The 54,202-nt window shown below is 67.2% G+C and carries 59 protein-coding genes (2 of these 59 only partly in view); 36 read left to right on the top strand and 23 right to left on the bottom strand.

The window, feature by feature from the left end; all coding sequences use genetic code 11:
- Both ACODTJ_RS06635 and ACODTJ_RS06630 read right to left on the bottom strand, forming a co-directional pair.
- A protein-coding gene (locus ACODTJ_RS06635; RefSeq protein ID WP_454657183.1) for a DUF4350 domain-containing protein crosses the window boundary here: on the bottom strand, positions 1 to 1,142 show its 5' portion. The gene continues 94 nt to the left of window position 1, outside the view; only the first 1,142 of its 1,236 coding nucleotides appear in the window; it begins with the start codon at positions 1,140 to 1,142; its stop codon lies beyond the left edge, outside the window.
- Positions 1,142 to 1,795, bottom strand: coding sequence for a DUF4129 domain-containing protein (locus ACODTJ_RS06630; protein ID WP_454657182.1), 654 nt, complete (start codon positions 1,793 to 1,795; stop codon positions 1,142 to 1,144). The genes ACODTJ_RS06635 and ACODTJ_RS06630 overlap by 1 nt, the downstream gene beginning before the upstream one ends.
- Positions 1,796 to 1,935: 140 nt before the next feature.
- On the opposite strand from ACODTJ_RS06630, the gene ACODTJ_RS06625 reads away from it, so the two are divergent.
- Together ACODTJ_RS06625 and ACODTJ_RS06620 are read left to right on the top strand one after the other, a co-directional pair.
- A complete protein-coding gene (locus tag ACODTJ_RS06625; RefSeq protein WP_454657181.1) occupies positions 1,936 to 2,604 on the top strand; it encodes a MarR family winged helix-turn-helix transcriptional regulator in 669 nt (222 codons plus the stop codon).
- Positions 2,605 to 2,619: 15 nt separating this feature from the next.
- A complete protein-coding gene (locus ACODTJ_RS06620) occupies positions 2,620 to 3,339 on the top strand; it encodes a hypothetical protein (RefSeq protein ID WP_454657180.1) in 720 nt (239 codons plus the stop codon).
- A gap of 82 nt (positions 3,340 to 3,421) precedes the next feature.
- Here the strand turns inward: ACODTJ_RS06620 and ACODTJ_RS06615 are convergent, their stop codons facing one another.
- Positions 3,422 to 4,039: a UbiX family flavin prenyltransferase gene (locus ACODTJ_RS06615; RefSeq protein ID WP_454657179.1), complete on the bottom strand. Its 618-nt coding sequence runs from the start codon at positions 4,037 to 4,039 to the stop codon at positions 3,422 to 3,424.
- Positions 4,036 to 5,583, bottom strand: coding sequence for a UbiD family decarboxylase (locus ACODTJ_RS06610; protein ID WP_454657178.1), 1,548 nt, complete (start codon positions 5,581 to 5,583; stop codon positions 4,036 to 4,038). Before ACODTJ_RS06610 ends, ACODTJ_RS06615 begins: the two co-directional genes overlap by 4 nt.
- Positions 5,584 to 5,666: 83 nt before the next feature.
- On the opposite strand from ACODTJ_RS06610, the gene ubiT reads away from it, so the two are divergent.
- The 4 genes from ubiT to ACODTJ_RS06590 are packed head-to-tail and all read left to right on the top strand — an operon-like array spanning position 5,667 to position 8,488.
- Positions 5,667 to 6,215 carry a ubiquinone anaerobic biosynthesis accessory factor UbiT gene (gene ubiT / locus ACODTJ_RS06605; RefSeq protein WP_454657177.1) on the top strand — a complete coding sequence of 183 codons (549 nt, stop codon included), beginning with the start codon at positions 5,667 to 5,669 and terminating at the stop codon, positions 6,213 to 6,215.
- Entirely contained in the window at positions 6,206 to 7,183 is a 978-nt protein-coding gene (gene ubiU / locus ACODTJ_RS06600; RefSeq protein WP_454657176.1) for a ubiquinone anaerobic biosynthesis protein UbiU, read from the top strand. Before ubiT ends, ubiU begins: the two co-directional genes overlap by 10 nt.
- Before the next feature lie 13 nt (positions 7,184 to 7,196).
- Entirely contained in the window at positions 7,197 to 8,093 is an 897-nt protein-coding gene (gene ubiV, locus ACODTJ_RS06595; RefSeq protein ID WP_454657175.1) for a ubiquinone anaerobic biosynthesis protein UbiV, read from the top strand.
- Between the two features lie 32 nt (positions 8,094 to 8,125).
- On the top strand, positions 8,126 to 8,488 hold the full coding sequence (locus tag ACODTJ_RS06590; protein WP_454657174.1) for a hypothetical protein: 363 nt from the start codon (positions 8,126 to 8,128) through the stop codon (positions 8,486 to 8,488).
- Between the two features lie 8 nt (positions 8,489 to 8,496).
- Here ACODTJ_RS06590 and ACODTJ_RS06585 read toward each other — a convergent pair whose 3' ends face one another.
- The 5 genes from ACODTJ_RS06585 to ACODTJ_RS06565 form a co-directional block, all read right to left on the bottom strand.
- Positions 8,497 to 9,426 carry an arginase family protein gene (locus ACODTJ_RS06585; protein ID WP_454657173.1) on the bottom strand — a complete coding sequence of 310 codons (930 nt, stop codon included), beginning with the start codon at positions 9,424 to 9,426 and terminating at the stop codon, positions 8,497 to 8,499.
- A 67-nt stretch (positions 9,427 to 9,493) separates the two neighbouring features.
- Entirely contained in the window at positions 9,494 to 10,612 is a 1,119-nt protein-coding gene (locus ACODTJ_RS06580; protein ID WP_454657172.1) for an ABC transporter substrate-binding protein, read from the bottom strand.
- A 19-nt stretch (positions 10,613 to 10,631) separates the two neighbouring features.
- Positions 10,632 to 11,435 carry an ABC transporter permease gene (locus tag ACODTJ_RS06575; protein ID WP_454657171.1) on the bottom strand — a complete coding sequence of 268 codons (804 nt, stop codon included), beginning with the start codon at positions 11,433 to 11,435 and terminating at the stop codon, positions 10,632 to 10,634.
- Positions 11,436 to 11,437: 2 nt separating this feature from the next.
- The gene (locus ACODTJ_RS06570; protein ID WP_454657170.1) at positions 11,438 to 12,292 is read right to left on the bottom strand and encodes an ABC transporter permease; all 855 of its coding nucleotides are present in this window, start codon (positions 12,290 to 12,292) and stop codon (positions 11,438 to 11,440) included.
- Positions 12,289 to 13,383: an ABC transporter ATP-binding protein gene (locus ACODTJ_RS06565; RefSeq protein ID WP_454657169.1), complete on the bottom strand. Its 1,095-nt coding sequence runs from the start codon at positions 13,381 to 13,383 to the stop codon at positions 12,289 to 12,291. The genes ACODTJ_RS06570 and ACODTJ_RS06565 overlap by 4 nt, the downstream gene beginning before the upstream one ends.
- Before the next feature lie 124 nt (positions 13,384 to 13,507).
- On the opposite strand from ACODTJ_RS06565, the gene ACODTJ_RS06560 reads away from it, so the two are divergent.
- Positions 13,508 to 14,416, top strand: a complete 909-nt coding sequence (locus ACODTJ_RS06560; protein ID WP_488847920.1) for a LysR substrate-binding domain-containing protein — start codon at positions 13,508 to 13,510, stop codon at positions 14,414 to 14,416.
- A 34-nt stretch (positions 14,417 to 14,450) separates the two neighbouring features.
- Here the strand turns inward: ACODTJ_RS06560 and ACODTJ_RS06555 are convergent, their stop codons facing one another.
- The 9 genes from ACODTJ_RS06555 to ACODTJ_RS06515 all read right to left on the bottom strand — a co-directional run bounded on the left by ACODTJ_RS06555 (position 14,451) and on the right by ACODTJ_RS06515 (position 22,323).
- Positions 14,451 to 15,686: a metal-dependent hydrolase family protein gene (locus tag ACODTJ_RS06555; RefSeq protein ID WP_454657167.1), complete on the bottom strand. Its 1,236-nt coding sequence runs from the start codon at positions 15,684 to 15,686 to the stop codon at positions 14,451 to 14,453.
- A gap of 40 nt (positions 15,687 to 15,726) precedes the next feature.
- Positions 15,727 to 16,215: a GAF domain-containing protein gene (locus tag ACODTJ_RS06550; protein WP_454657166.1), complete on the bottom strand. Its 489-nt coding sequence runs from the start codon at positions 16,213 to 16,215 to the stop codon at positions 15,727 to 15,729.
- Between the two features lie 15 nt (positions 16,216 to 16,230).
- A complete protein-coding gene (locus tag ACODTJ_RS06545; RefSeq protein ID WP_454657165.1) occupies positions 16,231 to 17,142 on the bottom strand; it encodes a branched-chain amino acid ABC transporter permease in 912 nt (303 codons plus the stop codon).
- Positions 17,142 to 18,005 (bottom strand): branched-chain amino acid ABC transporter permease, encoded by an 864-nt coding sequence (locus ACODTJ_RS06540; protein WP_454657164.1) that lies wholly within the window; start codon positions 18,003 to 18,005, stop codon positions 17,142 to 17,144. The genes ACODTJ_RS06545 and ACODTJ_RS06540 overlap by 1 nt, the downstream gene beginning before the upstream one ends.
- Complete coding sequence (locus ACODTJ_RS06535; RefSeq protein ID WP_454657163.1) at positions 18,002 to 19,207, bottom strand: ABC transporter substrate-binding protein; 1,206 nt, start codon at positions 19,205 to 19,207, stop codon at positions 18,002 to 18,004. Before ACODTJ_RS06535 ends, ACODTJ_RS06540 begins: the two co-directional genes overlap by 4 nt.
- Positions 19,208 to 19,254: 47 nt before the next feature.
- Positions 19,255 to 19,977, bottom strand: a complete 723-nt coding sequence (locus tag ACODTJ_RS06530) for an ABC transporter ATP-binding protein (protein WP_454657162.1) — start codon at positions 19,975 to 19,977, stop codon at positions 19,255 to 19,257.
- On the bottom strand, positions 19,974 to 20,738 hold the full coding sequence (locus ACODTJ_RS06525) for an ABC transporter ATP-binding protein (RefSeq protein WP_454657161.1): 765 nt from the start codon (positions 20,736 to 20,738) through the stop codon (positions 19,974 to 19,976). Before ACODTJ_RS06525 ends, ACODTJ_RS06530 begins: the two co-directional genes overlap by 4 nt.
- On the bottom strand, positions 20,735 to 21,391 hold the full coding sequence (locus tag ACODTJ_RS06520; protein ID WP_454657160.1) for a TetR/AcrR family transcriptional regulator: 657 nt from the start codon (positions 21,389 to 21,391) through the stop codon (positions 20,735 to 20,737). The genes ACODTJ_RS06525 and ACODTJ_RS06520 overlap by 4 nt, the downstream gene beginning before the upstream one ends.
- 272 nt (positions 21,392 to 21,663) lie before the next feature.
- Positions 21,664 to 22,323 carry a YcbK family protein gene (locus ACODTJ_RS06515; RefSeq protein ID WP_488847916.1) on the bottom strand — a complete coding sequence of 220 codons (660 nt, stop codon included), beginning with the start codon at positions 22,321 to 22,323 and terminating at the stop codon, positions 21,664 to 21,666.
- A gap of 373 nt (positions 22,324 to 22,696) precedes the next feature.
- Here ACODTJ_RS06515 and ACODTJ_RS06510 point away from each other — a divergent pair, with 373 nt between their 5' ends.
- The 25 genes from ACODTJ_RS06510 (at position 22,697) to queA (ending at position 45,779) form a co-directional block, all read left to right on the top strand.
- Positions 22,697 to 23,077 (top strand): NADH-quinone oxidoreductase subunit A, encoded by a 381-nt coding sequence (locus ACODTJ_RS06510; RefSeq protein ID WP_374678812.1) that lies wholly within the window; start codon positions 22,697 to 22,699, stop codon positions 23,075 to 23,077.
- A 65-nt stretch (positions 23,078 to 23,142) separates the two neighbouring features.
- Positions 23,143 to 23,727 (top strand): NuoB/complex I 20 kDa subunit family protein, encoded by a 585-nt coding sequence (locus ACODTJ_RS06505; protein ID WP_454657157.1) that lies wholly within the window; start codon positions 23,143 to 23,145, stop codon positions 23,725 to 23,727.
- Between the two features lie 41 nt (positions 23,728 to 23,768).
- A complete protein-coding gene (locus ACODTJ_RS06500; RefSeq protein ID WP_454657156.1) occupies positions 23,769 to 24,374 on the top strand; it encodes an NADH-quinone oxidoreductase subunit C in 606 nt (201 codons plus the stop codon).
- Positions 24,374 to 24,811 (top strand): GFA family protein, encoded by a 438-nt coding sequence (locus ACODTJ_RS06495; protein ID WP_454657155.1) that lies wholly within the window; start codon positions 24,374 to 24,376, stop codon positions 24,809 to 24,811. The genes ACODTJ_RS06500 and ACODTJ_RS06495 overlap by 1 nt, the downstream gene beginning before the upstream one ends.
- 2 nt (positions 24,812 to 24,813) lie before the next feature.
- Positions 24,814 to 26,004, top strand: a complete 1,191-nt coding sequence (locus ACODTJ_RS06490; protein WP_199092713.1) for an NADH-quinone oxidoreductase subunit D — start codon at positions 24,814 to 24,816, stop codon at positions 26,002 to 26,004.
- A complete protein-coding gene (nuoE, locus tag ACODTJ_RS06485; protein WP_454657154.1) occupies positions 26,004 to 27,137 on the top strand; it encodes an NADH-quinone oxidoreductase subunit NuoE in 1,134 nt (377 codons plus the stop codon). Before ACODTJ_RS06490 ends, nuoE begins: the two co-directional genes overlap by 1 nt.
- A gap of 11 nt (positions 27,138 to 27,148) precedes the next feature.
- Entirely contained in the window at positions 27,149 to 28,453 is a 1,305-nt protein-coding gene (gene nuoF, locus ACODTJ_RS06480) for an NADH-quinone oxidoreductase subunit NuoF (RefSeq protein WP_454657153.1), read from the top strand.
- 4 nt (positions 28,454 to 28,457) lie between these two features.
- On the top strand, positions 28,458 to 30,521 hold the full coding sequence (gene nuoG / locus ACODTJ_RS06475) for an NADH-quinone oxidoreductase subunit NuoG (RefSeq protein ID WP_454657152.1): 2,064 nt from the start codon (positions 28,458 to 28,460) through the stop codon (positions 30,519 to 30,521).
- A gap of 6 nt (positions 30,522 to 30,527) precedes the next feature.
- Positions 30,528 to 31,580 (top strand): NADH-quinone oxidoreductase subunit NuoH, encoded by a 1,053-nt coding sequence (gene nuoH, locus ACODTJ_RS06470; protein WP_454032797.1) that lies wholly within the window; start codon positions 30,528 to 30,530, stop codon positions 31,578 to 31,580.
- The gene (locus ACODTJ_RS06465) at positions 31,577 to 31,813 is read left to right on the top strand and encodes a hypothetical protein (protein WP_454657151.1); all 237 of its coding nucleotides are present in this window, start codon (positions 31,577 to 31,579) and stop codon (positions 31,811 to 31,813) included. Before nuoH ends, ACODTJ_RS06465 begins: the two co-directional genes overlap by 4 nt.
- Before the next feature lie 20 nt (positions 31,814 to 31,833).
- A complete protein-coding gene (gene nuoI / locus ACODTJ_RS06460; RefSeq protein WP_038367698.1) occupies positions 31,834 to 32,322 on the top strand; it encodes an NADH-quinone oxidoreductase subunit NuoI in 489 nt (162 codons plus the stop codon).
- A gap of 276 nt (positions 32,323 to 32,598) precedes the next feature.
- A complete protein-coding gene (locus tag ACODTJ_RS06455; RefSeq protein WP_454657150.1) occupies positions 32,599 to 33,222 on the top strand; it encodes an NADH-quinone oxidoreductase subunit J in 624 nt (207 codons plus the stop codon).
- Positions 33,222 to 33,530 (top strand): NADH-quinone oxidoreductase subunit NuoK, encoded by a 309-nt coding sequence (gene nuoK / locus ACODTJ_RS06450; protein WP_336812933.1) that lies wholly within the window; start codon positions 33,222 to 33,224, stop codon positions 33,528 to 33,530. The genes ACODTJ_RS06455 and nuoK overlap by 1 nt, the downstream gene beginning before the upstream one ends.
- 29 nt (positions 33,531 to 33,559) lie before the next feature.
- Positions 33,560 to 35,563 (top strand): NADH-quinone oxidoreductase subunit L, encoded by a 2,004-nt coding sequence (nuoL, locus tag ACODTJ_RS06445; RefSeq protein ID WP_454657149.1) that lies wholly within the window; start codon positions 33,560 to 33,562, stop codon positions 35,561 to 35,563.
- A gap of 1 nt (position 35,564) precedes the next feature.
- Positions 35,565 to 37,085 (top strand): NADH-quinone oxidoreductase subunit M, encoded by a 1,521-nt coding sequence (locus ACODTJ_RS06440; protein ID WP_454657148.1) that lies wholly within the window; start codon positions 35,565 to 35,567, stop codon positions 37,083 to 37,085.
- Positions 37,086 to 37,094: 9 nt separating this feature from the next.
- Positions 37,095 to 38,522, top strand: a complete 1,428-nt coding sequence (nuoN, locus tag ACODTJ_RS06435; RefSeq protein ID WP_454657147.1) for an NADH-quinone oxidoreductase subunit NuoN — start codon at positions 37,095 to 37,097, stop codon at positions 38,520 to 38,522.
- 117 nt (positions 38,523 to 38,639) lie between these two features.
- Positions 38,640 to 39,398: a biotin--[acetyl-CoA-carboxylase] ligase gene (locus ACODTJ_RS06430; protein WP_454657146.1), complete on the top strand. Its 759-nt coding sequence runs from the start codon at positions 38,640 to 38,642 to the stop codon at positions 39,396 to 39,398.
- A gap of 110 nt (positions 39,399 to 39,508) precedes the next feature.
- Positions 39,509 to 41,179 (top strand): ribonuclease J, encoded by a 1,671-nt coding sequence (locus tag ACODTJ_RS06425; RefSeq protein ID WP_454657145.1) that lies wholly within the window; start codon positions 39,509 to 39,511, stop codon positions 41,177 to 41,179.
- 169 nt (positions 41,180 to 41,348) lie between these two features.
- Complete coding sequence (mce, locus tag ACODTJ_RS06420; RefSeq protein ID WP_454657144.1) at positions 41,349 to 41,753, top strand: methylmalonyl-CoA epimerase; 405 nt, start codon at positions 41,349 to 41,351, stop codon at positions 41,751 to 41,753.
- A gap of 5 nt (positions 41,754 to 41,758) precedes the next feature.
- A complete protein-coding gene (locus tag ACODTJ_RS06415) occupies positions 41,759 to 42,151 on the top strand; it encodes a RidA family protein (protein ID WP_454657143.1) in 393 nt (130 codons plus the stop codon).
- Entirely contained in the window at positions 42,148 to 42,378 is a 231-nt protein-coding gene (locus ACODTJ_RS06410) for a DUF1467 family protein (protein WP_454657142.1), read from the top strand. The genes ACODTJ_RS06415 and ACODTJ_RS06410 overlap by 4 nt, the downstream gene beginning before the upstream one ends.
- 387 nt (positions 42,379 to 42,765) lie before the next feature.
- On the top strand, positions 42,766 to 43,317 hold the full coding sequence (locus ACODTJ_RS06405; protein WP_454657141.1) for a peptidylprolyl isomerase: 552 nt from the start codon (positions 42,766 to 42,768) through the stop codon (positions 43,315 to 43,317).
- A 42-nt stretch (positions 43,318 to 43,359) separates the two neighbouring features.
- Complete coding sequence (locus ACODTJ_RS06400) at positions 43,360 to 44,004, top strand: hypothetical protein (protein ID WP_488847904.1); 645 nt, start codon at positions 43,360 to 43,362, stop codon at positions 44,002 to 44,004.
- Entirely contained in the window at positions 44,004 to 44,474 is a 471-nt protein-coding gene (locus tag ACODTJ_RS06395) for a peptidylprolyl isomerase (protein WP_454657139.1), read from the top strand. Before ACODTJ_RS06400 ends, ACODTJ_RS06395 begins: the two co-directional genes overlap by 1 nt.
- Before the next feature lie 219 nt (positions 44,475 to 44,693).
- The gene (gene queA / locus ACODTJ_RS06390) at positions 44,694 to 45,779 is read left to right on the top strand and encodes a tRNA preQ1(34) S-adenosylmethionine ribosyltransferase-isomerase QueA (protein WP_454657138.1); all 1,086 of its coding nucleotides are present in this window, start codon (positions 44,694 to 44,696) and stop codon (positions 45,777 to 45,779) included.
- Positions 45,780 to 45,951: 172 nt separating this feature from the next.
- On the opposite strand, the gene ACODTJ_RS06385 is transcribed toward queA, so the two are convergent.
- Positions 45,952 to 46,986 (bottom strand): purine-nucleoside phosphorylase, encoded by a 1,035-nt coding sequence (locus tag ACODTJ_RS06385; RefSeq protein WP_454657137.1) that lies wholly within the window; start codon positions 46,984 to 46,986, stop codon positions 45,952 to 45,954.
- A 179-nt stretch (positions 46,987 to 47,165) separates the two neighbouring features.
- On the opposite strand from ACODTJ_RS06385, the gene ACODTJ_RS06380 reads away from it, so the two are divergent.
- From ACODTJ_RS06380 to ACODTJ_RS06365, 4 genes are all read left to right on the top strand, one after another.
- Complete coding sequence (locus ACODTJ_RS06380; RefSeq protein ID WP_454657136.1) at positions 47,166 to 47,828, top strand: tetratricopeptide repeat protein; 663 nt, start codon at positions 47,166 to 47,168, stop codon at positions 47,826 to 47,828.
- Between the two features lie 83 nt (positions 47,829 to 47,911).
- A complete protein-coding gene (gene der / locus ACODTJ_RS06375; RefSeq protein ID WP_454657135.1) occupies positions 47,912 to 49,309 on the top strand; it encodes a ribosome biogenesis GTPase Der in 1,398 nt (465 codons plus the stop codon).
- A complete protein-coding gene (locus tag ACODTJ_RS06370; protein WP_454657134.1) occupies positions 49,309 to 50,406 on the top strand; it encodes an NAD(P)/FAD-dependent oxidoreductase in 1,098 nt (365 codons plus the stop codon). The genes der and ACODTJ_RS06370 overlap by 1 nt, the downstream gene beginning before the upstream one ends.
- A gap of 17 nt (positions 50,407 to 50,423) precedes the next feature.
- Complete coding sequence (locus tag ACODTJ_RS06365; RefSeq protein ID WP_488847900.1) at positions 50,424 to 50,834, top strand: NUDIX hydrolase; 411 nt, start codon at positions 50,424 to 50,426, stop codon at positions 50,832 to 50,834.
- 6 nt (positions 50,835 to 50,840) lie between these two features.
- Here the strand turns inward: ACODTJ_RS06365 and ACODTJ_RS06360 are convergent, their stop codons facing one another.
- The 4 genes from ACODTJ_RS06360 to radA form a co-directional block, all read right to left on the bottom strand.
- Positions 50,841 to 51,581, bottom strand: a complete 741-nt coding sequence (locus ACODTJ_RS06360) for an SDR family NAD(P)-dependent oxidoreductase (protein WP_454657132.1) — start codon at positions 51,579 to 51,581, stop codon at positions 50,841 to 50,843.
- Between the two features lie 161 nt (positions 51,582 to 51,742).
- Entirely contained in the window at positions 51,743 to 53,215 is a 1,473-nt protein-coding gene (gene purF / locus ACODTJ_RS06355; protein WP_454657131.1) for an amidophosphoribosyltransferase, read from the bottom strand.
- Between the two features lie 45 nt (positions 53,216 to 53,260).
- Positions 53,261 to 53,878 carry a CvpA family protein gene (locus ACODTJ_RS06350; protein WP_454657130.1) on the bottom strand — a complete coding sequence of 206 codons (618 nt, stop codon included), beginning with the start codon at positions 53,876 to 53,878 and terminating at the stop codon, positions 53,261 to 53,263.
- A gap of 107 nt (positions 53,879 to 53,985) precedes the next feature.
- Positions 53,986 to 54,202: the 3' portion of a DNA repair protein RadA gene (gene radA, locus ACODTJ_RS06345; protein WP_488847899.1), read on the bottom strand. The gene runs 1,184 nt beyond the window's last position; 217 of the gene's 1,401 nt are visible here — the last part of the coding sequence; its start codon lies off the right edge, out of view; the stop codon is at positions 53,986 to 53,988.

Below are 54,202 nucleotides of genomic sequence, written 5' to 3'. Positions count from 1 at the left end.
CGGTGGCCGGCGGCGGGGCTGTCGCCCAACACTGCGATCGGTTTCGGATCGATGCCGCGCGCCTCTGAAGCGCGCGCGAGCCATGCGGTCAGGTCGGCGCCCTCGAGCCCGGCCGGGGCGCGCAAGACCCGCGCGGCGTCCTGAAGCGTCATCGCGATATAGCGTTGCAGGAACGCGGCATGGTGCCCGGCATAGTCGACCAGCGCTGCCGCGTTGCCGATCAGCGCATGCCGGCCGGCATCGAGCCGGCGCGGCGCCGGCAGCGGCGCGCCGAAGCGCCCCATCGCTGCCCAGAGCAGCAGCGCGACCGCAGCCAGGATCTGGACGAGAACGAGATTGAACGGGAATTCGTAGAGGAATTTCAGCAGGTTGGGCGGCGATCTTTTGAAGCCGTGTATGGTCTCGTCGAAGACCAGCGGGCCGCTCCGGCCGTCGAGCAGGGCGGCGACCACGTCGCGCGCGAAGGCGGCATTCGCGCCCTTGCCGATGCCGTGATTCTCGATCGGATCGGGATCGGCCAGCACGAGGGTGCGGCGATTGCCCTGCCGCAATTCGCCGAGCAGGATGCCGTCCGGTGTCGAGATCAGCGGCGTGAGGTTGGAGCCCTTGATCAGCTGGAGCTCGCCCTGGACGGTCGGGTCGGCCGCTGCGATCGTCTTGCGATAGGTGGCCGGCGGCTTGGTCCGGATGATGTCGCCGCCGCTCACCGCCGCGCCGAGCGCTGACTGGACCCGCAAGGCCGGAGCGAGCTCCGCCTTGCCGATCCAGTCCTTCCGCCGCTCCCCCGGTTTCACGGTCCATTTCGGCAGGACGAGCAGAATGCGGCCGGCGGTCGAGAGCTTGTTGCGGTTCTCGTCGCTCGTCAGGCTTCCCGCCGGCTCGGCCAGGATGAGCACGCCGTTCTCGCCGGCCGCCTCCAGCGGCCGATCCTCGGCACGCAGCGTCCGGTACCCGAGGCCACCGAGCAGGTCGTGGAAAGCGAGATGGCCGACGGCGGAGTTGGAAAAGCTGTTGGCGCCGGAAGAGAGGCCGGCCGCCTCACGCCCGCCCATGCCTGTCAGCAGCAGGGAGGCGGCGAAGAGCGTGCAGAGCGCCGCGGCAAGCGCTGCAAGGACGCGCGGCTGGAAGGTCGCAGCGCCCATCAGGCCGTGCCTGCCGCCAGCGAGCGCCTGAGTGTCTCGAATTCCTGCCGGCAGCCGAGATAGTCTTCCCGCCCCGCCGGCCGCCCGCCGAAATAGGTCTGCTCGACCGACTGGACGATCGCGCCGAGCGCGCCGGCCCCGGCCTGCGGAAGGGAGACCTTGCGCAGGATCTCGCGGCTGGTCAGCGAAACCGCGAAGCTTGTGCCGAGCCGCAACCGGATCTCGGCGAGGCTCTTGAGCAGCAGCACATGCATGGCCTCGCCATAGTGCCCCCGGCCCGCGAGATCGTCCGCTTCGAGCTGGGCTTCCTCCATCCGGGCGGAAGGGTTGGAAAAGCCGGACGGCAGCTCACCGGCCTTGATCCGGCGCGAGCGGCTGAAGGCCGGCAGGTTGTCGCGCAGCGACCAGATCGTCACGGCCACGCCGAGAATGACGGTGCCCCAGAGCAGGAGGCGCGCCGTATCGGCCGAGATGTCGAATTTCAGCCAGTCGAGCCAGCTGGCCGCGCGTGGCTGTGGCACCGGCATCTCCGCCTGGATGTCGTGGCGGCGGATGGCCTGCCTGACCATCTCGCCTGCATCGCCGGCGGCCTGCGCCGCGCTGCTCAGCGTGACGGCGCAGAATGCAACGAGCAGGACGGGCAATCGCTTCACAGGCATCGAATCCGCATGCGGCCGAAGGCCACTATGGCGAAGAAATTGGCCGCGCCATAGCCAGAGAATGCGCAGGCGACACTCCGGCAAGCACCGCGGCAGCGTTGACAGAAATAATTAGGAGTCCTAATTGTTTTTCCATGAGCGAACCGACGAACGATATCGTGACGCGGCTGCGCGAGGGCTTCGAGCGGATCGCCCTCGTCCTGCGCGCCGATCTCTGGGCAGCAGCCGGCGAGGCGGGGCTCAATCCGACGCAGGCGCAGGTGCTCGGTTTCCTCGCCGCCCGCCCGCCGGGCGTCCGCCCGAAGGATATCGCCGCCCATCTCGGCGTCTCCGCTGCCAGCGTGACGGACACGCTCAATGCGCTCGACCGCAAGGGCTTGGTCCTGCGTCAGGCCGACCCGGCGGATGCCCGCTCCGTCGCACTGCGTCCGACCGCCGAAGGGTTGCGGATAAACCAGGCGATCGCCACGGCGGCCTCGCAGGTCGCGGCGGCGCTCGTGCAGCTCTCGCCCGCCGAGCAGGCGAACCTGCTGCTGGCGCAGGTGAAGCTGGTCCGCAGCCTCCAGCTCGCGGACGCCATTCCCGTCCAGCGCCTTTGCGTGACCTGCCGCCATTTCCGGCCGAACGCCCACCCTGGCTCGGCCCATCCGCATCATTGCGCCTTCGTGAACGCGGCCATCGGGACGGAGGATCTCCGGCTCGACTGCGGCGAGCATGAACCGGCCGACCCCGCGACTCAGTCTGCCAACTGGGCCGCCTTCGAACAGGGCCGGCCACCCCTCCAGGCACCACCCGCCAGCTGAGAAGGAAGCACACGCATGAACCGATTGGGAACCGCAGGCCTCGGCCTCGCGGCACTGGCCTTGCTCGGCCTGTCGCCGGCCGTCATGGCTCATGAGATCAAGGTGAAGAGCGACGACAAGGTGCTGGCGAGTTTCGACATCGTCGAGACCCGCATCACCACGGAAGCCGGCAAGGCCGTCTTCCGCACCCGTGTCCGTACCGATGCGGGCAAGGTGAAGCCGGCCGCGACCGGCAAGTTCCCGGGCTCGGAGGTCTATGCCTATGTCTGGCCGACCTCGCTCAACTCGGGCGATATCGGCTTCGACACCGGGCAGGGCATCGTCGCCCTGGCCGTGACTTTCCATCCCGATTTCGACGACGGCGCGCGCGGCGCCAAGAACCGCGACGTCTGGCATCCGCACTGGGTCGTGCTCAACGAGGACAAGGTCTGTCCCGGCGGGCTGAAGGTCAAGGACATCCCTGAGGGCGCCAAGCCGAAGCTGCCCGAGACCTGGCCCGGCGTGCCGTTGCTGATCGACAGCCCGGCCTATCCGACCGAGCTCAAGGGCGATGCCGTCGAGGTTCAGGTCCCGCTCGCCAGCATCGGGGCGCTCGCCACCGCGTCCTTCGACGGCGTCACGGCGGGCTTGAGGGTCGACGGCAATCTCCACGCGCCGCTGCTCTGCGTCAGCAATGTCTTCAAGGTCGCATCGGGCAACCTGTCGCTGCCCGGCAAGGTCGTGCCGGCGCGCTAGCCCCGACGTGAAAGGCGGCCCGGCGACTGCCATCGCCGGACCGCCCCGTTTTCCCCTCCAGGCAATGGAGAAGGAAGCCGGATCATCGCACATCTCCGGCGCGCCCGGCCAGTCCCGGCTCCACGCCGTGCCATTCCGTCGCCGCCGGCCCATCGAGATCGAGCCCGAGAAGGCCGAGTGCGCGCAGGGCGATCTGGTCGACGATCGCTGCGATGTCGGCCGGCTTCAGATAGAAGGCCGGGACGGGCGGGGCGATGATCGCGCCATATTCGGTGACCTGCGCCATCGCCCGCAGATGGCCCAGATGCAGCGGGCTTTCCCGCGCCACCAGCACGAGCCGGCGCCGCTCCTTGAGTTGGACGTCGGCGGCGCGCGTCAGGAGGTCGCCGAGCTGGCCATAGGCGATGGCGCAGAGACTGCGCATCGAGCAGGGCGCGACGATCATCCCCGCCGTGCGGAACGAGCCGCTGGCGATGCTCGCGCCGATATCGCGATGGTCGTGGCACTGCGATGCCAGCGCACGGACCCGTGCAGGCGCCTCCGCGTCGATTTCGGCCGCCAGCGTCCGCTCCGCCGCCGGCGAGATCACCAGATGGGTCTCGACTGTGCCGACCTCGGCGAGCCTTTCCAATACCCTGAGCCCGATCGCGGCACCCGAGGCGCCGCTGATCCCGACGATGACACGCTGCGGCCGGTTCATCGCGCAGCCCTGGCCGTCGGCGCTAGCCTCAACGAAGGCCAGAGCGCATCGATCCGGGCCATGACGGCCGGGTCCATCGCCATCGGCCGACCCCATTCCCGTTCGGTCTCGGGCGCAAGCTTGTTGGTGGCGTCGATGCCGAGCTTGCCGCCCAGTCCCGGCTTCGGCGAGGCGAAGTCGAGATAGTCGATCGGCGTGTCGGTCAGCGTGACGAGATCGCGGCTGGCATCGGCCCGCGTCGCGACCGCCCACATCACCTGCGCCCAGTCGCGCGGGTCGATATCATCGTCCACGATGATGACGAGCTTGGTGTAGCTGAACTGCGGCAGCAGCGACCACAGGCCGAGCATGAGGCGCCGCGCCTGGCCGGGATAGCGCTTGGCGATGGCGACGACGGCAATCCGGTAGGAGCAGGCTTCCGGCGGGAGCCAGACGTCGACCACCTCAGGGAACTGCCGTTGCAGCAATGGCAGGAACAGCACGTTGAGCGCCTCGCCGATGCGCGAGGGCTCGTCCGGCGCCCGGCCGGTGAAGGTCGAGAGATAGAGCGGCGCCCGTCGCATCGTCACGGCCGTCACCCGCATCACCGGGAAGGGCTCGACGGAGTTGTAATAGCCGGTGTGGTCGCCATAGGGGCCTTCCGGCGCGGTCTCGTCGGGCGAAACGAAGCCCTCGATCACGATTTCGGCCTCGGCCGGCACCGAAAGCGGGACGCTGACGCAAGGGACGAGCGCAGGCCGCTCGCCGCGCAGCAGCCCGGAGAAGCGCAGCTCCGGCATGGTTTCCGGCAAGGGCAGCACGGCCGAGAGGATCGTCGCGGGATCGGCGCCGATCACCACCGCGACCGGCATCTCGCGGCCGATCCGGCGCCATTGCGCATGATGGCGCGCCCCGCCGCGATGGGCGAGCCAGCGCAGGATGGCGCGGTCGCGCCCGAGCACCTGCATCCGGTAGACGCCGAGATTACTCTCGTCTCCGGGCGCGGGCTCGGGCGGCACGGTCAGGACCAGCGGCCAGGTGATCAGGGGCGCAGGCTCGCCGGGCCAGCAGAGCTGCACCGGCAGTGCCGTCAGGTCGATGTCCTCGCCCCGGAAGATGCGTTCCTGCACCGGTGCCCGCCGGCATTCGCGCGGGCGCATCGAGAGAGCCGCGCGCGCCAGCGGCAGCGCCTGCCAGGCTTCGCTCAATCCGCGCGGCGGCCGCGGCTCGCGCAGTTCGGCGAGCTTGCCGCCGAGTGCGGGCAGCTGCCCCGCCTCGACGCCCAAGCCCCAGGCGACGCGTTCGACCGTGCCGAACAGATTGGTCACGAGCGGCATGGACGAGACCGCCCCGTTTGGCAGCTGCGGGCGCTCGAACAGCAACGCCGGCCCGTTATTGGCAATGACGCGGCGATGAATCTCCGTGACCTCGTGCACGACACTGACCGGCTCGGCGATCCGCCTGAGCTGTCCGTTGGCGTCGAGATGGTCGAGGAAGGCATTGAGGTCGCGGAAACGAGGCAGGTCGCGGATCGGCAAGGGCAGGGGCTCCGGTTGCCGGACCATCGCCCGCTTCAATCGCGGCCGTCTTTGCGCGGGCGCAACGAGCGCAGCGGCTGCCGGCCTAGTCTCAAGGCCGGAGGTGAGCGATGCCGGAGCCGGAGACGACAGGATTGCGGGTGATGCCGCCGCGATTGCCGCCATGGCTGTCGCGAGCGGTCGCGCCCCTACCGTTGGCGCCCTTGCAGCCGGCACTGGCGCTGATGCTCGCCCGCATCGGCCGCGCCCATCCCGATCTCTATGACCGCCTCGGCGAACACGCCGAGAAGCGCTTCGGCATCGATCCCACCGATCTGCCCTTCGCCTTCGTGCTGGAACCGCGACCGGGCCGGCCGCAGGCGCGCGCCGTCCGCGCCTTGCCGGAAGGGCTCGATGCCAGCATCCGCGGCCCGCTCGCCGGCCTGATCGGCATGGCCGAAGGCACGCTCGACGGCGACGCCCTGTTCTTCTCGCGCGTGCTCTGGGTGGAAGGCGACGTCGCGGCCTCGCTCGCCCTGCGCAACGCCATCGACGACGCCCGCATCGATTTCGGCAAGCTCCTGCTCGGCGGTTTCGGGCCGCTCGGCGCGCGTCTTGCCGATGTCGTGCGCGAGCGGATGCGGGCGCTGCCCGTCGCGGGAGGCTCTTCGTGGAACTGATCTGCCCGGCCGGCACGCCGGCAAGCCTCGAGGCGGCTGTCGAGGCCGGAGCCGACGCGGTCTATTGCGGCTTCCGCGACGAGACCAACGCACGTAACTTCCCCGGCCTCAATTTCTCGCGCGAGGAACTGAATAAGGGCATCGCCTTCGCCCATCGCCACGGCGTCAAGGTGCTGGTCGCGATCAACACCTTCGCGCGCGCCGGCTCCTTCGGACTCTGGCAGGCGGCGATCGACGATGCTGTCGCGGCCGGGGCGGATGCCCTGATCCTGGCCGATCTCGCGACGCTCGATTATGCCGCGCGCCGTCATCCGGCGCAGCGGCTGCATGTCTCGGTCCAGGCCGGGGCCGCCAATCCCGACGCGATCCGCTTCTATGCCGAGAGCTTCGGCGCCCGGCGCGTCGTGCTGCCGCGTGTGCTCAGCGTGCCCGAGATCGCTGCGATCGTCCGCGAAAGCGCTGTCGAGACCGAGGTTTTCGTCTTCGGCGGCCTCTGCGTGATGGAGGAGGGGCGCTGCTCGCTTTCGTCCTATGCCACCGGCCAGTCGCCGAACATGAACGGCGTCTGCTCGCCGGCGAGCCATGTCGCCTATGCCGAGCGCGAAGGGCAGATCGTCTCGACGCTCGGCGGCTTCACCATCAACAGTTTCGGCAAGGACGAGCCCGCGGGCTACCCGACCCTGTGCAAGGGCCGCTTCACCACGCCGAAAAGCTCCGGCTACATCTTCGAGGAGCCCGTCAGCCTTGACGCGGCGGCAATGCTGCCGGCGCTCCGCGAGGCCGGGGTCACCGCGCTCAAGATCGAAGGACGCCAGCGCGGCCGCGCCTATATCGCCGGCGTCGTCCGCTCCTTCCGCGGCATTCTTGCCGCGCTCGACGAGGGACGCCGGGCGCCGGCTCCCGGCCTCGCCGCCATGGCGGAGGGGCAGGCGAGCACGGTCGGCGCCTATCGCAAGGGCTGGCGCTAAGGGATTGACGACGATGCAACTCACCCTCGGCCCCGTGCTCTATCATTGGCAGCCGGAGCACTGGCGCGACTTCTATTTCCGGATTGCCGACGAGGCGCCGGTCGACACGGTGGTGGTCGGCGAGGCCGTCTGCTCCAAGCGCACGCCCTTCAAGCAGGATCACATTCCGGCCGTGGTCGAGCGGCTGGAAGCTGCGGGCAAGCGGGTGCTGCATGCCTCGCTGATCCTGGTCTCGCTGCCACGCGAACGGCGCCAGACCCGCGAGCTGATGCAGGCCGCCGAGGCCGAGGTCGAGATCAACGACCTGACTTGCCTCGCCTCGCTCGGCGAAAGGCCCTTCGCCGTCGGTCCCTTCGTCAACGTCTATAACGAGGCGGCAGCCGGCTTCCTGGCCGCGCGCGGCGCCAGCCGCATCTGCCTCCCGCCGGAACTCCCGTTGCCGGCCGTCGCGTCCATCGCCGCGGCGCTGCCGCAGGTCGCCATCGAGGTCTTCGCCTTCGGCAAGGTGCCGCTGGCGATCTCGGCGCGCTGCTACCATGCCCGCGCCCACAAGCTCACCAAGGACAATTGCCGCTTCGTCTGCGAGCAGGACCCGGACGGCATGCCGGTCGCCACGCTGGACGGCGCCGGCTTTCTCTCCATCAACGGCGTGCAGACCCTCTCGCATGGTGCGGCCTGCCTGCTCGGAGACATCCCGGCCTTGCGCGAGGCCGGCGTCGCCGCGCTCCGGCTCTCGCCGCAGGACTGTGACATGGTCGCGGTCGCCAGGTTGTTCCGCGAGGTCGTCGACGGCCGGCTCGACGCGGGTGAGGCCGAGCATCGCCTCGGCGCGCTCTATCCGGACGTGCCTTTGGCCAACGGCTTCCTGCATGCGGCACCCGGCCATGTCCATGTCCGGGCTGGCGTCTGAGGCACAGCTTAGACCTCACAGGGGAGGCGGAGATGGGCGGCAGCTATGACGAGGCCTCGCAGCACGAACCCGGCCGGACCACGCCGGCGAGCGACCTGATCGTCCGGTTGCGGCGCGTATTGCAGCCGGAGGGGCTCGATTGCGCCTGCCGCGAGACGCTGGACGGCGCTCTCGACCGCTTCGACCAGCTCGAGCGCCGGCGCGAGGCGCGGCGCCGCCTCACCGATGCGCGCGACCACAAGATCCGGATCGAGGCGCTCCTGTCCTTCCTCTCCGATCTCGACACTCTGACCGAGGCCGAGACTGACCGCAGCGTCTTCGACGAGATGGCGCTGCTTCTCGTCGAGATCGCCCGCAGTGCCGAGGCCGGAGCGGCGGCTTTGCGCGCGATGTAGCGGGTCGGTTAGCCGCGTTCGGCGGCCTTCGACTGGTGCTGCCGCGCGATCAGGTTGAGCGCGTTCAGCGTCACCTGCGCCGCGAGCAGCGCCGACATGCCGCCGACATCATGCGGCGGGCTGACCGTGTTGATGTTGACGCCCACCAGATTGAGCCCGGCGCAGGCTTCCAGCACCGCGAGGCCCTCGCGCGAGGTCGCCCCGCCCCAGGTCGGCGTGCAGACGCCTGGCGCGACCGAGGGGTCGAAGAAATCCATGTCGTAGGAGAGATAGACCGGCCGGTCGCCGATATGGGCGCGGACTTCGGCGAAGACCTTGGCGATGCCGCGCTCCAGCAATTCGGCGAGCGGAATCACGTTGTAGCCGAGGCTCCGCCCGTATTCGCCGACGCCGGGCAGCATCGTCGTGCCGCGCATGCCGATCTGGTAGGAGCGGGTGGCATCGACGAGCCCTTCCTCGGCGGCGCGCCCGAAGGCGGTCGCGGTATTGTAGCCCTCGATCGGGTAGGCGTCGGTATGGGCGTCGATATGGATGGTGACGAGATCGGGATAGACCCGGTGCAGCGCCCGCATCTCCGGCAGCGCGATCGCCCCGTCGCCGCCGAGCGTCACAGCGACGGCGCGCGTCTCGGCGATGGCGCCGACGGCCGCCTCGATCGCGACATAGGAGGCTTCGAGATCGCCGGGGCTGACCTTGGCATCGCCGACATCGACGACGCCGAGCGCCTCCAGCGGGTTGATGCCGTTGACGAAGTCGAAGGCGCGCAGCAGCAGCGACTGCTCCCGGATCGAGGACGGCCCGAGCCGCGAGCCGACGCGCTGCGGATGCGTGCCGCAATCGAAGGGCAGGCCGAGGACCACGGCCTTGGCGTCGCCGATCTCGGTGCGGTGCGGGACGCCCATGAAGGTCTGGGCGAGCGAAAACGGCGCCGTTGTCATCGATAGTCCTGTGTCTTGGTCGCAGAGGCGGGAACGGGCGGCGCGTTGCCGCCCGTCGGGATCGGGTTCAGGACGCGATCGCGTCCATGTAGCGGGCGAGGATCGTGGCGTAGTGCTGCGCATACCACTCGTTGTCGACGGCGACCTGGCGCGCGAAATTCTCCGGCGAGCCGCAGTCCAGCGCCTTCATCTCGGCCGGCACCAGCGCCGCGGCGGCGGGGTTCACCGGCCCGTTGCCGACGCGCTTGAACAGTTCGATCTGGCTCTTCGGGTCCTGTGCCGAGGCGATGAAATTCCAGGCGCCGGCCTTGGCCGGGTTGCCCTTCGGCACGATCCAGGCGCCGGGGAAGAGGATGCCGTCCTCGAAGGTGAACTTGATGTGGTCGCCGACCTCCTTGGCGAGCAGCATCGAGCGCGTGTGCCAGAGATTGCCCATCACGACCTCCTGGTTGCGGAAGAGCTGCTGGCTTTCCGCGCCGGTGGTCCAGAAGATCGTGTGCGGCTTGATCTCCTTGATCTTGGCCAGCGCCCGGTCGACATCGATCGGGTAGATCTTGTCGCGGCTGACGCCGTCGGCGAGCAGCGCCGCCTCCAGCATGCCCTCGATATTGTTGCGCAGCGTGCGCTTGCCGGGGAATTCCTTGACGTTCCAGAAGTCCTTCCAGTTCTTCGGCGCCGGTCCCTTCAGGGCCTTGGCGTCATAGGTCAGGACGAAGGAATAGAGATAGGCGCCGACGCCCCAGTCCGAGCGATGCGCGGCGCGGACCTTGTCCTGCGATACGATCGACCAGTCGACTTTCTCCAGCAGGTTCTGGCGGCCGAGTTCGATCGAGGCCGGCACTGTGCGGTCGCAGACGTCCCAAGTGACGGCGCCGCTCTCGACCATCGCCTTGATCTTGCCGGAGCTCGGCCCCGAGCCGTTGATCAGCGCCTTCGCGCCGGGATTGGCCGCGTTGAAGGGCTGGGCCCAGATCGCGTCATAGGCCGGCACGGCATCGCCGCCCCAGTTCACGACGACGATCTCGCTGCTTTGCGCATGGGCCGGCGTCAGCCGCAGGCCGGCCGGGATCGCCCCCAGCATGGCCAGCGCCTGCAGGAAGCGGCGGCGATGCACGCGCTTGCCTTCGGTCTCCCGGCGCAGGATCGCCAGGCAGTCGTCACGGAATTCCTGATGCTCTCTGGTCATGCTGGTCTCCCCTCTGTTGTCAGGCTTTTGCGGAGGTGCTGCGCAGCGTCGAGATCGCGACGGCGGCGAAGGTCAGGACGATCATCACCGTGCCGAGCGCGGCGATGGCGGGGTCGATATTGTCGGCGAGCCCTTCCCAGATCCGGCGGGGCAGGGTGGTCACCGCCCGGCTGGTGACGAAGAGCGCGACGATGGTCTCGTCCCAGGAGGTGATGAAGGCGAAGGCCGCGCCGGCGACGATGCCGGCCTTGATCTGCGGCAGCACGACCCAGCCCATCGCCTGCCGCGGATTGGCGCCGAGGCTGCGCGCCGCCTGCTCCAGCCGTGGATCGACATTGGCCAGCGTGCCGGCGACGGTGAGAACGACGAAGGGCAGCCCCTTCATCGCGTGGATCAGGATCAGGCCGAGATAGGTGTCGAGCAGCCCGAGCGTGGCCCAGGCGCGGTAGAAGGCGACGGCATGCACGATCGGCGGCACGATGATCGGCGCCAGCAGCAGCAGGCGCAGGCGCTTTGCGAGCGGCGCGCCGAGACGCCAGGCCCCGACCGCGAAGGCGACGCCGAGCACGGTCGCCAGCACCGTCGCGCCGATACCGACGGCGAGGCTGTCGACGATGCTCTTCGTCCAGCGGCCATCGGTTACGAGGCTGTTGTAATGGCGAAACGAGATCGAGCTCGTCGGCAGCGAGAGATAGCGCTCCGGCGTCAGCGAGATCGGGATGATGACGAGGATCGGCAGCAGCAGGAACGAGGCCGCGAGCCAGGCGACGATCCGGTTGAGCGAGGGTGCATTGCGTGTCGAGGGGACGCTGAGCGCTGCCATGGCTATTTCCTCAGCGCCTGTTCGACGTCCATGAAGCGGCTGAGCCACATCACGAGCAGGAGCACGGCGCCGAGCAGTACCGTCGCCAGCATCGCCGCCAGCCCCCAGCGCAGGGTCTCGGAGATCTGCACGCTGATGAACTCGGCGACCATGATCGTGCGCCCGCCGCCGAGGATCGCCGGGGTGATGTAGAAGCCGAGCGAGAAGATCATCACGATCACGCCCGCGCCGATCAGGCCGGGCAGGCTCAGCGGCAGGAAGACCCAGCGGAAGGCCTGTCCCGGCGTTGCGCCCAGCGCGCGTGCCGCCGGCACCAGCCGGTCGTCGATGCCGCGCAGGCTCGTATAGAGCGGCAGGATCGCATAGGGCAGCATGTAGTGGGTCATGCCGATGATCACGCCGAGCTCGTTGCGCACGAGGCTGAGCGGGCTCTCGATCAGCCCGGTCGAGAGTAGGATCGAATTGACCAGCCCCTTCGACTGCAACAGCGCGACCCAGGCGAAGGCGCGGATGAGGGCGCTGATCCAGAAGCTCGCCACGACGATGCCGAGCAGGATCTGGCGCTCGCGCGGCCCGCATTGCAGCAGGGCATAGGCGACGACATAGCCGATCCCCAGCGCCAGAACCGTGGTGATCGCCCCGATCCTGAGCGTCGTCCAGAGCACGCGCTGCACGGCGCCGTTGTTGACCAGTTCGGCATAGTTGGTGAGGCCGGGCTTCGGCACGGTGAAGCTCAGCACCAGCACATTCAGCACCGGCACGAGGTAGAACAGCGCCAGGAAGACGCAAGGCGCCAGCAGCATCAGCCAGTAGAGCCGCTCGCTTCCGCCGGTGCTGGTGGCGGCAGCCGCACTCACGGCGAGGCCTCGTTGCCGCGCACGAGGATCGCGGCATCCGGCGCCCAGGAGGCGACGATCTCCTCGCCCTCCGTGAAACTGCGCTGCCCGGCCGGAACCGTCGCCAGAAGCGTCTCGCCATCTGCCAGCCTGACCTCGACCTCGATCGAGGAGCCGAGATAGGTGATGTCGCCGACACGGCCGCTCACCGAACAGGAAGCGGCCTCGGCGCCGGTCGCCGGCGCCGCCAGCCTGATCTTCTCCGGCCGGAGCGCGGCGACGGCCGCCTGTCCTGCCTGTGCCGTGATGCCGTTCCCGTTCGCCGTCGCGGCGAAGCCGGGCATATGGATTTCGACCTGCCCGCCACTGGCCGACGCGACCTTGCCGCGCAGGAAATTGCTCTTGCCGAGGAAGCCGGCGACGAACTCGGTGGCCGGCCGCTCGTAAAGCTCTGTCGGCGGGGCGATCTGGAGGATACGGCCGCGATCGAGGATGACGATGCGGTCCGACATCGTCAGCGCCTCCTCCTGATCATGCGTGACATAGATGAAGGTCGAGCCGACCTCGCGATGGATCGATCGGAACTCGGTCTGGAACTCCTTGCGCAGCGCCTTGTCGAGCGCACTCAGCGGCTCGTCGAGCAGCAGCAGTTCCGGCGAAAAGACGAGCGAGCGGGCGAGCGCCACGCGCTGCTGCTGCCCGCCCGACAACTGGCGGGGATAGCGATGGGCGAAGGCCTGGAGCTTGGCCATCTCCAGCGCGGCCATGATCTTCGGCCGGGCGGCGTCGCCGGTGATGCCGCGCGCCCTCAACGGAAAGGCGACGTTGTCGTAGACGGTCAGATGCGGGAACAGCGCATAGCCCTGGAAGACCACGCCGAAATTGCGCCGCTCCGGCGGCAGCGCGGTCACGTCGCGACCGTCGAGCAACATGCGCCCGCTGCTCGGCGCGACGAAGCCGGCGATGCTCATCAGGATCGTCGTCTTGCCCGAGCCGGAAGGGCCGAGCAGCGTGATGAACTCGCCGGCCTTGATCGTCAGATCGGTCGGTTCGAGCGCGACGAAATCGCCGTAGCGCTTTTCGACCTTGTCGAGGACAAGCGAGTCTTTCACCGATGCGGTCCCATTCCCCATGCCGTTCAGGCTTGGCTCCATGGTCCCGTTTTCGTGGCTTACGTCAAAAACGAAATGGGCTAAAAGGTATAAATCTGCATTATAACTTGACGGCGGGGCGAGCTTGCACACGCGGCATCTGGAAGCCTTTCGCGCCGTCATCGAGACCGGCTCGATGAGCGCTGCGGCGACCCTGCTGGCGAAGTCGCAGCCGGCGATCAGCAACCTGATCACGCGGCTGGAGGACGAGCTCGGCGTCTCGCTGTTTGAGCGCAAGAAGGGCAGGCTACAGGTCACGCCCGAGGCGACGCTGTTCTACGAGGAGGCGCGGCGCACGCTCGGCGTGCTCGAGCGCACCCGGCAGGTCGCACGCGATCTCAAGGGCCTGCGCTCCGGAACGCTGTCGCTGGCGAGCCAGCCTGGCCTCGCGACTTATGCCTTGCCGCCGATCATCGCCCGATTGTTGACGCGCTGGCCGGACGGCACAGTGCGCTTCATCACCCGCTCATCGCCGACCGTGCGCGATCTCGGCCGCATCGAGGCCTTCGATATCGGCTTCGCCGAGCATCCGATCGAAAGCCCGGCCTCGGTCATCGAGACCATCGAGGTGCCTTGCGTCTGCATGCTGCCGGCCGATCATCCGCTGGCCGCCGAGCCGGTCATCACGCCGGCCCATCTCGACGATGCGCCCTTCATCTCGCTCTACGCGGATCACTTCCTGCACGAGGCGATCGAGCGCGCCTTCGCCGAGCAATCGGCGCGGCTGCGCATGGCCGTGCATGTCGAGTTCTTCGGGACGGCCTGCGCACTGGTGATGGAGGGCGTCGGCGTGACCATCGTCGACGTCGTCACCAGCCTGCATTTCCAAAAGGTCGGGCTGGTGGCGCGGCCCTTCGCGCCGCGCCTGTCCTATCGCTATGCGATGTTCCAGCCGGCGCCGCGTCCGCTCTCGCGCATCGCCCGCGAATTCGTCGAGTCCTTCCGCGAGCACAATGCCGCGTTGATCCGCGAGCACAGCCCCTACCGGGATTGAAGCCGGCGAGGGTGTCCTCGCCGGCTTCCGATGATCAATTCAGGCTGGCGCGCTTCATGAACGCGCCGGCCTTCATGATCAGGGGCATATGCCGGCCCTGGCGGGTCAAGAGCGAGAGGTCCTTCAGCGGGTCGCCGTCGACGACGATGAGGTCGGCATGGGCGCCGGCCGCGACGGTGCCGATCAGGCCTTCCATCTTGAGGAGCTTCGCCGCGACATGGGTCGCCGAGGCGATGACCTCATGCGCGGGCAGGGCGCGGCCGCGGATCACGAACTCCTCGGACTGGTACTTGTGCATCTCGCCGAGCAGGTCGCTGCCATAGGCCATGGTCAGGCCGGCCTTCTTCATGATCGCGAGCGATTCCATGCCGGCCGAGCGCACGACATCGACCTTCGCGACCGAATCCGGCGGGAAGCCGAGCTTCGGCCCGTCCGAGACGAGCTTGTCATAGGTCACCAGCGTCGGCACCGCGACGGCGCCCTTCGAGGCGGCGAGCTTCGCCGTCTCGGCCTTGATCAGGTTGCAATGCTCCAGCGAGTGCACGCCGGCCTCGACGCAGCGGCGGATGGCGTCATCCGTATAGACATGGGCCGAGACATAGGTGCCGGCCATCCGGGCTTCCTCGACCACGGCCTCCAGCTCGCTCACCGAGAAGCCGAGGAAGTGGATCGGGTCGGTCGGCGAGGCGCAGCCGCCATTGGCCATGATCTTGATGAAATCGGCGCCGCCCTTCAGCTCCTCGCGCGCGGCGCGGCGTACCTGGTCGACGCCGTCGCAGATACGGCCGAGGGCGCCGAGCCGATGGCGCTCGATCACGCTCGGGCGGTCGTCATAGCGGCCGCGGAAATCGGCATGGCCGCCGGTCTGGCTCAGCGCCTTGCCGGAGATGACGAGGCGCGGCGTCGGGAAATCGCCTTCCTCGGTCGCCTGTTTCAGGCCGAAATCGGCGCCGCCGACATCGCGCACCGTGGTGAAGCCGCGCATCAGCATCGCCCGCATGATCCCGAAGGAGCGGGCGGTGACCAGCGAATCCGGCAGGCGCGCATTCGCGCCGAGATCGGCGACGCCGGCCACGACATGGACATGGGCGTCGATCAGGCCGGGCATCAAGGTCTTGCCCTTGAGGTCGACGACCTTGGCCTTGGCCGAGGTCACGGATTTGCCGACCTCGCGGATGGTGCCGCCCTCGACGAGGACGCTGACGGGTGCGCCGGCCTCCGGCGCCGAGCCGTCGACGATGCGGGCATTGGTGAAGAGGGTGGAAGCCACGGGCTTGTTCCTTCAGGCAGGGTGCGTCGGGGAAACGGGATCAGGCGGCCTTGTTGGCGGCACGCGCGGCGAGGAAGGCGGGCACCAGCAGCGGCGCCAGCCGCTCGACCGGCGCGACATGCTCCTCGCGATAATGATGCTCAGGGGCGAGCAGGTTGATCGTGCCGACGACCTTGCCGTCATAGATCGCGGGGATGTTGATGACGGAGCCCAGCCCCATGCTCTCGATCAGCTCGTGGTCGAAAAAGGCCCAGCGGATACCGGCCTTGTCCTTGCCGAGATAGGGTTGGCGGCCGTCCAGCACATGCTTGCCCCAGGGCGTCGGGCCCATCGTCTTGCGGCCGGAGATTGGGTACTCGGTCGGCCGGTTGGAATAGATGCGCGCGACCTCCTGCCCGTCGACATAGAGCAGCGTGAACAGCTCGTGGCCGACGAGGCGGCGGGTGATGTCCTCAAAGGCCTTGAACACCGTGTCGGGCTGGCCGGGCTCCTTAATGAGGGTGGAGAGGGTGGCGAGATCGTCGGACATGGGCAGGCCTTCGGTTTAAGCAGCGGTCGGAGGGACCGGCGCCTTCGGGATGCGCTCGGGCAGGATGCCCTGCGGCTTGAGATGCAGGACGAGGATGAGGGCGATGCCGATCAGCATCTCGCGCAGGGCCGCGAGCTGGACCGGCTGCAGACCCGGCACCCATTCGGTGACGAAGCGCGTCGCCTCAAGGAAGATCACGACGAGATAGGCGCCGAGCACGGCCCCGCTCGGCCGTCCGACGCCGCCGGCCGTGACGGCAAGGAAGATGTAGATCGTGATCAGCGGCTGGAAATGGTCGGGCGAGACATAGGACTGGAAATGCGCGTAGAGCGCGCCCGCCAGTGCCGCGATTGCGGCGGAAAGCGCGAAGGCCTGGAGCTTGAAGCGCAGCACCGGCTTGCCGGCAAAGGCGGCGAGTTGCTGGTCCTCGCGGATTGCCTTCAAGGCGCGGCCATAAGGCGAGGCATCGAGCCGGCGCAGCAGCGCCCAGACAACCACCAGCACCAGCGTGGCAAGGCCGAGATAGAAATACGCGAAGTTCTGTGTGCCGAGTTCGGCCTTGAGCGGCGCTTTGATGCCGGAGATTCCGTCGGAACCGTTGGTCAGCCAGCGCTCGTTGAGCGCGACGAGGCGGATGACCTCGGCGAAGCCGAGCGTGACGATGGCGAGGTAGTCGTCGCGCAGGCGCAAGGTCGCGAAGGTGACGACGAGGCCGACCGCGGCGCCGACGAGGAGCGCAGCCCCCCAGCCGATCAGCACGGGCGCGCCGGCGCCTGTCGCCAAGGCCGAGGCATAGGCGCCGACCGCGAAGAATCCGGCAAGGCCGAGATTGACGAGGCCGGCGCTGCCCCAGATCAGGTTGAGGCTCAGCGCGAGCAGGCCGTAGATCGCGCAGAGCGTCAGGGTGAAGATCAGATAGGACAGCATCAGGCGGCCCTTTCCCCGAGGAGGCCGCGCGGCCGGAAGGTGAGCATCAGCAGGATCGCGACGAAGCCGACGCCGGTGCGATAGGTCGCGGGCACGACGAGCAGTGCGAGCTCTTCGGCGATACCGAGCATCAGCGCGCCTGCGACCGCGCCGGGAATCGAGCCGAGCCCGCCGAGAACGGCGGCGGCGAAGACCGAGAGCAGCACGCGGTAGCCGGTCAGCGGGTCGATCGAGGTGTCCAGACCGATCAGCACGCCGCCGACGCCGGTCAGCCCTGCGCCGAGGAAGAGCGTGACGATTGCGATCCTGGCAGGGTCGATGCCCTTGAGCCGGGCGAGGTCGGGATTGTCGGCGACGGCGCGCATTGCCTTGCCGAAGCGGGTATAGCGCAGGAACAGAAACATCGCCGCCATGATCACGATGGCGAGCAGCAGGCTCTGGAGCTGCTGCGGGCCGATGCGCAGGTCGCCGAAGCGCATGTCGCGCGCGATCGGCAGGTCGTAGCCGCGCATCTCGTTGCCGAAGATGAAGCGGACGATGTTCTCCAGCACGAGATTGAGCGCGATCGAGGCGATGGCCACGATCAGCGCGCCGTTGCTGCGCAGGCGCTTCAGCGAGGTCTCTTCCGCAACGACGCCGACGAAGCCCGTCACCGCGAAGGCGACGAGGAGCGCGGCCGGCACCGGCAGCCCCATCGCGACATTTGCCCACCAGGCGGCGAAGGCGCCTATGGTGGCATAGGCCGCGATGGCGAAGTTCGGATAGCGCAGCACCGCGAAGATGGCGGAGAAGCCGATGGCCGGGACGGCGATCAGCGTCCCGGTCATCACCCCGTTGACGAGCGCCTGCAACAACTGGCTCACGCGATCTTCACCAGCGCCAGCTTGCCGCCCTGGACCTGCTCGTAGCGGAACTGGCAGTCGGCGATGTCGCCGGTCTCGGTGAAGTCGCAGGGGCCGCTGGCGCCGTCATAATCGACCGGCTGCTTGGCGGCGATCGCCTTGAGCCCGTCGATGGCATTGTCGACCTTGGCGCCGCCCGGCGCCTGGCTGATCTTGCGGACCGCATCCTTGATCGCGGTGCCGGAGCTGTCGCCGGCCATGGCGATCGCCATCAGGATCAGGTTGATCTGGTCGTAGACCTGGGTGGTGTAGGGATCGGGCGAGGCGACGCCGATCATCTTGACCAGCCGCGCATAGGCCTTCGAGCCCTCGGCCGGCGACGGCGCGATGGTGAAGGTCTTGTCGACGACCTCGGCCGGCACACTCTCGACCAGCTTCTGGTTGACCGCGTAGCCGAAGGCGACCTTCAACCCGCCATAGCCGGCGCGGTAGGCATCCTTCAGCATCACCGCTGTGTCGGGGGTGTAGCCGCCGAAGATGATCGCATCGGGCTTGAAGCGCAGAACCTCGTCGATCTCGCTGCGATAGGCCGGCTTCTTGTCGTCATAGATCAGCGAGCCGGTCTCGCCGCCGGCCTTCTTCACGGCCTCGGTGATGTTGTCGAACTGGCTCTTGGCGAAAGGCGTCTGCGGCGAGAGGAAGAAGACGCGCTTGGCCTTCTCGGCGATGCAGAACTCGCCGAACTTGCGGCCCTGGAGGGTCGTGTTCGGCTGGGTGCGGATCAGGTAGCCCTGATGCGGGAGCTGCGTGATCGAGTCGGCGCCCGAGACGGTCGCGAGGAAGGTCTTCGATTCCCAGCAGAGCGGCGCGACGGCGGTGGTGACCGAGGAGGCCCAGGTGCCGAGGATGGCGGAGACCTTGTCGACGTCGATCAGCTTGCGGGCGGCGCGTACGCCGGCCTCAGGATTGGTCTGGTCGTCTTCCGAGATCAGCTCGACCTTCCGGCCGAGCACGCCGCCGGCGGCATTGACCTCGTCGATCACGGCCTTGACCGCCTTGACCATGACCGGGCCATAGGGGCCGCCGGCACCGGTGAGCGGCGTCAGCGTGCCGATCTTGATCGGCGCGCCCTGGGCGAGCGCGCGGCCGGGCAGGGCGGAGAGGCCGGCAAGCGCGGCGGCACCTGCCAGAAGCGTGCGGCGGTCGGTCGTGAACGCGGTCATGATGTTCCCCTGTTGCCTTGTTGGTTTGCTGTCGTGTCGGCGTCGTCCTAGCCGCCCAAGAAGAGGCGGCGGATTTCGGGATCGGTGGCGAGCGCAGGTCCGGCGCCCTCGCGGCTGTTGCGGCCGGAGACCAGCACATAGCCGCGTGTCGAGATCTGCAGCGCTTCGAGCGCGTGCTGCTCGACCATCAGGATCGGCAGGCCGCCCTTGTTGAGCGCGACGATGGCGTCGAACAATTCGTCGGCCGCCTTGGGCGAAAGCCCGGCCGTCGGCTCGTCGAGCAGGAGCAGGGCAGGGGCGTTCATCAACCCCATCGCCATGGCGAGGATCTGGCGCTGGCCCCCCGACAGCGTGCGGGCCAGCGCCTTGCGCTTTTCCGCCAGCATCGGATAGCGTGCGTACATCTGCTCGCTGCGCTCCCCGACCTTGCCGGGTTCCTGGAAGCCGCTGATCTCGAGGTTTTCCGCGACCGTCATCGCGCCGAAGATATTGCGCTCCTGCGGCACGAAGCCGATGCCGGCTTTGGCCCGGCCGAGCGCATTCTCGCGGGTGACGTCGCCGCCCTTCAGCTTGATCGTACCGTCGCGCGCTTGGACCAGCCCCGCGATGGTCTTGAGCAGCGTCGACTTGCCGGCGCCGTTCGGGCCGATGATCGAGACGATCTCGCCCGGCGCGACCTTCAAGGAGGTGCCCTTCAGGATCTGTTCGGCCGCGCCATAGCCGGCGACGACGCCGTCGACGGCAAGCAATTCGCCCTGTGCCGCGCTCAATGACGCCTCCCGAGATAGGCTTCCTGCACGCGGGTGTCGGCGGCGACCTCGTCGAACGACCCTTGCGTCAGCGTCTTGCCCTCGGCCATGACGATGACGGGCGCGCAGAGCTTCTTGATCAGCCCCATATCGTGTTCGATCAGGCAGATCGTCAGCCCGTCGCGGTTGAGCCCAACGAGATGCTCGGCGATCTGTTCGGTCAGGCTTGGATTGACGCCGGCCATCGGCTCGTCGAGCAGCAGCAGCTTCGGCTCGGCCATCAGGGCGCGACCGATCTCGACCAGCTTCTTCTGGCCGCCGGAGAGCGCGGTGACGGGATTGTCGAGCACATGGTCGAGCTTCAGCCGGCGGGCGATGCCGAAGGCGCGCTCGGACAGTGCGGCCTCTCGCCGCTTCGCCCCGCTTGTGCCGATTAGCCCGGCCAGCAGACCCTCGCCCGGCTGGTCGGCGCCATAGAGCATCAGGTGCTGGAAGACGCTGAGCTTGGGAAAGCCGCGCGCGAGCTGGAAGGAACGGACGAGCCCCGCCGCGACGAGCTTCTCCGGCGGCATCCCGGCCGTCTCGGTCGTACCGAGCCTGACGGAGCCGGCTTGCGGCCGATAAAGCCCGGAGACCGCGTTGAACAGGGTCGACTTGCCGGCGCCGTTCGGCCCGATCAGGCCGGTGAAGGAGCCTTGCGGTACCGCGAAATCGACGCCGCGCAGCACCTGGACGCCGTAGAAGCCGAGCTTCAGCCCCTGGATGGTCAGTGCTGCCGTCATGCCGTCGCCGTCTTGCGCCGGCCGGCGAGGGCGGCCGCTGGTTTCATCGGGAAATGCTGCCTGACCTGCTGCTTCCAGAAACTGAGCAGGCCCTCGTAATAGGCCGGGTCGTTGGGGCGCAGCACGGTCTGGCTGATCATGCCGCGGACCAGGCACATCGTCGCGTTCATCACGGTGCGGGTATGGTCCGGGTCGGTGCCGGCGCGGGCGGCGAGCGCGGTCCAGACCGCATCGAGTCCGGCATGGAATTCCTTGACCGTGGGGATGAGATCGGCACGGAAGGCCGGGTTGTGGCGCGCTTCCGGCAGGTATTCCATCGTCACATAGAACAGCCGGTCGTCCATCATCTGCCAGGCGTAGTCGACGATCTCGTCGCTGGAGCCGCCGCGCGCCATGAAATCCTCGGCGAAACGGTGCAGGCCGCGCGCCGCCTTGCCCAGCAGGTCGGCGATAGAGGCGCTGATGATCGCCTCGCGCCCGGCGAAGTGATGGGTCAGCGCGCCCCTCGAGACCCCCGCAAGTCGGGCGATCTCGGGCGTGGTGGTGCGGGCAAGCCCCTGATCGTGCAGCAGGTCGATGGTCGCGTTCATCAGCCGCGCGGAGGTCTCCGCGCTGCGCTCCTTCTGCGATCGCCGCTTGCCGGTGCTGCTCATCCCGATCTCGTTTTCCTTGATGATGGGGAAACGGTGCGACTCCACTTACAAACAGTCAAGCCTGTTTTTTGAGGCGCAAGAGGGTGTTCTGAAGGCAGGCGCTAACGAAAGGCGCGGGTCATCCCGGACGCAGCGAAGCGGAGAACCGGGATCCATGCCCGAACCTTTATCGGAAGCGCTCCGGAATGGATCCCGGGTCAAGCCCGGGATGACGCCGTGGTCCTGCGCAAGAGGAATGAGCTGCCGCGACAGAGGTTCAGACCCCGCCGCGCTCACCAGGGCCGGCGCGGCCCGGTATCGATATGGATCAGCCCGTTCCAGTAGACATGGTTGCCGCCGACCTCGGGCAGGGCGCGCACCCATTCCAGCACCAGCCGCGGCCTGACGCCGGGGACGCGGAAATCCATCGCCTGGCAGCCCTTGTGATAGGAGCCGCGCCGGGCGCGCCAGGGTGGGCGCCAGGTCGAGGTCACCTTCACCGCCCCGTATTTGTCGGCGATCTTGCCGAGGATCTCCTTCAGTTCCTGCGGCAGGCAGGTGATCGAGGTGCCGGGATCGGTCGAGATGCCCGGCCGCTCCGGCTTTTCGTTCGGATCGAAATCGGGCTCGGCGCCGGCCTTCTGGCCGGGCGTCAGCTTCGGCCACTCGACGCCTTCGTCGTCATCCGGCTCGCCGGGGTTGGGCGGCGTGGCTTCGGTGGGTGGGGTTTCCTGAGCCGGCGCCGCTGGGGGCGTTGCCTCGGAGGGGGCGGGCACAGGAGTATCGGGAGCCGAGGCACGCGGCGTCGGCGGCGGAACGATGATCGGTGGCAGCTTCGGCGTGCCCTCGAGGTCGAGATCGAACGGGCGCTGTGGCGGCAGGGGCGCGCGCATCGGCTCTCCCTCCTGGGCGCAGATCGCGGTCGTCGAGAGCAGCAGGGCGAGCGCCGGCATGGCCAGCACGCGCGAAAGGCAGGCCGGGCTCATAGCGCGGCCGGGCGCCCGCAAATGGATGGCAGACGAGCGGGGCGGGGATCACGAAACATCGAAGGCCTTTCGGGATAAAGCGCTCGCGCAGCCGGCAACGATTCGGCACGGTGAACGGATGCTGCCGCTGCCGCATGCCGAAAGCAGGCGGTTTTGTCGATTTTTCACCGATGCATGGCAGGGCTGCGGCGAGACTTGGCCGGATTTTGCCGTATTCTGCGCCGGGTTCAACCCGGATGCGGCGATTGTGCGGCGCGGCGGAGTCTTGCTTCATTCTAATCGAGGGTCTAAGCGACTGAGACAGCGAGCCGCGCCACGGCCGCCTGAAATGAGTTCGACCATGCAAGCTGCCACGGTGCCATCCATTCTGAGCGACTACCTGCCGCTGGTGCTGTTCATCGGCGTCTCGGCGGTGATCGGCCTGGCCCTGCTGATCGCGCCCTTCGCGATCGCCTATTCCAAGCCGGACGCGGAAAAGCTCTCGGCCTATGAATGCGGCTTCAACGCCTTCGACGATGCCCGCATGAAATTCGACGTCCGATTCTATCTGGTCGCGATTCTCTTCATCATCTTCGATCTCGAGGTCGCGTTCCTGTTCCCCTGGGCCGTCGCCTTCGGCGGGCTCGGCTGGTATGGTTTCTGGTCGATGATGGTCTTTCTCGGCGTGCTCACCGTGGGTTTCATCTACGAGTGGCGCAAGGGCGCGCTGGAGTGGGACTGACTGTCGGGTTGCGAGGCGGCGCTCCGCATTCGATCCGGCAGGCAAAGGTTCACAAGGAATAGGTCATGGCAGTCACAGCGATCGATCGTGGTGATCCGCTCGTCGCGCAGGCGCCGAGGGGTTTGCTCGGTCCCGACGGCAAGCCGTTGGGGGCGCGTGATCCGTTCTTCGTCGAGATCAACAACGAACTCGCCGACAAGGGCTTCCTCGTCACCACGACCGACGACCTGATCAACTGGGCTCGCACGGGCTCGCTGATGTGGATGACGTTCGGTCTTGCGTGCTGCGCCGTCGAGATGATGCAGCTCTCGATGCCGCGCTACGACGTCGAGCGCTTCGGCTTTGCGCCGCGCGCCTCACCGCGCCAGTCCGACGTGATGATCGTGGCGGGCACGCTGACCAACAAGATGGCCCCGGCGCTGCGCAAGGTCTACGACCAGATGCCGGAGCCGCGCTACGTCATCTCGATGGGCTCCTGCGCCAATGGCGGCGGCTATTACCACTACAGCTACTCGGTGGTACGTGGCTGCGACCGCATCGTCCCGATCGACATCTATGTCCCGGGCTGCCCGCCGACGGCGGAGGCGCTGCTCTACGGCGTCCTGCTGCTGCAGAAGAAGATCCGCCGCACCGGCACGATCGAGCGCTGAGCGCTCTTTCGGTCGATGCTGCAGGCGATGAAGGTGAGACGATGAGCGAAGCGCTCGTACAACTCGGCGAAGAGATCAAGGCCGCGCTGCCCGGCGCGGTGACGGAGGCCGTCGTCGCCTTCGAGGAACTCACGATCCATGCCGAGGCGGCTTCGATCGTCGAGGTGCTGCGCACGCTGTACAGCGATCCGCGCTTCCGCTTCGTGAACTTCACCGACATCGCCGGCGCCGACTATCCCGGCCGCGAGAAGCGCTTCGACGTCGTCTACCACCTGCTGGCGCCGCACCATAACCGCCGCATTCGCGTGAAGGTCCAGACCGACGAGGCGACGCCCGTTCCCTCCGTCATCGAGGTCTTCCCGGCGGCGAACTGGTTCGAGCGCGAGGCCTATGATTTCTACGGCATCCTGTTCTCCGGCCATCCGGACCTGCGCCGCATCCTCACCGATTACGGCTTCGAGGGTTATCCGCTGCGCAAGGACTTCCCGCTGACCGGCTTCGTCGAGGTTCGCTACGACGACGAGCAGAAGCGTGTCGTCTACGAGCCGGTGAAGCTCAACCAGGAATTCCGCAACTTCGATTTCCTTTCGCCCTGGGAAGGCACGGATTACGTGCTGCCGGGCGACGAGAAGGCGAAGGGGGCGTGATGGCGTCTGGCCAGCAACCCCTGTCCGGCGGCTGCCTCTGCGGCGCGGTGCGTTTCACCGCCAAGCCCGAGAAGGCCGAGATGGATGTCTGCCATTGCGGCATGTGCCGGAAATGGAGCGGCGGCGTCTTCATGGCGGTGCCGTGTTCCGGCGTGTCGGTTGCGGATGAGCAGGCGCTCGGCGTCTATCCGTCCTCCGACTGGGCCGAGCGCGTCTTCTGCAAGACCTGCGGGACGAGCCTGTTCTGGCGCCTGCGCGAGGGCGGTGACGGCCATGTCGCGGTCGCCTTCCAGGCCTTCGACGACTTGTCGTCCTTCACCTTCGCCGAAGAGATCTTCATCGACGAGAAGCCTGCCCTCTACGCCTTCGCCGGTGAGCGAAGCCGCAAGACCGGCGCGCAGGTGATCGCCGAATTCGCCGCGAAACAGGCGGGCTGAGCATGACCGAGCACAATATCCGCAATTTCTCGATCAACTTCGGCCCGCAGCACCCGGCGGCGCACGGCGTGCTGCGCCTCGTGCTGGAGCTCGACGGCGAGATCGTCGAGCGCGTCGATCCGCATATCGGCCTGCTGCATCGCGGCACCGAGAAGCTGATCGAGGCCAAGACCTACCTCCAGGCCGTGCCCTATTTCGACCGGCTCGACTATGTCGCGCCGATGAACCAGGAGCACGCCTATGCGCTCGCGGTCGAACGCCTCGTCGGCGTGACCGTGCCGCGCCGCGGCCAGCTCATCCGCGTGCTCTATTCCGAGATCGGCCGCATCCTCTCGCATCTGCTGAACGTCACGACGCAGGCGATGGACGTCGGCGCCCTCACGCCTCCGCTCTGGGGCTTCGAGGAGCGCGAGAAGCTGATGATCTTCTACGAGCGGGCCTGCGGCGCGCGCATGCATGCGGCCTATGTCCGCCCCGGTGGCGTGCACCAGGATATCCCGGTCTCGCTGATCCATGACATCGCCGAATGGTGCGATCCGTTCCTCAAGGTCTGCGACGACCTCGAAGGCCTGCTCAGCGACAACCGCATCTTCAAGCAGCGCAACGTCGATATCGGCGTGGTCGATCTCGAGACCTGCTGGAAATGGGGCTTCTCGGGCGTGATGGTGCGCGGCTCCGGCGCGCCCTGGGACCTGCGCAAGTCGCAGCCCTACGAGTGCTACGAGGAGATGGAATTCGACATCCCCGTCGGCAAGAACGGCGACTGCTTCGATCGCTACCACATCCGCATGGAAGAGATGCGCCAGTCGGTGCGCATCATGAAGCAGTGCTGCGACAAGCTCCTGGCGCCGGATGGCGGCGGCCCGGTCTCCTCGCTCGACGGCAAGATGGTGCCGCCCAAGCGCGGTGAGATGAAGCGCTCGATGGAAGCGCTGATCCACCATTTCAAGCTCTATACCGAGGGCTACAAGGTCCCGGCCGGCGAGGTCTATGCCGCGGTCGAGGCGCCGAAGGGCGAATTCGGCGTCTATCTGGTCTCCGACGGCACCAACAAGCCCTATCGCTGCAAGATCAAGGCGCCGGGCTTCGCCCATCTCCAGGCCATGGATTTCATGTGCCGCAAGCACATGCTCGCCGACGTCTCCGCGATCCTCGGCTCCCTCGATATCGTCTTTGGTGAAGTTGACCGCTGATGTCCGTCCGTCGTCTCGCCCCTGATCCGGTCCAGCCCGCCTCCTTCGCCTTCACCGCAGCGAACGAGAACTGGATCGTCCAGCAGATCGCCAAGTATCCGGAAGGCCGCCAGGCGTCCGCCGTCATTCCGCTTCTGTGGAAGGCACAGGAGCAGGAGGGCTGGGTCTCGCGCGCGGTGATCGAGACCGTCGCGAAGCGCCTCGGCATGGCGCCGATGCGGGTGCTGGAGGTCGCGACCTTCTACACCATGTTCAACCTGCAGCCGGTCGGCGAGTTCTTCGTCCAGCTCTGCGGCACGACGCCCTGCGCGCTGCGCGGCGCCGAAGCGCTGAAGAAGGTCTGCGAGGACGTCATCGGCCCGCAATCGACCGTGACCGCCGACGGCAAGCTCTCCTGGCTCGAAGTCGAGTGCTTGGGCGCCTGCTGCAACGCCCCGATGGCGCAGATCAATGTCGACTATTACGAGGACCTGACGCCGGCAAATTTCCGCCAGCTTCTCGACGATCTCCGCAACGGCCGCGCCACCAAGCCCGGCCCGCAGAACGGCCGCACCGGCTCCGAGCCGGAAGGCGGTCCGCAGACGCTGACCGACAAGGCGCTCTATGACGGCTCGATGATCGGCGCCGGCGACTGGCAGAAGCGCATCGTCGAGCAGCGCAAGGCCGCGGCCGAAGCCGCGGCTGCGAAGGCCGCTGCCGAGGCGGAAGCCAAGAAGGCCGCCGAGGCCGAGGCGAAGAAGGCCGAGGCAACCCCGGCAGCCGTTGCCGAGAAGCCTGCGAGCGAGACCGCTGCCGCCAAGGGCAAGGTCGAGAAGAAGGATGTCGCCGAGGCTGCCAAGCCTGCGGTCGACGAGAGCAAGCCCGAACTGCTGGCCGCCGCGCGCGGTGGCAAGGGCGACGATCTCGAACTGATCTGGGGCGTCGGGCCGAAGCTCGGCAAGATGCTCAACGAGATGGGGGTCTGGCACTACGACCAGATCGCCAAATGGACACCGGCGGAGCTCGCCTGGGTCGATGCGCGGCTGACCGGCTTCAAGGGCCGGGCGGAGCGTGACGACTGGATTGCTCAGTCGAAGAAGCTCGCGACGGGCTGGCGCCCGGAGTCGAAGCTTGGCGACAAGCCGGCAGAGTGAGGCACTAGGACATGCTCGCAGATCGCGATCGCATCTTCACCAATCTCTACGGCCTGCATGACCGTACCCTGAAGGGTGCGATCCAGCGCGGCGCCTGGGATGGCACCAAGTTCATCCTGGAGCAGGGCCGGGACTGGATCATCGACGAGATGAAGAAGTCCGGCCTGCGCGGCCGTGGCGGCGCCGGCTTCCCGACCGGGCTGAAATGGTCGTTCATGCCCAAGGTCAGCGACGGGCGCCCGCATTATCTCGTCGTCAATGCCGACGAGTCGGAGCCGGGCACCTGCAAGGATCGCGAGATCATGCGCAACGACCCGCATACGCTGGTCGAGGGCTGCCTGATCGCCTCCTTCGCGATGGGTGCGCATGCGGCCTATATCTATATCCGCGGCGAGTATGTGCGGGAGCGCGAGGCGCTGCAGCGCGCGGTCGACGAGGCCTATGCGGCCAAGCTCATCGGCAAGGACAATGTCCACGGCTATCCCTTTGATCTCTATGTGCATCACGGCGCCGGCGCCTATATCTGCGGCGAAGAGACGGCGCTGCTGGAGAGCCTCGAGGGCAAGAAGGGCATGCCGCGGCTGAAGCCGCCATTCCCGGCCAATATGGGCCTCTATGGCTGCCCGACCACGGTGAACAACGTGGAGTCGATCGCGGTCGCCCCGACCATCCTGCGCCGCGGCGCGAGCTGGTTCTCCTCGATCGGCACGCCGAACAATGTCGGCACCAAGCTCTTCTGCGTCTCGGGCCATGTGAACAAGCCCTGCAACGTCGAAGAGGCGATGGGCCTGACCTTCCGCGAGCTGATCGACAAGCATTGCGGCGGCATCCGCGGCGGCTGGGACAATCTCAAGGCGGTCATCCCCGGCGGCTCGTCGGTTCGCATGGTTCCGGCCGAGCAGATCATCGACACACCGATGGATTTCGACTCGCTCTCGAAGCTGCGCTCCGGCCTCGGCACGGCGGCGGTGATCGTGATGGACAAGTCGACCGACATCGTCCGCGCCATCGCCCGCATCAGCCATTTCTACAAGCACGAGAGCTGCGGCCAGTGCACGCCCTGCCGCGAGGGCACGGGCTGGATGTGGCGCGTCATGGAACGCATGGCCGAAGGCCGTGCCCAGAAGCGCGAGATCGACATGCTGCTCGACGTCACCAAGCAGATCGAGGGCCACACGATCTGCGCGCTCGGTGATGCCGCAGCCTGGCCGATCCAGGGCCTGATCGCGCATTTCCGTCACGAGATCGAGCAGCGCATCGACGACTATGCCGCCAACCCGCACAGCGAGCCTGTGCGCCTGATGGCGGCGGAGTGAGACCATGACGAAACTCCTCATCGACGGCGTCGAGGTCGACGTTCCCGCCGAGTACACCGTGCTCCAGGCCTGCGAGGCCGCGGGCGTCGAGGTGCCGCGCTTCTGCTTCCACGAGCGCCTCTCGATCGCCGGCAACTGCCGCATGTGCCTCGTCGAGGTGAAGGGCGGTCCGCCGAAGCCGCAGGCCTCCTGCGCCATCGGCGTGCGCGACCTGCGCCCCGGCCCGAACGGCGAGCCGCCGGTCGTCCTGACCAAGTCTCCGATGGTCAAGAAGGCCCGCGAAGGGGTGATGGAGTTCCTGCTCATCAACCACCCGCTCGACTGCCCGATCTGCGACCAGGGCGGCGAATGCGACCTGCAGGACCAGGCGATGGCCTATGGCGCGGATACCTCGCGCTATGCCGAGAACAAGCGCGCGGTCGAGGACAAGTATATCGGCCCGCTGGTCAAGACGACGATGACGCGCTGCATCCAGTGCACGCGCTGCGTCCGCTTCACCACCGAGGTTGCCGGCGCCTCCGATCTCGGCGCCATCGGCCGCGGCGAGGACATGGAGATCACGACCTATCTCGAGCAGGCGATGTCGTCGGAGCTCCAGAGCAACGTCGTCGATCTCTGCCCGGTCGGCGCGCTGACCTCGAAGCCCTACCAGAACAAGGCCCGGCCCTGGGAGCTCTCCAAGACCGAGAGCATCGACGTGATGGACGCGGTCGGCTCGGCCATCCGCGTCGACTCGCGCGGCAAGGAAGTGATGCGCATCCTGCCCCGCCTCAACGAGGCGGTGAACGAGGAGTGGATCTCCGATAAGACCCGCCATGTCGCCGATGGCCTGAAGACCCAGCGTCTCGACCGGCCCTATATCCGCGAGAACGGCCGCCTGCGTCCCGCGAGCTGGAACGAGGCTTTCGCCGCCATTGCCGGCAAGGTGAAGGCGACGTCGCCTGAGAAGATCGGCGCCATCGCCGGCGATCTCGCCGCGGTCGAGGACATGTTCGCGCTGAAGAGCCTGATCGCCTCGCTCGGCTCCGCCAATCTCGACGCCCGCCAGGATGGCACTAAGCTGCATCCGAAGTTCGGCCGTGCGTCCTACGTCCTCAACGCCGGCATCGCCGGCATCGAGGACGCGACCTCGCTGCTGATCATCGGCTCGAACCCGCGCCGTGAGGCGCCGATCCTGAACGCCCGCATCCGCAAGCGCTGGCTGCGCGGCGACTTCAAGGTTTCCGTCATCGGCGAGAAGGCCGACCTGACCTACACCTATGACTATCTCGGCGCCGGCCCTGAGACGCTGGCCGAGGTCGTGAAATCGGCCCAAGCCGCTGGCGGCAAGCCGATGGTGCTGGTCGGGCAGGGCGCTCTCGCCCGTGCCGACGGCGAGGCCGTGCTTTCGCTCGCCGCCAAGGCGGCGCAGGCGCTCGGTGCGATCACCGAGGGCTGGAACGGCTTCGGCGTGATCCACACCGCCGCTGCCCGCGTCGGCGCGCTCGATCTCGGCTTCGTGCCGGGTGAGGGGGGTCTCGATGCGGCTGCCATGGTCAAGCCGGGCGCGCTCGATGTGCTCTTCCTGCTTGGAGCTGACGAGATCGAGGTGCCGGACGGTGCCTTCGTCGTCTATCAGGGCACGCATGGCGACAAGGGCGCACACCGCGCCGATGTCATCCTGCCGGGCGCGGCCTATACCGAGAAGTCCGGCACCTATGTGAACACGGAAGGCCGTGTGCAGATGGGCGACCGCGCCACCTTCCCGCCGGGCGACGCCCGCGAGGACTGGGCGATCCTGCGCGCGCTCTCCGCGACGCTGGGCAAGACGCTGCCCTTCGACTCGCTGTCCGGCCTGCGCAAGGCGCTCTATGAGGTGCATCCGCATTTCGCGGCGCTCGACGGCCTGCCGGCCAATGACGCCTCGGAGATCGGCAAGCTCGCCGGCCTCGGCGGCAAGACCGACAAGGCGGGCTTCGCGCCCGTCGTCGCCGATTTCTATCAGACCAACCCGATCGCGCGTGCCTCCGCCATCATGGCGGAATGCTCGGCGCTGGCCTCTGGCCGGCATCAGCAGGCGGCGGAGTAAGCGGCCATGAACTGGGACCTCGTCCTCGATATCGCGATCATCCTCGGCAAGAGCCTGCTGCTGCTGGTCTGCCTCCTGGTCTTCATCGCCTATATCCTGCTGGCCGACCGCAAGGTCTGGGCGGCGGTGCAGCTTCGCCGCGGCCCGAACGTGGTCGGACCCTGGGGCCTGTTCCAGAGCTTCGCGGACCTGATCAAGTTCGCGCTCAAGGAGCCGATCATCCCGTCGGGCGCGAACAAGGGCATCTTCCTGCTGGCGCCGTTCATCTCCTGCCTGCTGGCGCTCGGCGCCTGGGCGGTGATCCCGGTGGCGGAAGGCTGGGCGATCGCCGACATCAATGTCGGCGTGCTCTACATCCTCGCGATCTCGTCGCTCGGCGTCTACGGCATCATCATGGCCGGCTGGGCCTCGAACTCGAAGTACCCGTTCATGAGCGCGCTGCGCTCGGCGGCGCAGATGGTCTCCTACGAGGTCTCGATCGGCTTCGTCATCATCACCGTGCTGCTCTGCGTCGGCTCGCTGAACCTCTCGGCGGTGGTCGAGGCGCAGCAGAACAGGGGTCTGGCGCACGCGCTCGGCGTGCCGTGGCTCTCGATCCTGAATTGGTACTTCATCCCGCTCTTCCCGATGTTCGTGGTCTTCTTCATCTCGGCGCTGGCCGAGACGAACCGGCCGCCCTTCGATCTGGCCGAGGCGGAATCCGAGCTCGTGGCGGGCTTCATGGTCGAGTATTCCTCGACCCCGTACCTGCTGTTCATGCTCGGCGAATACGTGGCGATCATGACCATGTGCTCGCTGACCACGATCCTCTTCCTCGGCGGCTGGGCGCCTCCGGTCGCGCTGCCGCCCTTCACCTGGCTGCCCGGCGTGTTCTGGTTCGCGCTCAAGGTCTGCTTCGTGTTCTTCATGTTCGCGCTGGTGAAGGCCTTCGTGCCGCGCTACCGCTACGACCAGTTGATGCGCCTGGGCTGGAAGGTCTTCCTGCCGCTCTCGCTCGCTTGCGTGGTGATCGTGGCGCTGGTGCTGCAGCTGACCGGCTGGGGGCCGGTGGCGGGATGAGTTGGGCCGGCCCGCTCGGTGCCCTGATCGGCTTCGGGCTCGGCCTGCTGGAATACCGGCTGATGTCGGCCGTGGTGATCGGGGCGCTCCGGCGCACGGATCGCTCCGAGACGCAGGCCGAGAAGGATGATTACGAGCGCCGCATCCGCATCCTGCGGGCGGTGCTGGTTGTGATGACGATCGGCTTGATGCCGGTTCTGGGTTTCGTGATCGGCCGGACGGTGTTCGGCTGAGGATGTAAAGGACGAAGGCGATGTCACTCGCGCAAGCCGCAAGGGGCCTGCTGCTGAAGGAGTTCGTCGGGGCTATCGGCCTGTCGATGCGCTATTTCTTCAAGCCGAAGGCGACGCTGAACTACCCGTTCGAGAAGGGCCAGCTCTCGCCGCGCTTCCGTGGCGAGCATGCCTTGCGCCGCTATCCGAACGGCGAGGAGCGTTGCATCGCCTGCAAGCTCTGCGAGGCGATCTGCCCGGCGCAGGCCATCACCATCGAGGCCGGCCCGCGCCGCAACGACGGCACGCGCCGCACCACCCGTTACGACATCGACATGACCAAGTGCATCTACTGCGGCTTCTGCCAGGAAGCCTGCCCGGTCGATGCCATCGTCGAGGGGCCGAATTTCGAGTTCGCGACCGAGACCCGCGAGGAGCTGTTCTACGACAAGGACAAGCTGCTCGCGAACGGCGCGCGCTGGGAACGCGAGATCGCGCGCAACATCGCGATGGACGCGCCCTATCGGTAGTTGATTGACCTCTCCGGCGTCATCCCGGACAAGCCGCGAAGCGGCGCCGATCTGGGACCCATCGGAGGGAACCGCGCTTTACGATGAATCCCGGATCGGCGCTTCGCTTGTCCGGGATGACGTTGCAGGGTGCAATTGAGTTCACAGACCCGCCGTGCGGTTGTCCCGCCCGGCGGGCCTGATTATAGACGCTCCAAATTGCTCGGGGTCCTTTGAGTCCCGGAGCACGAACCAAACGAGGACCGCGCCGAAAAGGGGCGGGAAGGGCTGACCGAGATGAATGCCGCAGCGGCTTTCTTCTATCTCTTCGCAGGCATCACCGTGGCATCCGCCTTCATGGTGGTGACCTCGCGCAATCCCGTGCACTCGGTGCTCTACCTCATCCTGGCCTTCGTCAATGCGGCCGGGCTGTTCATGCTGCTCGGTGCCGAGTTCCTCGCGATGCTGCTGGTCGTCGTCTATGTCGGCGCGGTCGCGGTGCTGTTCCTCTTCGTGGTGATGATGCTCGACGTCGATTTCGCCGAGTTCCGCCAGGGCTTCCTGAACTACCTGCCGATCGGCGCGCTGATCGGCTTCATCTTCGCCGTCGAGCTCCTGCTGGTCGTCGGCGCCTGGGTCATCGATCCGCAGATCGTCAAGGCGCCGGTCGCCGCGATCCCGGCGGGCATCTCGAACACCGAGGCGCTCGGCCGCGTGCTCTACACCCAGTATGTCTACTACTTCCAGGCGGCCGGCCTCGTGCTGCTCGTCGCCATGATCGGCGCGATCGTGCTGACGCTGCGCGAGCGGCCCGGCATCAAGCGCCAGCATGTCCCGACCCAGAACGCCCGCACCAAGGACGCGGCGATGGCGGTCAAGCAGGTGCCTTCGCGCGCCGGCGTTCCCGAGGAGATGGCGTGATGACGATCGGACTGGGCCATTATCTCGCGGTCAGTGCCATCCTGTTCACGCTCGGCGTGCTCGGCATCTTCGTCAACCGCAAGAACATCATCGTTATCCTGATGTCGGTCGAGCTCATCCTGCTCTCGGTCAACCTGAACTTCGTCGCCTTCTCGAGCTTCCTGAACGACATCGTCGGCCAGGTCTTCGCGCTGCTCGTGCTCACGGTGGCGGCGGCTGAGGCCGCGATCGGCCTCGCCATTCTCGTCGTCTACTTCCGCAACCGCGGCACGATCGCGGTGGAAGACATCAACATGATGAAAGGCTGAGCGCGCCCTCGCGCCTGGACCTCACTGCCATGTATCACGCGATCGTCTTCCTCCCTCTCATCGGCTTCCTGATCGCCGGCCTGTTCGGCCGGCTGATCGGCGCACGCGGCTCCGAGATCGTCACGACCTCGCTGCTGATCGTCTCCGCCCTCCTGTCCTGGGTCGCTTTCATCCAGGTCGGCTTCGGCTCCGGCACGACCCGCGTGCAGGTCGCGAGCTGGATCTCGTCGGGACAGCTGCAGGTCGATTGGGCCTTCCGCGTCGATACGTTGACCGCGGTGATGCTGGTCGTGGTCAACACGGTCTCCAGCCTCGTGCACCTCTATTCGATCGGCTACATGCACGAGGACCCGCACCGTCCGCGCTTCTTCGCCTATCTCTCGCTCTTCACCTTCGCGATGCTGATGCTGGTGACGTCGGACAACCTCGTCCAGATGTTCTTCGGCTGGGAAGGCGTCGGTCTCGCCTCCTATCTCCTCATCGGCTTCTGGTATCAGAAACCCTCGGCCAATGCGGCCGCGATGAAGGCCTTCATCGTCAACCGCGTCGGCGATTTCGGCTTCTCGCTCGGCATCTTCCTCGTTTTCGTGCTGTTCGGCTCTGTCGGCTTCGACGCGATCTTCCCGCGCGCCGGCGAACTGGTGAACCAGAGCTTCCGCTTCCTCGGCTATGACTGGAACGCCCTGACCCTGACCTGCCTGCTGCTCTTCATGGGCGCCATGGGCAAGTCCGCGCAGTTCCTGCTGCACACCTGGCTGCCGGACGCGATGGAAGGCCCGACCCCGGTTTCGGCCCTCATCCATGCCGCTACCATGGTCACCGCCGGCGTCTTCATGTTGGCGCGCCTGTCCCCGGTCTTCGAATACGCACCGGTCGCGCTCACGGTCGTCGTCGTCATCGGCGCCACCACCGCCTTCTTCGCGGCGACGGTCGGCCTCGTGCAGAACGACATCAAGCGCGTCATCGCCTATTCGACCTGCTCGCAGCTCGGCTACATGTTCGTCGCGCTCGGCGTCGGCAATTACGGCGCCGGCATCTTCCACCTCTTCACCCACGCCTTCTTCAAGGCGCTGCTCTTCCTGGGCGCCGGCTCGGTCATCCATGCGATGCATCACGAGCAGGACATGCGCCACATGGGTGGCCTCCGGAAGCACATCCCGCTGACCGCGCTCGCCATGACGATCGGCACGCTGGCGCTGACCGGCTTCCCGTTCCTCGCCGGCTATTTCTCGAAGGATGCGATCATCGAGAGCGCCTATGCCGCCCATAGCGCCGCTGCGACGAGCTATGCCTTCCCGCTGCTGGTCATCGCGGCCTGCATGACCTCGTTCTACTCCTGGCGGCTCTACTTCATGACCTTCGAGGGCAAGCCGCGCTGGGGGCATGGGCACGACTCGCATGGTCACGGCCATGACGACCACGCGCACGCCGCGCATGGCCATGACGATCACGGCCATGGTCACGACCACACGCCGCATGAGAGCCCGTGGGTGATGCTGATCCCGCTCGCCGTGCTCTCGGTCGGCGCGGTCGCTGCCGGCTTCGTCTTCAAGGAAGCCTTCATCGGCCACGACTTCGAGACGTTCTGGAAGTCGGCCCTGTTCATGGGCAAGGACAACCACATCCTGCACGCCATGCACGAAGTGCCGAAATGGGTCGTCTGGTCGCCCTTCGTGGCGATGGTGATCGGCTTCGTGCTCGCCTACTACATGTATGTCCGCCGCCCGGACGTGCCCGGCAAGCTGGCCGCCGCCAACCCGGCGCTCTACCAGTTCCTGCTCAACAAGTGGTATTTCGACGAGCTCTACGACTTCCTGTTCGTGCGTCCGTCGAAATGGCTCGGCCGCTTCCTCTGGAAGAAGGGCGACGGTCTGGTCATTGACGGCTTCGGCCCGGACGGCGTCTCGGCCCGCGTGGTCGACGTCACCAACCGGGTGGTCCGGCTGCAGACCGGCTATCTCTATCACTATGCCTTCGCCATGCTGATCGGCGTCGCTGGGCTCGTGACCTGGTATCTCGTGGCTCGCGGGTGAGATGATGTCCTTCTTCGGCTTCGGTATCCTCACCGGTCTTCTCGTCCTGCCGCTGGTCGGCGCGGTCCTGATTCTCGTCCAGCGCGGCGATCAGGCGGCGGTCGATTCAAATGCGCGCTGGATCGCGCTGTTCACGACCGGCCTGACCTTCCTGCTTGCCTGCGTCGCCTGGAACCGCTTCGACATCGCCAATCCCGGCTTCCAGATGGTCGAGACCCACGCCTGGGTTTCGGACGCCATCAAGTTCAAGCTCGGCGTCGACGGCTTCTCTTTCCCCTTCATCGTGCTGACGGCCTTCCTGATGCCGTTCTGCATCGTCGCCTCCTGGACTTCGGTCGAGAAGCGGGTGCGCGAATACATGATCGCGTTCCTGGTGCTGGAAGCGCTGATGATCGGCGTCTTCGCGGCGCTCGACCTCGTGCTGTTCTACCTGTTCTTCGAGGCAGGCCTGATCCCGATGTTCCTGATCATCGGCATCTGGGGCGGCAAGCGGCGCGTCTATGCGTCCTACAAGTTCTTCCTCTACACGCTGCTCGGCTCGGTCCTGATGCTGCTCGCCGTGATGGCGATGTACTGGAACGCCGGCACGACCGACATCCCGACGCTGCTGGCGCATAAGTTCCCGTCGCAGATGCAGACTTGGCTGTGGCTCGCCTTCTTCGCCTCCTTCGCGGTGAAGATGCCGATGTGGCCGGTCCATACCTGGCTGCCCGACGCGCACGTCGAGGCGCCGACAGCCGGCTCCGTCGTGCTGGCCGCGATCCTGCTGAAGATGGGCGGTTACGGCTTCATCCGCTTCTCGATCCCGATGTTCCCGGAAGCCTCGGCGCTGTTCGCCCCGCTGGTCTTCGCCCTCTCGGTCGTCGCCATCGTCTACACCTCGCTGGTGGCGCTGATGCAGGAGGACATGAAGAAGCTGATCGCCTATTCGTCGGTGGCTCATATGGGTTTCGTCACGATGGGGCTGTTCACCCTGACGCCGCAGGGCATTCAGGGCGCGATGTTCCAGATGGTCAGCCACGGGCTGGTCTCCGGCGCGCTCTTCCTCTGCGTCGGCGTGATCTACGATCGCATGCATACCCGCGAGATCGCGGCCTATGGCGGCCTGGTGAACCGGATGCCGGCCTATGCCGTCGTCTTCATGGTCTTCACCATGGCCAATGTCGGCCTGCCCGGCACGGCCGGCTTCGTCGGCGAGTTCCTGACGCTGCTCGGCGCTTTCCGCGCCAATCCCTGGGTGGCGTTCTTCGCGACCTCAGGCGTCATCCTCTCGGCTGCCTATGCGCTCTGGCTCTATCGCCGCGTCGTCTTCGGCGAACTGGTGAAGCCTGAGCTGAAGGACATCAAGGACCTGAGCGCGCGCGAATACGTGACGCTGGTCCCGCTCGTCCTGCTGACGATCTGGTACGGCATCCAGCCGCACACGATCCTCGACGCCTTCGCGGCGCCGACCGAAGCGCTCATCAAGAACTATCAGGCAGCCCTCGCCGTTGCGAAGACGGCGCTGGCAGCCGCGCAGTAAGGTCTCGTCATGGCTCTGCCCGCTCTCGGCCCGGCCCTGCCGGAAATCATCCTCGCCCTCGGCGCCATCGCGATGGTGCTGGTCGGCGCGATCCAGGGGGAGCGCTCGACGCGCCTGCTCGAAGGGCTGGCGCTGGCATTGCTCGCGGTCGCGCTGGTCATGGTCGTGTCCGGCACGGGCAAGATGCTGACCTTCAACGATGGCTTCATCGTCGACGGCTTCGCTCGCTTCATGAAGGTGCTGACCTTGCTCGGCGCGGGCGCCTCCATCCTGCTCTCGGCCGATACGCTACGGCGCCAGGGCACGATGCGTTTCGAGTTCCCGATCCTCGTCGTGCTCGCGACGATCGGCATGATGATGATGATCTCGGCCAACGATCTCATCAGCCTCTATGTCGGCCTCGAGTTGCAGTCGCTGGCGCTCTATGTCGTCGCAGCCTTCGACCGCGACAACGCCAAGTCGACCGAGGCCGGCCTGAAGTACTTCGTGCTCGGCGCGCTCTCGTCGGGCATGCTGCTCTATGGCGGCTCGCTGGTCTATGGTTTCACCGGCACCGTCACCTTCCCGGGCATCGCGGCCGCGACGGCCGGCGGCCATGCCGGCATCGGCCTGATTTTCGGCATCGTCTTCATCGCGGCGGGCGTCGCCTTCAAGATCTCGGCGGTGCCGTTCCACATGTGGACGCCGGACGTCTACGAGGGCGCGCCGACCCCGGTCGCCGCCTTCTTCGCCTCGGCGCCGAAGATGGCCGCCATGGCGATGGTGATCCGCGTCTTCATCGGCGCCTTCCCCGGCGCGATTCATGACTGGCGCCAGATCATCGTCTTCATCTCGATCGCCTCGATGGGCCTCGGCGCCTTCGCAGCGATCGGCCAGCGCAACATCAAGCGCCTGCTCGCCTACTCCTCGATCGCCAATATGGGTTATGCGCTGGTCGGCCTCGCGGCCGGCACGGCCGAGGGCGTGCAGGGCGTGATGACCTACATGGCGATCTATCTCGCCACGACGCTCGCCGCCTTTGCCTGCGTGCTGATGATGCGCCGCGACGGCAAGCTGGTCGAGGACATTTCGGAACTCGCCGGCCTGTCCCGCACCAACGGCTGGATGGCCTTCGCGATGGCGATGATGATGTTCTCGCTCGCCGGCATCCCGCCGCTCGCCGGCTTCTGGGCGAAGTGGTACGTCTTCCTCGCCGCGATCAACGCCAAGCTCTACGTGCTCGCCGTGATCGGCGTGCTGACCAGCGTCGTCGGCGCCTATTACTACCTGCGCCTCGTCAAGGTGATGTATTTCGACGAGCCGAAGCCGGCTTTCGAGAAGTCGGATCTCGGCGTGCGCACCGTGCTGCTGGTCTCGGCGCTCTTCGTGCTGGTGCTCTCGCTGGTTCCGGCGCCGCTGTTCGACACGGCGGCCGCTGCGGCGAAGTCGCTGTTTTGATGCTTCCCCGTCATGGTCGGGCTTGTCCCGACCATCCACGTCTTCTCTGGTCGAAGGCTGTGTTCAAGACGTGGATGCTCGCCACAAGGGCGAGCATGACGACGTGGGCCGATTTCCATGCTCGGTGAGGCGGCCCGCGCCGCGGGCTATCGGTTGATCGTCCGCGACGAGGTCGGCTCCACCATGGAGGAGGCCCGTCGCGCGCTCGATCAGGGCGAGCCGGGCAAACTCTGGATCGTCGCCCGCAGCCAGAACGCCGGCCGCGGCCGGCATGGCCGGCAATGGGGCTCGCCGCCCGGCAATCTCTACGCCAGCTTGCTCCTGACCGACCCGTGTGAGCCGGCCTTGGCGCCGCAGCTCGGCTTCGTCGTGGGCCTCGCCCTGCACGATGCCGCGGCGAAACTGCTCGGCCCGGCCGCCTCCGGCCTCCGGCTGAAATGGCCGAACGACCTCTTGCTCGATCGGGCCAAGACCTCCGGCCTGCTGCTGGAGGGCGAGAGCCGGGCAGGGCGCTTCAATGTCATCGTCGGCTGCGGCGTCAATATCGCCTCCTGCCCCACGGACACGCCGTACCCTGCGACCTTTCTCAAGGCCGTGGCGCCGCAGGCCAATGTCGAAGCCATGCTGACGGGCCTCAGCGACGCCTTCGCCCAGCGCTTCGCCATCTGGTCGCAACCCGGCGGCTTTGGGCCGACCCGCGCCGCCTGGCTGGAGCGCGCCGCCTTCCTCGGCGAGACCATCACCATCCGCCTGCCCGAGGGGCCGCTCAGCGGCGTCTTCATCGGTCTTGACCCGACCGGGCGCCTCGAACTCGAAACAGAATCCGGCCGCCGCGTGATCGATGCGGGCGACCTCTTCTTCGGACCTCCGGGCTGACCGAGCCTATTGCCCGGCCTCCGTCGATCTGGAGGCCATCTCGCTGGCGTGCTAGGGCTCGTTGCCATCACGCGGCATAGATCAAGCCATTGCCAGAATCAGGATTGCCAGTGACCCGCTCCTCCGACCAGCTCGTCTTCGTTCCCCTCGGCGGCCTCGGCGAGATCGGCATGAACGCCGCTCTCTATGGCTTCGGGCCCGAGGGCCGACGAAAGTGGATTCTGGTCGATTGCGGCCTGTCATTCGCCGGGCCGGAGGCGCCGGGCGTCGATATCGTCCTGCCCGATCTGCGCTACATCATCGAGGAACGGGCGAACCTTCTCGGCATCATCATCACCCACGCCCATGAGGATCATATCGGTGCGCTCGCCGCGCTCTGGCCCTCATTGCGCGCTCCGGTCTACTGCACGCGCTTCGCCGCCGGCCTGCTCGCGACGCGCCGCCTTTCCGAGCCAGGCGCGCCGAGTGTCGACATCAATGTCGTGCCGCAGGGCGGGGCGATCACGCTGGGGCCCTTCGATATCGAGTTCGTGCCCGTGGCGCATTCGATTCCGGAATCGAACGCGCTCGCCATCCGCACGCCGGCCGGCCTCGTCGTCCATACCGGCGACTGGAAGATCGATCCGACGCCGCAGGTCGGCCTGCCGACCGACGAGAAGCGCCTGCGCGAGCTTGGCGAGGAGGGCGTTCTGGCGCTGGTCTGCGACTCGACCAATGTCATGCGCGACGGCATCAGCCCGAGCGAGGCCGATGTCGCGGCCAAGCTGAAGGAGCTGATCCACTCGGCGCCGGGCCGCGTCGCGGTCACCACCTTCGCGTCGAACGTGGCACGCTTGCGCGCCGTCGCCGAGGCGGCGATGGCCGATCAGCGCGAGGTCGTGGTCGTCGGCCGCGCCATGGACCGCGTCATCGATGTCGCCCGCGAATGCGGCTATCTCGACGGCATCCCCGGCTTCCGCGCGGTCGATGCCTATGGCTATCTGCCGCGCGACAAGGTCGTGGCGCTGGTCACCGGCAGCCAAGGCGAGCCGCGCGCCGCGCTCTCGCGCATCGCCTCGGACGACCATCCCGAGATCGCGCTCTCGCCCGGCGACCGCGTGATCTTTTCGTCGCGCACCATCCCCGGCAACGAGAAGTCGGTCGGCAACATCCTGAACGCGCTCGCCCGCGACAAGATCGAGATCATCACGGACCGGACCCATCTGGTCCATGTCTCCGGTCACCCCCGCCGCGAGGAGATGGCCCGGCTCTATGGTTGGCTGAAGCCGCAGATCGCGATCCCCGCTCATGGCGAGGACCTGCATCTGGCCGAGCACGAAACCTTCGCCCGCAGCCTCGGCGTGAAGCATGTTCTGCGCGCCGGCAATGGCGACGTCGTCGCGATCTCGGGAGAGGGCGCCCGCAAGGTCGATGAGGTCCGGCATGGCCGGCTCTATCAGGACGGTGCCGTGCTGGTGAACGCTCTTGAGAAGACCATTCAGGAGCGCCGCCGCCTGTCCTTCGCCGGCATCGTTTCGATCGCGGTCGCCGTCGACGACAAGGGCGGCATTGCCGGCGAGCCGGAGATCGCGGTGCTCGGCCTGCCGCCGCGCACGCTCGGCGGCATCGATTTCGACGAATATGTCGCCGATACGGTCGGTGACCTCCTCGACAATATCCCGAAGGCCCGCCGCCGTGATCCCGAGGCCCTGCGCAACGCGCTGGAGCGCGGCGTGCGCAGTGCGGTCAATGAGGAGTGGGGCAAGAAGCCGCTGGTGCATGCGCTGGTGATTGAGGTTTAGGGTACGGCCCGTATGAACTGTGCGCCGTCATCCCGGGCGTAGCGAAGCGAAGACCCGGGATCCATACCGGAACGGTTCAGGCATGGATCCCGGATCGGCGCCGCTATCGCGACTTGTCCGGGATGACGCCGTGTTTCTGAGTTGAATGGATGTGATCGGGAAGAGAGACATGATCGGACGCCTGAACCACGTCGCCATTGCGGTGAAGGACTTGGAAGCCTCGACGGCGCTCTATCGCGACACGCTCGGCGCGCGCGTCTCGCAGCCGCAGCCCGAGCCGGAGCACGGCGTCACCGTCGTCTTCGTCGAATTGCCCAACACCAAGATCGAATTGCTGGAGCCGCTCGGTACGGACTCGCCGATCGCCAAGTTCCTCGAGCGCAATGCCGATGGCGGCATCCACCATATCTGCTACGAGGTCGACGATATCCTCGCGGCACGCGACCGGCTCAAGGCGCAAGGTGCGCGCGTGCTCGGCTCGGGCGAGCCGCGCATCGGCGCCCATGGCAAGCCGGTGCTGTTCCTGCACCCCAAGGATTTCCTGGGCACGCTGGTTGAACTCGAACAGGCCTGACGACGATGACCGACATTGCTTTTCTCGGCCAGCCAGAAGCCGGCTCGCCGCGCCCCTTCAGCGCCGCGACCGTCGCGGGTGGTCTCGTTTTCGTCTCCGGGCACTCGGCGCCGCATGACCCGGCGCGCGGCATCCACCGTGGCCAGACCCCGGCCGAGGAGGTCCGCAACGCGCTCGGCCGTGTCGCCGAGATCCTGGCCGAGGCCGGGAGCTCCCTCGACCGCGTCGTGCAGATGACAATGCTGATCACCGACCCGGCCGACTACGTCGCCTGCAACGCCGAATACGTGAAGCACTTCCCGGGCGGCTTGCCGGCCCGCCATACCGCACGCTTCGGTGTACCGACCGAGGCGAAGGTCGCCTTCTCCTGCATCGCGCTCGCGGGGAAGGCGGCATGAACATCGTCGGCGGCCTCGCCCTCTATTTCGTGATCTGGTGGATCACGCTTTTCGCGGTGCTGCCCTTCGGCATCCGCAGCCAGCATGAGGCGGGCGATGTCGTGGCCGGCACCGAGCCCGGCGCGCCCGTGCTGCCGGGCTTGCTGAGGAAGGCCGTCATCACCTCGCTGATCGCGGCGGTGATCTTCGCCGGCGTCTGGTATGTCTGGGTGACCTACGACATCTGAAAATTGGCACGTCCGCTCAAGGTACCGCCCAAGAAAAAAGGCAAGGCCGATGCCTTGCCTTTGGTAGTCCGCTTTTACCGCTGCACCGGCACACGTCTCAAAGAGCGTGCGACTCGTTTTGCAAAGCGGGCGTTTGCTCCTCCCGAGACCTGGTCCGCAGCGCTTCGACTGGCAAAGCGCTCCCAGCGCCGGAAGGATTAGCCGATTGTGACGGCGCTGTCATCAGTTTAGGCAGCTTCAGCCTGGAATTTTTGCAAGATTAGTCTTCCTTGCACTTGTGCAGTGCAGCAAGGGCAGGCGGCTGATCGACGCGATGCCTTGTTCCGGCCAAAGGATAGGGCTATCGACCGGCATCCGCCGGGCTCGCCGGCGGCCATGGAGATTTTCATGCTGCGCAGCTCGCTCGCCGCCCTTGCCGTCGTCGCCTCGCTCGGTTTCGCCCAGGCTCAGACGCCGAAGCCCGATCCCGAGAACACCGTCATCCTCGAGACCAAGGACGGCCCGGTGACGATCCGCCTGCGGCCGGACCTCGCGCCGAAGCATGTCGCGCAGATCAAGACGCTGGTGAAGCGCGGCTTCTATGACGGCATCGTCTTCCACCGCGTCATCGACGGCTTCATGGCCCAGACCGGCGATCCGACCGGCACCGGCACCGGCAAGTCCGACCTGCCGAACCTGCCCGCCGAATTTACGCCCACGCCCTACAAGGTCGGCTCGCTCGGCATGGCCCGTTCGCAGTCGCCGGATTCGGCGAATTCGCAGTTCTTCATCTGCTACGAGGGCTGCGGCTCGCTGACCGGCCAGTACACGCTCTTCGGCGAAGTGGTTTCCGGCATGGACGCCGTCCGCAAGATCAAGAAGGGCGCCAGCGCCAATAATGGCCAGGTCAGCGGCCCCGACAAGATCGTCCGCATGCGCATGCAGGCCGACGCCAAGTAAACCAGGATAGAGCGGACAGGGCGAGCTGGGGAGGGTGCGGCGATGGTTCGGACGGCCCTGATCGGGATCGCCCTGGCGCTCGGTGTCGGCGGAGCGCTCGCGCAGGACACGCGCGATCTCGGCCTGCCGCCGCCCTCCGGCTCGCAGAATCCGGTTCTGCCCCCGCCTTCGGGCTCGCAGAACCCGATCCTGCCGCCGCAGAGCGGCCAGCGCTACAATCCCGGTGTCGGCGGGCCGTTCAGCGGCGACGACATCCCCGGCCTCGACCAGCGCCGGCTCGGCACCCCGCGCGTGCTGCGCGGTGGCGGCGAGATCGGCCTGATCGGTTCGGTCACGCCTGACAATCCGCCAGAGAGCATTGAAACCGTCGATCGGCTCGACGAGATCGCCCCGGCGATCCGCCGCTGCTGGGACCCGCCGCCGCTTCCAGGCGATCTGACGGGCGCGATGGTTTCGCTCCGCTTCAGCCTCCGGCGCGACGGCAGTCTCTTCGGCCAGCCGCGCGTCACCTGGGAGACGAAGCGCGGCGATGCCGAATTCCAGCGGCGCTTCAGCGATTCTGCGGTTGCCGCGATCCGCTCCTGCACGCCGATGAGGTTGTCGGCGGGCCTCGGAGCGAGTATCGCGGGGCGACCCTTCACCATCCGCTTCCACGGCCGCACGCGGCTCAATGAAAGGCAAACCTGATGTCCCTCGATCCCGAGAACACCCTCGTCATGGAAACCACCAAGGGCAAGGTGGTGATCAAGCTGCGTCCCGATCTCGCGCCCGGCCATGTCGAGCGCATCAAGCTGCTCGCCCGCGAGGGCTTCTATGACGGCATCGTCTTCCACCGCGTCATCGACGGCTTCATGGCCCAGGTCGGCTGCCCGCACGGCACCGGCACCGGCGGTTCGAGCTATCCGGACCTGAAGCAGGAGTTCAACGCCGAGCCGCATGTCCGCGGCATCTGCTCGATGGCCCGCGCCCAGAACCCGAACTCGGCCAACAGCCAGTTCTTCATCGTGTTCGACGATGCCCGCTTCCTCGACAAGCAGTACACCGTCTGGGGCCAGGTCGTCGAAGGCATGGAGAATGTCGACACCATCAAGCGCGGCGAGCCGGTGCGTGATCCCGATTCGATCGTTTCGATGAAGGTGATGGCCGACGCGGCCTGAGGACTAAGGTCTTCCCACCGTCATGCTCGGGCTTGACCCGAGCATCTCCTGCCAGAGATTCTCGAGGTTCCGCCCGAGAATAACGTGCGTCATCCCGGGCTTGACCCGGGATCCATGCCAGAGCGTCTCCCGACGAGGTTCAGGCATGGATCCCGGCTCTTCGCTTCGCTCCGGCCGGGATGACCGCGCGGGGATAGGGCCAAGAACGAGTTCTGCCGGATGAACGTCGATCTCTTCGATTTCGACCTGCCCGAGGAGCGTATCGCGCTGCGGCCGGCAAGCCCACGCGATGCAGCGCGATTGCTCGTGGTGCGCCCTAACGCACCGCAGCCGCTGGAGGATCGTGGCATCCGCGATCTCCTCTCGCTGCTTCAGCCCGGCGATGCGCTCGTCCTCAACGACACCCGCGTCATCCCATCCCGGCTGCGCGGGCGGCGTTATCGCGGTGAGGATTCGGCCCGGGTCGAGATCATGCTGCACAAGCGCGAGAGCGAGGATCGCTGGCTCGCCTTCGCCCGGCCGGCCAAGAAGCTCGCTGTCGGCGAGCGCGTGGTCTTCGATTCGGAGGCTGCCAGCAATGCCTGCGAGCTCGGGCGCCTGCATGCCGAGGTCATCGCCAAGGGCGAGGGCGGTGAGGTCGAATTGCAGTTCAGCCTGACCGGCGCCTATCTCGATGAGGCGATCGAGCGGCTCGGCGAACTCCCGCTTCCGCCCTATATCGCCGGCAAGCGCCCCACCGACAGCGCCGATACCACCGATTACCAGACCAATTTCGCCCGGAAGGACGGCGCCGTGGCCGCGCCGACTGCGGGGCTGCATTTCACGCCGGAGCTGCTGGCGGCATTGGACGCACGCGGCGTCAGCCGGCATTTCGTCACGCTCCATGTCGGCGCCGGCACCTTCCTGCCGGTGAAGGCCGATGATACCGACGAGCACCGCATGCATGCCGAATGGGGCACGGTCTCGCCCGAGACGGCTGCGGCGCTGAACGCCGTGAAGGCGAAGGGCGGGCGCATCGTCTGCGTCGGCACGACCTCGCTGCGCCTGATCGAGAGCGCGGCGGCCGAGGACGGCACGATCCGGCCCTTCTCCGGCGACACTGCGATCTTTATCACGCCGGGTTATCGCTTCCGGGCGGTCGATCTCCTGATGACGAACTTCCATCTGCCGCGCTCGACGCTGTTCATGCTCGTCTCCGCCTTCTGCGGGCTCGACGTGATGAAACGCGCCTATGCCCATGCGATCGCAGCGAATTACCGCTTCTATTCCTACGGCGACGGCAGCCTGCTCTTCCGGGCAGGGTGATCGTAGAGCGAACCACCTCTGTCATTCCGGGGCGCGCCGCAGGCGCGAACCCGGAACCCACGACTGGGTGAGATGCTAGACAATCCGATCGGGCAAGGGCTCGCCCGGTCGTGGGTTCCGGGTTCTTCGCTTCGCGAAGCCCCGGAATGACAAAGGGCGTGGAAATCAGCCCTCACTTCATCGGCAGCGCCGGCACGCCCTTCTGCCAGACCGGCCAGTCCGCGACGATGTGGTCGACCACCCTCGAACCGACCGCCTCGATATTGGCGACGGTCTCGGCGAAGCCGCCGGCCGTCTGGCCAGGCGCCGGGTCGAGGTGCTGCAGCGTCGTCTCGTTCGGGTTGCCCTGGTCGAAATTGACCGCGCCACGCAGGCTCATGATTCGGTCGGTGCCGAATTGCCGCTTGATCACCAGCGTGATCGCGGCGGCCTCCATCTCGGTGATCACGTAATCGTCGGCGCCGTAGAGCTTGGCCATGTATTGCGCCTCCTTCGACAGGCCCGGCCCGTGGAAGAAGGTATCGCCGGTCATATGCGTGCCGACCTGGACGGAGGGAGCGGCTTGCGCCTGCTTGTCGGGATAGCGCATGCGGTACTGCTTCGCGGAATCCGAATCCTGCAGGTTCGCGCGCGAGCCGAGCCTCACCGCCCATTTCACCAGCACCGGGTTGAGCTGGAAGACGCGATAGGCCTCATAGCCCTTGCGCGGCATGAACACCGGCTCGCCCGGCTTGCCTTCCTCCGGCGCCCAGCGATGGCCGAGATCGTAGTCGACCAGCCAGCTCCCCCAGGAGACGTCGCCGATCGTGCCGCGCGAGGGCGGCGTGCCGGCGACGCCGCTGAGTACGAAATAGGCCTGCGAGAAGTCGTAGGCGGGGTCGAGCAGGATCGCCTGCATCGAGGATGATGAATTGACCTTGCCCATGCCGAGCACGGCGCCGCAGACGCCGTCGCCATTGCAATGGACCGGCCTCAGCGCGCCCTTGACCTCGTGCGGCTGGCTCGCCTTCCAGTAGCGCTCGTACCAGTGCTGGAACTCACCGGCGCGGTCTCCGGTATTCTCGCCGATCTCGAACATCGCGGCGATGAAGACCTTGACCTTGATCGGCTGGGTCTGTGCGGCGGCGGGCGTCGCCAGCGAGCCGCAGGCGAAGGCGGCGAGGGTGAGGGCGGCGAGGCCGGCCCGTCTGGTTGTCGTCTGGTTCATGGAATTCTCCACGGCCGAAAGCTGAAAGGGCCGTCCGGATCGGGCGCAGCAAGGGCCGGGCCGATTTTGCCACGGTCGGAGAGCCATCGTCCATCATGGCCTTGCCCCATGCGCTGAACCGGCTCGCATTCCCCGCCCGAAAATGCTACCGGGCTCCCAACAGGGATCAAGACAGTCAAATGGCCGATATTTTTCGCGAGATCGATGAGGAAGTCCGCCGCGACAAGGCAGCGGAACTCTGGAAGAAATATGGCTGGGTCGTCACCAGCCTCGCCGTGCTGGCGGTGCTGGCCGTCGCCGGCTGGCAGTACTGGCTGCATCGCGAGAATCAGGCGTCGCAGGCCGTCGGCGCACGCCTCGAAGCCGCGCTGAAATCCTCGCGCGATGGCGACGCCACCCAGGCCGAGACCATCCTGAAGGAATTGTCGACCACGGCGCCCGCCGGCTATCGCCTGATCGCCCGCTTCCGCCTCGCCGCGGAAACGGCCAAGCGCGATGCTGCTGCCGGCGCCGCCGCCTTCGATGCGCTCGCCGCCGACGCCTCGCTCGACCAGACCTCTCGCGATCTCGCCAAGCTGCGCGCCGGCATCCTGCGCGTCGATCTTTCTCCCTATGCGGAGGTCAAGACCGCGCTGGAACCGCTGGCTTCCGCGCAGGGCGTCTGGCGCCATACCGCCCGCGAATTCCTCGGAATCGCCGCGCTCAAGGCCAATCTCTTCGAGGATGCCGGGCGCTGGTTCGATGCCGCGATCACCGATCCGCAGGCGCCGGCGGCCCTGCGCCAGCGCGTCGAGCTTTATCTCGCTTTGGTCCGTGGCGGCCCCGTCACGGTGAAGAACTGAACCGGAGCCTTGCTCCAACGGCGCCGCCGCCCCGGTTTCCCACTTCGGTGGGCCGGGACGACGGCGAAAATGTGTGAAATCTGATGACAGCCATCGTCGCCCTGATCGGGCGCCCCAATGTCGGCAAGTCGACGCTGTTCAACCGGCTGGTCGGCAAGAAGCTCGCCCTGGTCGACGACCGGCCGGGCGTGACGCGCGACCGCCGCGAGGGTGACGCCACCCTCGGCCATCTCCGCTTCAAGGTGATCGATACCGCCGGTCTCGAGGAGGCCGACAAGGATTCGCTCGCCGGCCGCATGCGCGCCCAGACCGAGACCGCGATCGCGCAGGCCGATGTCGTGCTCTTCATGATCGACGCGCGCCTCGGCATCACGCCGATGGACCAGCCTTTCGCCGATCTGGTGCGCCGCTCCGGCAAGCCGGTGATCCTGCTCGCCAACAAGGCCGAGGGCAAGAAGGGCACCGAGGGCATTATCGAGTCTTACGGGCTCGGCCTCGGCGATCCCGTGCCGTTCTCGGCCGAGCATGGCGAGGGCACCTCGGACCTGCTGGAGGCGCTCGCGCCTTACATCCCCGACGAGCCCGAGGACGACGAGGACGAGACGGCTTGGGCCGACGTTCCCGCCGCCGATTCGGATGGCGAAGAGGATATCGATCCCGATCGCCCGCTGCGGGTTACCATCATCGGCCGCCCGAACGCCGGCAAGTCGACGCTGGTCAACCGCATGATCGGCGAGGAGCGGATGCTGACCGGCCCCGAGGCCGGCATCACCCGCGACACGATCTCGGTCGACTGGGAATGGCGCGGCCGCAAGGTCAAGCTCTTCGACACCGCCGGCATGCGCAAGCGCGCCCGCATCGAGGAGAAGCTGGAGAAGCTCTCCGTCGCGGATTCGCTGCGCGCGATCCGCTTCGCCGAGGTCGTGGTCGTGCTGCTCGATGCCACCATCCCCTTCGAGAAGCAGGACCTGACGCTGGTCGACCTGACCGAGCGCGAAGGCCGGGCGGTCGTCATCGGCCTCAACAAATGGGACCTCGTCGCCGACAAGCAGGGCCTGCTGGCCGAGCTCAAGGAGAAGGCCAACCATCTGCTGGCGCAGGTGCGCGGCGTGCCGATCATCCCGCTCTCCGGCCTCGCCGGCGAGGGCATCGACAAGCTGATGCAGGGCGTGTTCTCGGCTTACGGCGTGTGGAACCGCCGCGTCTCGACCGCGCGGATCAATCGCTGGCTCGAAGGCGTGCTCTCGGCGCATCCGCCCCCGGCCGTGGCCGGCCGGCGCATCAAGATCCGCTACATGACGCAGGCCAAGGCCCGGCCGCCGACCTTCGCGCTGTTCGGAAACCAGCTCGACCATCTGCCGGTGTCCTACACCCGCTATCTCGTCAACAACCTGCGGGAGGCGTTCGAGCTTCCGGGCACGCCGATCCGCCTGCATCGCCGCGGCGGCGAGAATCCCTATGACAAGGAGCGCAAGGGCTGATGAGGATCGCGGTCGTCGGCGCCGGTATCGCCGGGCTTTCCACTGCCTGGTCGCTGAACAGGCGCGGGCATGAGGTGACGCTCTACGAGCAGTCGCCGCAGATCCCCAATCCCTATGCGGCCTCCGGCGACCAGCACCGGATCATCCGCCGCGCCTATGGCGGCGCCGACGGCTATGCCCGCACGATCACCGAGGCCTTCGAGGCCTGGGACGAACTCTGGGTCGATCTGGGCAGGCAGCATTACGCGCCCTGCGGCGTGCTCGGCATCTCCCAGACCGAGGGCGACGAAGGCGAGGAGTACCGCGAGGGCCTCGACCGCATGGCCTCGCCCTACGAGCTCTACGACGCCGCCGAGACGGCCCGGCGCTGTCCCTTCATCGATCCGGCGACGATCCGCTACGCCTATCTCAGCCCCGAGGGTGGCGCGCTCTTCCCGGCCCGCATCGCCGCCGACATGGTGCGCCTGCTGCGCGAGCGCGGCGTCACCCTGCGCGAGGGCGCGACGGTGATCTCGATCGATCCCGAGAGCGGCCGCATCGGTCTCGCGAATGGCGAGGCGGCGAGCTTCGACCGCATCGTCGTCAGCTCCGGCGCCTGGGTGCTGAAGCTCCTGCCGGAGCTCGCGGACGTGCTGACGACCTATCGCACCGCCGTCGCCTATCTCGCCCCGCCTGATGACCTGAGGGCGGCCTGGGAGGCGGCGCCTGTCATCGTCGATGTCGGCGGCACGGTCGACGGCTATGTCCTGCCGCCGGTTGATGGCACTGGCCTCAAGGTCGGCGCCGGCGTGCACAAGCGCCCGCGCCAGCCCGACGAGGAGCGCGAGCCGCGAGCGGGCGAGGGCGAGCAGATCCGCGACTATTTCTCGCCGCCCTTCGCGCGCATCGCCGAGTACCGGGTCGAGCGCGTCGTGACCTGCGCTTACACCTTCACGGCGGACCGCAAGTTCCTGTCGCGGCAGATCGGCCGCGTGACGGCGGTCTCGGCCTGCTCCGGCCATGGCTACAAATTCGGCGCGTCCGTCGGGCGGCGCGTCGCGGCTGCCGTCGAGAGCGGCGATCAGGCCGGCCTGCTGCGCTGGCTCAGGGCCGAATAGCGATCGCAGGCGCGCGCATGATCGAAACCGTCAGCGCGCTCTTCGTCGATGCCGACCGGAAGGTCCTGCTCGGCCTGCGCGCTGTCTGGAAGCAGGCCTGGCCCGGCCATTGGGATGCGATCGGCGGCAGGGTCGAGCCCGGCGAGGCGCTGGAACAGGCCCTGCTGCGGGAATGCCACGAAGAGGTCGGCCTGACGCCGACGCGCTATGAATTGGTGCTCTCGGAAGCCGAGCGCTTTCCCGAGCGCTACGGCGCCGCGCTCCACCACATCTATGTCGTCAGCGCCTGGGAGGGCGGGTCGGCGGTCAATCTCGTCGACGAACACGATGAGATCCGCTGGTTCGGCCTGGATGAGATGGCGGCCCTGCCGAACCTCACCATTCCCGATCTGATCACGCTGGTGCGGGCCTCGCTGGCGCGCGGCTGAGCCTGTTCAGGCCGGCATCTGCGGGGTCAGCACCTTGCCCTGCGGGAAGTCGAAGATCTTACCGCTCTCGGACCAATCCGGCGCGGCCAGCCTGACCAGATGCGGTGCCAGCTCCTCCGGCGTCTTCAGCGTCTGCGGGTCTTCGCCCGGCATCGCCTCGGCCCGCATCCGGGTGCGCAGGGGGCCGGGATTGACCAGCATGAGCTTGACCGGGGTCGTCGCCGTCTCGGCCGCATAGGTGCGCCCCAGGGCCTCCACGGCAGCCTTTGAAACCGAATAGGGCCCCCAATAGGCCGTGCACTTGTGGGCAGCGCCCGAGGTCATCAGTAGGACGCGGCCGGCATCCGAAGCGCGCAGCGCCGGGTCGAGCGCCTTGAGCAGGCGCCAGTTGGCTGTGACGTTGATCTCGAGGACCCTGGCCCAGTCCTTCTCGGTGACATGGTCGAGCGGGCTCAGCGAGCCGAGGATACCGGCATTGGCGAGCAGGATGTCGAGCTTGCCCCAGCGTTCCGTAACGGCGTGGCCGAGCTTCTCCAGCCCGCCGGCGTCGCTGAGGTCGAGCGGTACCAGCGTGGCACTGCCGCCGATCGCGACGATCTCGTCGTCGAGTTCCTCCAGCGCGCCAGCCGTGCGGGCGAGCGCGATGACATGCGCGCCCGCTTCGGCAAAGGCGAGGGCGGCGGAACGGCCGATGCCGCGCGAGGCGCCGGTGACGAGCGCGACGCGCCCCTGCAGTGGTTTGGTCATGACGGACGCAGCCCCGGTCTCATCAAGCGCTCGTCATCCCGGACAAGCTGCGAAGCAGCGCCGATCCGGGATCCATTCCGGAGCGCTGCCAATGAAGGTTCAGGCATGGATCCCGGGCCTGCGCTTCGCTTGCCCGGGATGACAGCCCGCTCGTGAAAAGATCAGCCGGCTTCGGCCAGCAGCGAGATCTGCTGCTTGGCGCTCTCGCCGACCATGTCGGTCAGCGAGGTCGGATAGTCGCCGGTGAAGCAGTGGTCGGTGAATTGCGGGCGCTGCGGGTCGCGGCGCTCGTGGCCCATCGCCCGGTAGAGCCCGTCGACGGAGATGAAGGCCAGCGAATCCGCGCCGACGAACTGGCGCATCTCCTCCAGCGAGTGGGTCGCGGCGAGCAGCTTTTCCCGGTCGGGCGTGTCGATGCCGTAATAGTCGGGATGGGTGATCGGCGGTGAGGAGATGCGGAAATGCACCTCCTTGGCGCCGGCCTCGCGCATCATCTTCACGATCTTGAACGAGGTCGTGCCGCGCACGATCGAATCGTCGACCAGGATGATGCGCTTGCCCTCGACCACCGAGCGGTTGGCCGAATGCTTCAGCTTGACGCCGAGCTCGCGGACCTTCTGCGTCGGCTCGATGAAGGTGCGGCCGACATAGTGGTTGCGGATGATGCCGAGTTCGAACGGGATGCCGCTGGCTTGGGCGTAGCCCAGCGCCGCCGGGACGCCGGAATCCGGCACGGGCACGACGACGTCGGCTTCGGTCGGCGCTTCCTGCGCCAGCACCGCGCCCATCGCCTTGCGGCGCTCATAGATGCTGCGGCCCTTCACGATGGAATCGGGGCGGGCGAAGTAGATGTATTCGAAGATGCAGGGCCGCTCCGCTGCCGGCGGGAAGGGCTTGTGGCTCTCGATCCCGGACTCGGAGATGATCACGACCTCGCCGTTCTCGATCTCGCGGACGAACTTCGCGCCGATGATGTCGAGCGCACAGGTTTCCGAGGTCAGGATCGGGCAGCCGTCGAGCTCGCCGAGCACCAGCGGGCGGATGCCGAGCGGATCGCGGGCGCCGATCAGCTTCTTGTTGGTGATGCCGACGAAGGCATAGGCGCCCTCGATCTGGCGGATCGCCTCGATGAAGCGATCGACGAATTGCTGCTTGCGGCTGCGCGCGACGAGATGCAGCAGAACCTCGGTGTCGGAGGTCGACTGATAGATCGCGCCGTCGCGGACGAGGTTGCGACGCAGCGTCAGCCCGTTGGTCAGGTTGCCGTTATGCGCGACGGCGAAGCCGCCGCCATGCAGCTCGGCGAAGAGCGGCTGGACGTTGCGCAGGATCGTCTCGCCCGTCGTCGAGTAGCGGACATGGCCGATGGCCTGCTTGCCCTTGAGCTTGTCGATGACGCTCGCTTCCGAGAAGGCGTCGCCGACGAGGCCCAGCCGGCGCTCCGAATGGAAGCGCTTGCCGTCGAAGGAGACGATGCCCGCCGCCTCCTGGCCGCGATGCTGCAGCGCATGCAGGCCGAGCGCGGTCAGCGCCGCGGCATCGGCATGGCCATAGATGCCGAAGACGCCGCATTCCTCCCGCAGCCGGTCGGCATTGGGGTCGAAGGCGGTATCACGCTCGGTTTGCGAGATCATGTCGCGCTCCACGCAGAGGGCTTGTGCTGATGTTCTACGCGCTAATTAGGGACGGGCTGGGGCAGGTGCAACCGGCGCCGGCGTCGCGGGGCTGCGCGGTTCCTCCGCCGGGGCCTCCGGCGCGGTCTCGGCGCCGGGCTTCTTCAGCAGGTTCTTGAAGAAATCGGCCTTCATGTCTTGCGGCAGCATGGCGATCAGCGACTGGCCGGTCTCTTCCAGCACAGGCTTGGCCTTGGCGTCCTTGGCCCAGCTCGGCAGCTTCTCGCTCCCGACCAGCCCGGTGAAGAAGGCATAGCCGATCACCGCCAGCAGCAGGCCGCGGGCCGCGCCGAAGACGAAGCCGAGCGTGCGGTCCAGCGCGCCGATGCGCGAATCCAGCACGAAATCGGAAATCCGGGCCGTGATCAGCGAGACGACGATCAGCGTGCCCAGGAACAGGGCCGCGATCGCGGCGACCAACGCGATCGTGTCCTGCGCCGAGCTCGCCGGGATGTACTGCTTCACGAAGGGCACGAGCTGGGGATGGAACACCCAGGCCACGGCCGCCGCTGCGACCCAGGAGGCGATCGCCAGCACTTCGCGCGTGAAGCCGCGCACGGCCGCGAGCAAAGCCGAGATCAGAACCACGCCGATGACGACGAGATCGAGAATGGTGACAGGCATGGGGAGGGCCGCTTTGCTATGGTCAGGTACCGACCGGCCGGAGGCAGGGCGGCCGTTTCGGCTTTGCTATACGCGTTCCCGGGCTTTCAGTCACCCTTCCGGCAAAGTCATTTCACATCTCTGCGAGGTGCGCGCGCGGCAATATCGGCAACGAGTTCCGTGACATGGCCGAAACGGCGCAGGTTCAGGCCGTTGCCGTCGCCGTGATCGGCGCCGCCGCTCGGCATCAGCGCGGCCTCGAAGCCGAGCTTGGCCGCTTCCCTGAGGCGCGCCGCTGCGACCGCGACCGGCCGAATCGCGCCCGAAAGCGCGATCTCGCCGAAA

It is taken from the genome of Allobosea sp. FG18, assembly GCF_057809495.1.
This window is presented reverse-complemented; position numbering and strand designations above follow the sequence as displayed.

What these genes read in the sequence shown, in the direction of transcription:
- ACODTJ_RS06625 (WP_454657181.1), top strand. Translation starts at nt 1,936, where the DNA reads ATGAGCGAACCGACGAACGATATCGTGACGCGGCTGCGCGAGGGCTTC.
- ACODTJ_RS06620 (WP_454657180.1), top strand. Translation starts at nt 2,620, where the DNA reads ATGAACCGATTGGGAACCGCAGGCCTCGGCCTCGCGGCACTGGCCTTG.
- ACODTJ_RS06615 (WP_454657179.1), bottom strand. Translation starts at nt 4,039, where the DNA reads ATGAACCGGCCGCAGCGTGTCATCGTCGGGATCAGCGGCGCCTCGGGT.
- ACODTJ_RS06610 (WP_454657178.1), bottom strand. Translation starts at nt 5,583, where the DNA reads ATGGTCCGGCAACCGGAGCCCCTGCCCTTGCCGATCCGCGACCTGCCT.
- ubiT (WP_454657177.1), top strand. Translation starts at nt 5,667, where the DNA reads ATGCCGGAGCCGGAGACGACAGGATTGCGGGTGATGCCGCCGCGATTG.
- ubiV (WP_454657175.1), top strand. Translation starts at nt 7,197, where the DNA reads ATGCAACTCACCCTCGGCCCCGTGCTCTATCATTGGCAGCCGGAGCAC.
- ACODTJ_RS06590 (WP_454657174.1), top strand. Translation starts at nt 8,126, where the DNA reads ATGGGCGGCAGCTATGACGAGGCCTCGCAGCACGAACCCGGCCGGACC.
- ACODTJ_RS06585 (WP_454657173.1), bottom strand. Translation starts at nt 9,426, where the DNA reads ATGACAACGGCGCCGTTTTCGCTCGCCCAGACCTTCATGGGCGTCCCG.
- ACODTJ_RS06580 (WP_454657172.1), bottom strand. Translation starts at nt 10,612, where the DNA reads ATGACCAGAGAGCATCAGGAATTCCGTGACGACTGCCTGGCGATCCTG.
- ACODTJ_RS06575 (WP_454657171.1), bottom strand. Translation starts at nt 11,435, where the DNA reads ATGGCAGCGCTCAGCGTCCCCTCGACACGCAATGCACCCTCGCTCAAC.
- ACODTJ_RS06550 (WP_454657166.1), bottom strand. Translation starts at nt 16,215, where the DNA reads ATGTCCGACGATCTCGCCACCCTCTCCACCCTCATTAAGGAGCCCGGC.
- ACODTJ_RS06545 (WP_454657165.1), bottom strand. Translation starts at nt 17,142, where the DNA reads ATGCTGTCCTATCTGATCTTCACCCTGACGCTCTGCGCGATCTACGGC.
- ACODTJ_RS06535 (WP_454657163.1), bottom strand. Translation starts at nt 19,207, where the DNA reads ATGACCGCGTTCACGACCGACCGCCGCACGCTTCTGGCAGGTGCCGCC.
- ACODTJ_RS06525 (WP_454657161.1), bottom strand. Translation starts at nt 20,738, where the DNA reads ATGACGGCAGCACTGACCATCCAGGGGCTGAAGCTCGGCTTCTACGGC.
- ACODTJ_RS06520 (WP_454657160.1), bottom strand. Translation starts at nt 21,391, where the DNA reads ATGAGCAGCACCGGCAAGCGGCGATCGCAGAAGGAGCGCAGCGCGGAG.
- ACODTJ_RS06515 (WP_488847916.1), bottom strand. Translation starts at nt 22,323, where the DNA reads ATGCCGGCGCTCGCCCTGCTGCTCTCGACGACCGCGATCTGCGCCCAG.
- ACODTJ_RS06510 (WP_374678812.1), top strand. Translation starts at nt 22,697, where the DNA reads ATGCAAGCTGCCACGGTGCCATCCATTCTGAGCGACTACCTGCCGCTG.
- ACODTJ_RS06505 (WP_454657157.1), top strand. Translation starts at nt 23,143, where the DNA reads ATGGCAGTCACAGCGATCGATCGTGGTGATCCGCTCGTCGCGCAGGCG.
- ACODTJ_RS06500 (WP_454657156.1), top strand. Translation starts at nt 23,769, where the DNA reads ATGAGCGAAGCGCTCGTACAACTCGGCGAAGAGATCAAGGCCGCGCTG.
- ACODTJ_RS06495 (WP_454657155.1), top strand. Translation starts at nt 24,374, where the DNA reads ATGGCGTCTGGCCAGCAACCCCTGTCCGGCGGCTGCCTCTGCGGCGCG.
- ACODTJ_RS06490 (WP_199092713.1), top strand. Translation starts at nt 24,814, where the DNA reads ATGACCGAGCACAATATCCGCAATTTCTCGATCAACTTCGGCCCGCAG.
- nuoE (WP_454657154.1), top strand. Translation starts at nt 26,004, where the DNA reads ATGTCCGTCCGTCGTCTCGCCCCTGATCCGGTCCAGCCCGCCTCCTTC.
- nuoF (WP_454657153.1), top strand. Translation starts at nt 27,149, where the DNA reads ATGCTCGCAGATCGCGATCGCATCTTCACCAATCTCTACGGCCTGCAT.
- nuoG (WP_454657152.1), top strand. Translation starts at nt 28,458, where the DNA reads ATGACGAAACTCCTCATCGACGGCGTCGAGGTCGACGTTCCCGCCGAG.
- nuoH (WP_454032797.1), top strand. Translation starts at nt 30,528, where the DNA reads ATGAACTGGGACCTCGTCCTCGATATCGCGATCATCCTCGGCAAGAGC.
- ACODTJ_RS06465 (WP_454657151.1), top strand. Translation starts at nt 31,577, where the DNA reads ATGAGTTGGGCCGGCCCGCTCGGTGCCCTGATCGGCTTCGGGCTCGGC.
- nuoI (WP_038367698.1), top strand. Translation starts at nt 31,834, where the DNA reads ATGTCACTCGCGCAAGCCGCAAGGGGCCTGCTGCTGAAGGAGTTCGTC.
- ACODTJ_RS06455 (WP_454657150.1), top strand. Translation starts at nt 32,599, where the DNA reads ATGAATGCCGCAGCGGCTTTCTTCTATCTCTTCGCAGGCATCACCGTG.
- nuoK (WP_336812933.1), top strand. Translation starts at nt 33,222, where the DNA reads ATGACGATCGGACTGGGCCATTATCTCGCGGTCAGTGCCATCCTGTTC.
- nuoL (WP_454657149.1), top strand. Translation starts at nt 33,560, where the DNA reads ATGTATCACGCGATCGTCTTCCTCCCTCTCATCGGCTTCCTGATCGCC.
- ACODTJ_RS06440 (WP_454657148.1), top strand. Translation starts at nt 35,565, where the DNA reads ATGATGTCCTTCTTCGGCTTCGGTATCCTCACCGGTCTTCTCGTCCTG.
- nuoN (WP_454657147.1), top strand. Translation starts at nt 37,095, where the DNA reads ATGGCTCTGCCCGCTCTCGGCCCGGCCCTGCCGGAAATCATCCTCGCC.
- ACODTJ_RS06430 (WP_454657146.1), top strand. Translation starts at nt 38,640, where the DNA reads ATGCTCGGTGAGGCGGCCCGCGCCGCGGGCTATCGGTTGATCGTCCGC.
- mce (WP_454657144.1), top strand. Translation starts at nt 41,349, where the DNA reads ATGATCGGACGCCTGAACCACGTCGCCATTGCGGTGAAGGACTTGGAA.
- ACODTJ_RS06415 (WP_454657143.1), top strand. Translation starts at nt 41,759, where the DNA reads ATGACCGACATTGCTTTTCTCGGCCAGCCAGAAGCCGGCTCGCCGCGC.
- ACODTJ_RS06410 (WP_454657142.1), top strand. Translation starts at nt 42,148, where the DNA reads ATGAACATCGTCGGCGGCCTCGCCCTCTATTTCGTGATCTGGTGGATC.
- ACODTJ_RS06405 (WP_454657141.1), top strand. Translation starts at nt 42,766, where the DNA reads ATGCTGCGCAGCTCGCTCGCCGCCCTTGCCGTCGTCGCCTCGCTCGGT.
- ACODTJ_RS06400 (WP_488847904.1), top strand. Translation starts at nt 43,360, where the DNA reads ATGGTTCGGACGGCCCTGATCGGGATCGCCCTGGCGCTCGGTGTCGGC.
- ACODTJ_RS06395 (WP_454657139.1), top strand. Translation starts at nt 44,004, where the DNA reads ATGTCCCTCGATCCCGAGAACACCCTCGTCATGGAAACCACCAAGGGC.
- queA (WP_454657138.1), top strand. Translation starts at nt 44,694, where the DNA reads ATGAACGTCGATCTCTTCGATTTCGACCTGCCCGAGGAGCGTATCGCG.
- ACODTJ_RS06385 (WP_454657137.1), bottom strand. Translation starts at nt 46,986, where the DNA reads ATGAACCAGACGACAACCAGACGGGCCGGCCTCGCCGCCCTCACCCTC.
- ACODTJ_RS06380 (WP_454657136.1), top strand. Translation starts at nt 47,166, where the DNA reads ATGGCCGATATTTTTCGCGAGATCGATGAGGAAGTCCGCCGCGACAAG.
- der (WP_454657135.1), top strand. Translation starts at nt 47,912, where the DNA reads ATGACAGCCATCGTCGCCCTGATCGGGCGCCCCAATGTCGGCAAGTCG.
- ACODTJ_RS06370 (WP_454657134.1), top strand. Translation starts at nt 49,309, where the DNA reads ATGAGGATCGCGGTCGTCGGCGCCGGTATCGCCGGGCTTTCCACTGCC.
- ACODTJ_RS06365 (WP_488847900.1), top strand. Translation starts at nt 50,424, where the DNA reads ATGATCGAAACCGTCAGCGCGCTCTTCGTCGATGCCGACCGGAAGGTC.
- ACODTJ_RS06360 (WP_454657132.1), bottom strand. Translation starts at nt 51,581, where the DNA reads ATGACCAAACCACTGCAGGGGCGCGTCGCGCTCGTCACCGGCGCCTCG.
- purF (WP_454657131.1), bottom strand. Translation starts at nt 53,215, where the DNA reads ATGATCTCGCAAACCGAGCGTGATACCGCCTTCGACCCCAATGCCGAC.
- ACODTJ_RS06350 (WP_454657130.1), bottom strand. Translation starts at nt 53,878, where the DNA reads ATGCCTGTCACCATTCTCGATCTCGTCGTCATCGGCGTGGTTCTGATC.